The 57,196-nt window shown below is 41.1% G+C and carries 57 protein-coding genes, 1 pseudogene and 1 riboswitch (1 of these 59 cut by a window edge); of the genes and pseudogenes, 40 read left to right on the top strand and 18 right to left on the bottom strand.

The window, feature by feature from the left end; genetic code table 11:
- From ACFFGV_RS08360 to ACFFGV_RS08335, 6 genes are all read right to left on the bottom strand, one after another.
- Positions 1–883, bottom strand: partial view of a peptidase domain-containing ABC transporter gene (locus tag ACFFGV_RS08360; protein ID WP_377346629.1) — the start only. The gene continues 1,256 nt to the left of window position 1, outside the view; the window shows 883 of its 2,139 coding nt (coding positions 1–883); its start codon is at positions 881–883; its stop codon lies off the left edge, out of view.
- The gene (locus ACFFGV_RS08355; RefSeq protein ID WP_377346627.1) at positions 870–4,064 is read right to left on the bottom strand and encodes a type 2 lanthipeptide synthetase LanM family protein; all 3,195 of its coding nucleotides are present in this window, start codon (positions 4,062–4,064) and stop codon (positions 870–872) included. Before ACFFGV_RS08355 ends, ACFFGV_RS08360 begins: the two co-directional genes overlap by 14 nt.
- A 96-nt stretch (positions 4,065–4,160) precedes the next feature.
- Entirely contained in the window at positions 4,161–4,343 is a 183-nt protein-coding gene (locus ACFFGV_RS08350; RefSeq protein WP_377346625.1) for a plantaricin C family lantibiotic, read from the bottom strand.
- 238 nt (positions 4,344–4,581) lie between these two features.
- A complete protein-coding gene (locus ACFFGV_RS08345) occupies positions 4,582–5,253 on the bottom strand; it encodes a response regulator (RefSeq protein WP_377346623.1) in 672 nt (223 codons plus the stop codon).
- Positions 5,254–5,338: 85 nt separating this feature from the next.
- Positions 5,339–5,530 carry a hypothetical protein gene (locus tag ACFFGV_RS08340; protein ID WP_377346621.1) on the bottom strand — a complete coding sequence of 64 codons (192 nt, stop codon included), beginning with the start codon at positions 5,528–5,530 and terminating at the stop codon, positions 5,339–5,341.
- A gap of 121 nt (positions 5,531–5,651) precedes the next feature.
- A complete protein-coding gene (locus tag ACFFGV_RS08335) occupies positions 5,652–5,786 on the bottom strand; it encodes a hypothetical protein (protein ID WP_377346619.1) in 135 nt (44 codons plus the stop codon).
- Between the two features lie 206 nt (positions 5,787–5,992).
- Here ACFFGV_RS08335 and ACFFGV_RS08330 point away from each other — a divergent pair, with 206 nt between their 5' ends.
- From ACFFGV_RS08330 to ACFFGV_RS08300, 7 genes are all read left to right on the top strand, one after another.
- Entirely contained in the window at positions 5,993–6,907 is a 915-nt protein-coding gene (locus ACFFGV_RS08330) for a helix-turn-helix domain-containing protein (protein ID WP_377346617.1), read from the top strand.
- 174 nt (positions 6,908–7,081) lie between these two features.
- On the top strand, positions 7,082–7,765 hold the full coding sequence (locus ACFFGV_RS08325; protein ID WP_377346613.1) for a response regulator transcription factor: 684 nt from the start codon (positions 7,082–7,084) through the stop codon (positions 7,763–7,765).
- The gene (locus tag ACFFGV_RS08320; protein WP_377346611.1) at positions 7,762–9,120 is read left to right on the top strand and encodes a sensor histidine kinase; all 1,359 of its coding nucleotides are present in this window, start codon (positions 7,762–7,764) and stop codon (positions 9,118–9,120) included. The genes ACFFGV_RS08325 and ACFFGV_RS08320 overlap by 4 nt, the downstream gene beginning before the upstream one ends.
- 118 nt (positions 9,121–9,238) lie before the next feature.
- The gene (locus ACFFGV_RS08315; RefSeq protein ID WP_377346609.1) at positions 9,239–10,177 is read left to right on the top strand and encodes an ABC transporter ATP-binding protein; all 939 of its coding nucleotides are present in this window, start codon (positions 9,239–9,241) and stop codon (positions 10,175–10,177) included.
- Complete coding sequence (locus ACFFGV_RS08310) at positions 10,158–10,889, top strand: ABC transporter permease (RefSeq protein ID WP_377346606.1); 732 nt, start codon at positions 10,158–10,160, stop codon at positions 10,887–10,889. Before ACFFGV_RS08315 ends, ACFFGV_RS08310 begins: the two co-directional genes overlap by 20 nt.
- Positions 10,890–11,102: 213 nt before the next feature.
- Positions 11,103–12,155 carry a C45 family autoproteolytic acyltransferase/hydrolase gene (locus ACFFGV_RS08305; RefSeq protein ID WP_377346603.1) on the top strand — a complete coding sequence of 351 codons (1,053 nt, stop codon included), beginning with the start codon at positions 11,103–11,105 and terminating at the stop codon, positions 12,153–12,155.
- Positions 12,156–12,170: 15 nt separating this feature from the next.
- Positions 12,171–12,401, top strand: coding sequence for an excisionase family DNA-binding protein (locus ACFFGV_RS08300; RefSeq protein ID WP_377346601.1), 231 nt, complete (start codon positions 12,171–12,173; stop codon positions 12,399–12,401).
- Positions 12,402–12,497: 96 nt separating this feature from the next.
- Here ACFFGV_RS08300 and ACFFGV_RS08295 read toward each other — a convergent pair whose 3' ends face one another.
- Entirely contained in the window at positions 12,498–12,878 is a 381-nt protein-coding gene (locus tag ACFFGV_RS08295; RefSeq protein WP_377346599.1) for a RidA family protein, read from the bottom strand.
- A 349-nt stretch (positions 12,879–13,227) separates the two neighbouring features.
- A riboswitch (SAM riboswitch) is annotated at positions 13,228–13,347 on the top strand.
- Positions 13,348–13,467: 120 nt separating this feature from the next.
- Here ACFFGV_RS08295 and msrA point away from each other — a divergent pair.
- The 5 genes from msrA (at position 13,468) to ACFFGV_RS08270 (ending at position 16,202) form a co-directional block, all read left to right on the top strand.
- Positions 13,468–13,938 carry a peptide-methionine (S)-S-oxide reductase MsrA gene (gene msrA, locus ACFFGV_RS08290; protein ID WP_377346598.1) on the top strand — a complete coding sequence of 157 codons (471 nt, stop codon included), beginning with the start codon at positions 13,468–13,470 and terminating at the stop codon, positions 13,936–13,938.
- Between the two features lie 125 nt (positions 13,939–14,063).
- Entirely contained in the window at positions 14,064–14,390 is a 327-nt protein-coding gene (locus ACFFGV_RS08285) for a thioredoxin family protein (protein WP_377346595.1), read from the top strand.
- 200 nt (positions 14,391–14,590) lie between these two features.
- Positions 14,591–15,046: a DUF2188 domain-containing protein gene (locus ACFFGV_RS08280; protein WP_377346593.1), complete on the top strand. Its 456-nt coding sequence runs from the start codon at positions 14,591–14,593 to the stop codon at positions 15,044–15,046.
- A 102-nt stretch (positions 15,047–15,148) separates the two neighbouring features.
- On the top strand, positions 15,149–15,847 hold the full coding sequence (locus ACFFGV_RS08275) for an AIM24 family protein (protein WP_377346591.1): 699 nt from the start codon (positions 15,149–15,151) through the stop codon (positions 15,845–15,847).
- A gap of 76 nt (positions 15,848–15,923) precedes the next feature.
- The gene (locus tag ACFFGV_RS08270) at positions 15,924–16,202 is read left to right on the top strand and encodes a hypothetical protein (RefSeq protein WP_377346588.1); all 279 of its coding nucleotides are present in this window, start codon (positions 15,924–15,926) and stop codon (positions 16,200–16,202) included.
- Positions 16,203–16,246: 44 nt separating this feature from the next.
- Here the strand turns inward: ACFFGV_RS08270 and ACFFGV_RS08265 are convergent, their stop codons facing one another.
- Positions 16,247–16,435, bottom strand: a complete 189-nt coding sequence (locus ACFFGV_RS08265; RefSeq protein WP_377346586.1) for a CDGSH iron-sulfur domain-containing protein — start codon at positions 16,433–16,435, stop codon at positions 16,247–16,249.
- Positions 16,436–16,591: 156 nt separating this feature from the next.
- Here ACFFGV_RS08265 and ACFFGV_RS08260 point away from each other — a divergent pair, with 156 nt between their 5' ends.
- The 4 genes from ACFFGV_RS08260 to ACFFGV_RS08245 all read left to right on the top strand — a co-directional run bounded on the left by ACFFGV_RS08260 (position 16,592) and on the right by ACFFGV_RS08245 (position 22,142).
- Positions 16,592–18,301 (top strand): WG repeat-containing protein, encoded by a 1,710-nt coding sequence (locus tag ACFFGV_RS08260; RefSeq protein ID WP_377346583.1) that lies wholly within the window; start codon positions 16,592–16,594, stop codon positions 18,299–18,301.
- Between the two features lie 150 nt (positions 18,302–18,451).
- Entirely contained in the window at positions 18,452–19,024 is a 573-nt protein-coding gene (locus tag ACFFGV_RS08255) for a TetR/AcrR family transcriptional regulator (RefSeq protein WP_377346581.1), read from the top strand.
- Positions 19,025–19,070: 46 nt separating this feature from the next.
- Positions 19,071–19,994, top strand: coding sequence for an SDR family NAD(P)-dependent oxidoreductase (locus ACFFGV_RS08250; protein ID WP_377346578.1), 924 nt, complete (start codon positions 19,071–19,073; stop codon positions 19,992–19,994).
- A gap of 228 nt (positions 19,995–20,222) precedes the next feature.
- Complete coding sequence (locus tag ACFFGV_RS08245) at positions 20,223–22,142, top strand: ATP-binding protein (RefSeq protein WP_377346575.1); 1,920 nt, start codon at positions 20,223–20,225, stop codon at positions 22,140–22,142.
- Between the two features lie 56 nt (positions 22,143–22,198).
- Here the strand turns inward: ACFFGV_RS08245 and ACFFGV_RS08240 are convergent, their stop codons facing one another.
- Positions 22,199–24,247 (bottom strand): sigma-54 interaction domain-containing protein, encoded by a 2,049-nt coding sequence (locus ACFFGV_RS08240; RefSeq protein ID WP_377346572.1) that lies wholly within the window; start codon positions 24,245–24,247, stop codon positions 22,199–22,201.
- Between the two features lie 148 nt (positions 24,248–24,395).
- On the opposite strand from ACFFGV_RS08240, the gene yfcC reads away from it, so the two are divergent.
- The 5 genes from yfcC to ACFFGV_RS08215 all read left to right on the top strand — a co-directional run bounded on the left by yfcC (position 24,396) and on the right by ACFFGV_RS08215 (position 30,399).
- The gene (gene yfcC / locus ACFFGV_RS08235) at positions 24,396–25,913 is read left to right on the top strand and encodes a putative basic amino acid antiporter YfcC (protein ID WP_377346569.1); all 1,518 of its coding nucleotides are present in this window, start codon (positions 24,396–24,398) and stop codon (positions 25,911–25,913) included.
- Positions 25,914–25,957: 44 nt separating this feature from the next.
- Positions 25,958–27,127 carry a beta-aspartyl-peptidase gene (gene iadA / locus ACFFGV_RS08230; RefSeq protein WP_377346566.1) on the top strand — a complete coding sequence of 390 codons (1,170 nt, stop codon included), beginning with the start codon at positions 25,958–25,960 and terminating at the stop codon, positions 27,125–27,127.
- Positions 27,128–27,312: 185 nt separating this feature from the next.
- Positions 27,313–28,371 carry a PQQ-dependent sugar dehydrogenase gene (locus tag ACFFGV_RS08225; RefSeq protein WP_377346564.1) on the top strand — a complete coding sequence of 353 codons (1,059 nt, stop codon included), beginning with the start codon at positions 27,313–27,315 and terminating at the stop codon, positions 28,369–28,371.
- Between the two features lie 73 nt (positions 28,372–28,444).
- Positions 28,445–28,888: a hypothetical protein gene (locus ACFFGV_RS08220; protein WP_377346561.1), complete on the top strand. Its 444-nt coding sequence runs from the start codon at positions 28,445–28,447 to the stop codon at positions 28,886–28,888.
- Positions 28,889–29,058: 170 nt separating this feature from the next.
- A complete protein-coding gene (locus tag ACFFGV_RS08215; protein ID WP_512700585.1) occupies positions 29,059–30,399 on the top strand; it encodes an alanine/glycine:cation symporter family protein in 1,341 nt (446 codons plus the stop codon).
- Positions 30,400–30,777: 378 nt separating this feature from the next.
- Here the strand turns inward: ACFFGV_RS08215 and nhaC are convergent, their stop codons facing one another.
- The 3 genes from nhaC to ACFFGV_RS08200 form a co-directional block, all read right to left on the bottom strand.
- On the bottom strand, positions 30,778–32,193 hold the full coding sequence (nhaC, locus tag ACFFGV_RS08210) for a Na+/H+ antiporter NhaC (RefSeq protein WP_377346555.1): 1,416 nt from the start codon (positions 32,191–32,193) through the stop codon (positions 30,778–30,780).
- A gap of 229 nt (positions 32,194–32,422) precedes the next feature.
- A complete protein-coding gene (gene mreBH, locus ACFFGV_RS08205; RefSeq protein ID WP_377346552.1) occupies positions 32,423–33,430 on the bottom strand; it encodes a rod-share determining protein MreBH in 1,008 nt (335 codons plus the stop codon).
- Positions 33,431–33,638: 208 nt separating this feature from the next.
- The gene (locus ACFFGV_RS08200; protein WP_377346549.1) at positions 33,639–33,773 is read right to left on the bottom strand and encodes a YflJ family protein; all 135 of its coding nucleotides are present in this window, start codon (positions 33,771–33,773) and stop codon (positions 33,639–33,641) included.
- Between the two features lie 190 nt (positions 33,774–33,963).
- On the opposite strand from ACFFGV_RS08200, the gene ACFFGV_RS08195 reads away from it, so the two are divergent.
- The 3 genes from ACFFGV_RS08195 (at position 33,964) to ACFFGV_RS08185 (ending at position 36,430) form a co-directional block, all read left to right on the top strand.
- A complete protein-coding gene (locus ACFFGV_RS08195; RefSeq protein WP_377346546.1) occupies positions 33,964–34,719 on the top strand; it encodes a YkgJ family cysteine cluster protein in 756 nt (251 codons plus the stop codon).
- Between the two features lie 40 nt (positions 34,720–34,759).
- Positions 34,760–35,422, top strand: a complete 663-nt coding sequence (locus tag ACFFGV_RS08190; protein ID WP_377346544.1) for an MOSC domain-containing protein — start codon at positions 34,760–34,762, stop codon at positions 35,420–35,422.
- Between the two features lie 294 nt (positions 35,423–35,716).
- Positions 35,717–36,430 (top strand): CAP domain-containing protein, encoded by a 714-nt coding sequence (locus ACFFGV_RS08185; protein WP_377346541.1) that lies wholly within the window; start codon positions 35,717–35,719, stop codon positions 36,428–36,430.
- A gap of 460 nt (positions 36,431–36,890) precedes the next feature.
- Here ACFFGV_RS08185 and ACFFGV_RS08180 read toward each other — a convergent pair whose 3' ends face one another.
- The gene (locus ACFFGV_RS08180; RefSeq protein ID WP_377346538.1) at positions 36,891–37,667 is read right to left on the bottom strand and encodes a phosphatidate cytidylyltransferase; all 777 of its coding nucleotides are present in this window, start codon (positions 37,665–37,667) and stop codon (positions 36,891–36,893) included.
- A 185-nt stretch (positions 37,668–37,852) separates the two neighbouring features.
- Between ACFFGV_RS08180 and ACFFGV_RS08175 the strand changes: the two genes are divergently transcribed.
- From ACFFGV_RS08175 to ACFFGV_RS08135, 9 genes and pseudogenes are all read left to right on the top strand, one after another.
- A complete protein-coding gene (locus ACFFGV_RS08175) occupies positions 37,853–38,350 on the top strand; it encodes an O-acetyl-ADP-ribose deacetylase (RefSeq protein ID WP_377346836.1) in 498 nt (165 codons plus the stop codon).
- A 119-nt stretch (positions 38,351–38,469) separates the two neighbouring features.
- Entirely contained in the window at positions 38,470–38,928 is a 459-nt protein-coding gene (locus ACFFGV_RS08170; protein WP_377346535.1) for a nucleoside deaminase, read from the top strand.
- A 208-nt stretch (positions 38,929–39,136) separates the two neighbouring features.
- Entirely contained in the window at positions 39,137–39,637 is a 501-nt protein-coding gene (locus ACFFGV_RS08165) for a PTS sugar transporter subunit IIA (RefSeq protein ID WP_377346533.1), read from the top strand.
- Positions 39,638–39,731: 94 nt separating this feature from the next.
- Entirely contained in the window at positions 39,732–40,559 is an 828-nt protein-coding gene (locus ACFFGV_RS08160; RefSeq protein ID WP_377346530.1) for a PRD domain-containing protein, read from the top strand.
- 135 nt (positions 40,560–40,694) lie between these two features.
- Positions 40,695–41,642, top strand: a complete 948-nt coding sequence (locus ACFFGV_RS08155) for a carbohydrate kinase family protein (RefSeq protein WP_377346528.1) — start codon at positions 40,695–40,697, stop codon at positions 41,640–41,642.
- Positions 41,643–41,657: 15 nt separating this feature from the next.
- A complete protein-coding gene (locus tag ACFFGV_RS08150) occupies positions 41,658–43,109 on the top strand; it encodes a glycoside hydrolase family 32 protein (protein WP_377346524.1) in 1,452 nt (483 codons plus the stop codon).
- A gap of 308 nt (positions 43,110–43,417) precedes the next feature.
- A pseudogene (locus ACFFGV_RS08145) lies at positions 43,418–44,830 on the top strand (glycoside hydrolase family 3 N-terminal domain-containing protein); the annotation flags it as partial.
- Complete coding sequence (locus ACFFGV_RS08140; protein ID WP_377346834.1) at positions 44,822–46,648, top strand: exo-beta-N-acetylmuramidase NamZ domain-containing protein; 1,827 nt, start codon at positions 44,822–44,824, stop codon at positions 46,646–46,648. The pseudogene ACFFGV_RS08145 and the gene ACFFGV_RS08140, both read left to right, overlap by 9 nt.
- A 121-nt stretch (positions 46,649–46,769) precedes the next feature.
- Positions 46,770–47,144 (top strand): DnaJ family domain-containing protein, encoded by a 375-nt coding sequence (locus tag ACFFGV_RS08135; RefSeq protein WP_377346522.1) that lies wholly within the window; start codon positions 46,770–46,772, stop codon positions 47,142–47,144.
- A 41-nt stretch (positions 47,145–47,185) separates the two neighbouring features.
- Here the strand turns inward: ACFFGV_RS08135 and ACFFGV_RS08130 are convergent, their stop codons facing one another.
- Positions 47,186–47,524, bottom strand: coding sequence for a hypothetical protein (locus ACFFGV_RS08130; protein ID WP_377346520.1), 339 nt, complete (start codon positions 47,522–47,524; stop codon positions 47,186–47,188).
- A 429-nt stretch (positions 47,525–47,953) separates the two neighbouring features.
- On the opposite strand from ACFFGV_RS08130, the gene ACFFGV_RS08125 reads away from it, so the two are divergent.
- From ACFFGV_RS08125 to ACFFGV_RS08115, 3 genes are read left to right on the top strand one after another with little or no spacing between them, the layout of a single operon-like run.
- Entirely contained in the window at positions 47,954–48,676 is a 723-nt protein-coding gene (locus ACFFGV_RS08125) for an ABC transporter ATP-binding protein (protein WP_377346518.1), read from the top strand.
- Positions 48,673–49,701, top strand: coding sequence for an ABC transporter permease (locus tag ACFFGV_RS08120; RefSeq protein WP_377346516.1), 1,029 nt, complete (start codon positions 48,673–48,675; stop codon positions 49,699–49,701). The genes ACFFGV_RS08125 and ACFFGV_RS08120 overlap by 4 nt, the downstream gene beginning before the upstream one ends.
- Positions 49,702–49,732: 31 nt before the next feature.
- Positions 49,733–50,395, top strand: a complete 663-nt coding sequence (locus ACFFGV_RS08115) for a TetR/AcrR family transcriptional regulator (RefSeq protein ID WP_377346514.1) — start codon at positions 49,733–49,735, stop codon at positions 50,393–50,395.
- Between the two features lie 83 nt (positions 50,396–50,478).
- Here ACFFGV_RS08115 and ACFFGV_RS08110 read toward each other — a convergent pair whose 3' ends face one another.
- Complete coding sequence (locus ACFFGV_RS08110; RefSeq protein WP_377346512.1) at positions 50,479–51,321, bottom strand: HAD family hydrolase; 843 nt, start codon at positions 51,319–51,321, stop codon at positions 50,479–50,481.
- A 155-nt stretch (positions 51,322–51,476) separates the two neighbouring features.
- Between ACFFGV_RS08110 and ACFFGV_RS08105 the strand changes: the two genes are divergently transcribed.
- Positions 51,477–52,145, top strand: a complete 669-nt coding sequence (locus tag ACFFGV_RS08105) for an SOS response-associated peptidase (RefSeq protein WP_377346510.1) — start codon at positions 51,477–51,479, stop codon at positions 52,143–52,145.
- Positions 52,146–52,410: 265 nt separating this feature from the next.
- On the opposite strand, the gene ACFFGV_RS08100 is transcribed toward ACFFGV_RS08105, so the two are convergent.
- The 3 genes from ACFFGV_RS08100 to ACFFGV_RS08090 are packed head-to-tail and all read right to left on the bottom strand — an operon-like array spanning position 52,411 to position 54,682.
- Positions 52,411–53,145, bottom strand: a complete 735-nt coding sequence (locus tag ACFFGV_RS08100; protein WP_377346508.1) for an amino acid ABC transporter ATP-binding protein — start codon at positions 53,143–53,145, stop codon at positions 52,411–52,413.
- 30 nt (positions 53,146–53,175) lie between these two features.
- Positions 53,176–53,880, bottom strand: coding sequence for an amino acid ABC transporter permease (locus tag ACFFGV_RS08095; RefSeq protein WP_377346506.1), 705 nt, complete (start codon positions 53,878–53,880; stop codon positions 53,176–53,178).
- Positions 53,864–54,682 carry an amino acid ABC transporter substrate-binding protein gene (locus ACFFGV_RS08090; protein WP_377346504.1) on the bottom strand — a complete coding sequence of 273 codons (819 nt, stop codon included), beginning with the start codon at positions 54,680–54,682 and terminating at the stop codon, positions 53,864–53,866. Before ACFFGV_RS08090 ends, ACFFGV_RS08095 begins: the two co-directional genes overlap by 17 nt.
- Positions 54,683–55,026: 344 nt before the next feature.
- Between ACFFGV_RS08090 and ACFFGV_RS08085 the strand changes: the two genes are divergently transcribed.
- Genes ACFFGV_RS08085 through ACFFGV_RS08075 form a run of 3 tightly spaced genes read left to right on the top strand, consistent with a single transcriptional unit; the run spans position 55,027 to position 57,060 of the window.
- Complete coding sequence (locus ACFFGV_RS08085; RefSeq protein ID WP_377346832.1) at positions 55,027–55,545, top strand: RNA polymerase sigma factor; 519 nt, start codon at positions 55,027–55,029, stop codon at positions 55,543–55,545.
- Positions 55,542–55,970: a hypothetical protein gene (locus ACFFGV_RS08080; protein ID WP_377346501.1), complete on the top strand. Its 429-nt coding sequence runs from the start codon at positions 55,542–55,544 to the stop codon at positions 55,968–55,970. The genes ACFFGV_RS08085 and ACFFGV_RS08080 overlap by 4 nt, the downstream gene beginning before the upstream one ends.
- Positions 55,963–57,060 carry a hypothetical protein gene (locus ACFFGV_RS08075; RefSeq protein ID WP_377346499.1) on the top strand — a complete coding sequence of 366 codons (1,098 nt, stop codon included), beginning with the start codon at positions 55,963–55,965 and terminating at the stop codon, positions 57,058–57,060. Before ACFFGV_RS08080 ends, ACFFGV_RS08075 begins: the two co-directional genes overlap by 8 nt.
- Positions 57,061–57,196 lie beyond the last annotated feature (136 nt).

Here is a 57,196-nt window from a genome sequence, read left to right as displayed (position 1 = left end):
GACTAATGTCCAAAATGAGCGTTGATGCTAATCTAGATACAATTTCTCGAATAACAGCTATGTTATTGATTCTGGTAGCAATATCACCAGAGGAATTTATTTCAAAAAACTTCATTGGTAAGGAGAAGACTTTCCTAACAAATTGATGCGTCAGTCTTTTATTAATATGGACTTGAAGCTTGATGATCCAGAACATTCTCACAATAGATAATCCAAAAAAAACAATTGTGACGATGCCTGCTAAAAGAGCTAACGTTTTAAGATTCATGTTGCCTTGTTCACTCTGCATGAATGTATCGATTACGTATTGAGTAAAGAAGGGGGCTATTAGGTTCAATCCTTGAAATAGAAAAGACAAGAGTATGATATAAACCAGTAGCTTCTTCTCTTTGGATAAGTATTTTCCCAGCCTGCCTATAGCACTCTTAGATGTGAGGTGGGTGAGACTATATCCCTGCTTATTTTGTTTGCGTAGTGAGACGGCGACACCACTATAATGGGCATAAAACTCTTCGCTGGAGATTTTCCTTCTGCCTTTAGCGGGGTCTATGATAGTGATATGTGTGTCCTGCACCATTTCCACAACAATAAAGTGGTTGTAATCCCAATGCACCATAAGAGGGCTCTGAAGATACCCTTCTAGTACCTGCTCCGGCAGCTTAGGAACCTTATAGGCTTTGAAGGTGTATCCGACACTTTCAGACAGTCCTTTGAGATATTGAAGATCTGTTCCTTCTCGGCCTATATGTTCCTTGGACCCTTTCAGTTTTCTAGTCTCAATTTTTTGCCCCTCTTGTTTACTAATCAGCATCGCAATACATGCGATTCCACATTCGTAATTATTCCTTTGGAGTAAGACCGGCATTTTATTAAGAAAATTCATGGTAGGCATCCTTTTGGGCTACATCCACTCCATGAATGGATAAGCATAAGATATTTGGGATTTGTTCATTAGCCGCATAGAGTGCTCCATAAGCCATACCGGCCAGTCCGACCATAAAATTGGGTGTTTCAACACCTCGTCCAACGCCGCATCTAAAGCCGTTTTGTTTGGCACCTTGGAAACTTTCCAGCATGAGATTTTTTCCGAAATTCTCTACGTCAGGTTGATTGGTTTTTCGACCATAACTTATTAAAATCGCGGCGTTTCCAATGTCTCCATGACAAAGGCTATGTTCTCTTCCAAACCCATCTTGGTACATATTGTGTAAAGCGATTTCAGCATCCTCTTTTGCAGCATTCGCGATGGATTCTTCTCTGGAATCCATTAGACCCAAACGGCTTAACAGGATACCAGGAGAGCCATGGCACCAAGCTGAAGCAGCTGTCTCCTGCTCAAGGTTTCGTTGGTCCATCCATCGGGAGGCAATCATTTGGCGGTTCTCGTAGTGCCTGCCCTTTGTAATATATTCCGATAGCCTATTGCTTCCTTGGATATCATTTAGCATGGAAAGGGCGTAGATGATACCAGCGCTGCCGTGAGAAAAACCGGTTAATGGTTGATCGGCAATACCTGTCCACGCTACTTCCTCTTCGTTAATAGTTATGGCATGGTCCATAATGTGATTGGCACATTTTGTCGCTATGTCGAAGAAAATAGGATCACCGTATTGTTTATAGCAATTAATAAGGACCACGATGGCGCCTGCGGAACCACTCACTATGTCATACTCTTTATCCTGATTCAGGAAATGTGGAATTTTCTTTGTTATGTCAATAGCTAGTTGTCTGTATTTGGTCTCCTCTAAGACAGCATCCATGTTCATAAGGAGGTACACGATAGAGGAAAGACCAGAGAATGCACCGATGGACATCGTTTGTTTCGTCTCATCTTGTATATCTAAATCTTGGAATCTTGTTATTATATCTTCGGTAATGTCCGAGGCAATTCCTAAATAATAGATGTTTCCGGTGACCAGCCAAAGGGATAGATAGGTCATGGCCATACCTGAAAGGCCATCATATAAAGTGTCTCCCATAGGAGAGAGGCGCCATTGAATTTCCTCTACACCGACCGTACTCGTGTTTAACCATGAATAATTGGCTCTATTGTTGTTTTCCCCTACGAATGCTTTGGTGTAAAGGTATTCTGCTAGCTCTTCTGCCTGTTCTATAAGAAAAGCTTCCGATTGAAATGGAGATGTATATTCCGTCGGGTCCTTCGGTGTGAATTGGTTTAATTCTTGCTTTCTCTCATCGGCGGTGGCGAGCATGGATAAATCGATTATTTCTAATTGGAAGTTCATGTCTTCTTGAGAAAACCCTTGAATTCTTTCCTGGACCAAATCCAGTGGTGAGTGTGGGAAGTAATCCGTAATTACCTCTCCTCGAGCATTCAATAAATCATGTGAATCAATATATAGTTTGAAGTAGGGGACATCGTTATTTATCAAGTCCTCATATTCATGCTTAGCTAGAGGTATGAACCGGTCATTGGTCTTCGCATCCTCCCATATCCTGGCTAGATAGACCTCTCTATCGATTGAATTGTGAAGGAATCTAGGGTGAAAACTTAGTTCTAAGAAAGAGGAGTATTGGACGGTAGGCTTAGGAATAAACCTTACGACAATCCCATCCTTTTTAGAATGAATCAATTGCTGTACTTCTGCTTGGTTTTCCATAATAGTCTGGTACACTTTCCGAAAGCCTTTCTTCAGGTCATCCATATAATCTTGTGCTTGGATATAATCCCCGTGTAATTTCGGCTGGTTCGACGTAGCCTCCATATCAACAAAATCGCGCTCTACTTTCATTTGACTGCTTTTTGGGTTCTTAATTTGCGGTACTTTGATGATGGATTGGGACTTTCCTTTATGTCCAATGCCACTGACATCGGTGTTATGTTCTCCGAAGAAGAAGGGCAACAAGCCTATCGCTCTCACTGATTTGGTTAGTTGCTCAAACGCTTTGACATGAGCATTCTCTTGATCCACTCTTACTTGGGAATGAGGGACATGAAACAAGGACTCCAAATCTATCAAGATAGGGGATCTTCCATGTGCAATGATATTCTCGGAATGAAAATCGACTGCATTCAAAGCATAGAGTAGAGCTAATTGACCTCCCATGCGACGATAAAACCATTCCACGTCCTGTTCTGTATCGCACTCCTTGTAAGGAATATATTGGACCCAGCCGTATCCATCTCGATTAACGACTTCGGGTGTTTGTAAGTGATAGGATGACTCTCCCACCTTGTTATTAATATAGTCCGTTAACATCGTATAAAAGAGATCGACGTCCAGACTGCGCGGTTTATAAATCAAGGTGCTCGTTTCCAGTTGAAGCTTCGCTACTTTTCTACCATCTGCATGGGCATCCCCCAGCCCAATTTCTATACTCTCGATACGTTCAGGAGTAGGGAGGGTAAGAATAGTATTGGCAATCTCCTCTTTGTCTTGTTCGTACCTGGAAAGCATTTCGGTTATGTGATTATGATATTTTCGTATTTCATTGGCGATAATCCGCAGCAATGTTGGATAGAGATGGAAGAATTCTCTTATATAACTAGGGTCTTCTAATAACTCGTAATTGTAATAGGTGTATTGTTCTTCCTCTGTCTTCCCCTTGAGTAATGCTTCCTGTTGGTTCTTGTTTAAATCCAAAACCAAGGTCCGATAGGAAATACGTAAGACTTGTTGTTGAAACTGATTAGAGATGTCTTGCAAAAAGGCTTCTTCGTCTTTTAGGTTATGTTTCGTACTTTGATACATTGTATTTTGTTGGAGTGTATCAATCATGTACCCTGATACCTTTAAGGCATAGGAGTGGAACATAATCTGGTCTTGTCGAACCTCTGGATTCACCTCTTGATCTGCTATTAAGTCCACCATCTGAAGAAAGACATTCATTTTGGAAAAACTGTTATGTACTTCTGTTTGATAAAGATTGCGAAGGTGGTCCATTGATTGAATGGATAAAATATTACTGAGGCTCTCTTCTACCAATTCAATTTTGCCCTTGTACAGTATATGGATGTTGCGGTCTAACAGTGTTTCCTTGTCATTTGCGGTATGGGATGTCTGTTTTTCAAATGACCATAATATGTCGGTTAGCCCGTTCATTTTATCCCTCCTTTTTTTATGTAGGGAAGAGAGCCGATGGCCCTCTTCATCAGAATAAATAACATGTACTTCATGTTAAGTATGTTATTGCTTGCTTTAGCACCAGCAAGTATGTGTTGGACAGATGCTGCATTCCCAAGTGATGGTACAGTGTTTCCCGTCGTTATCTTGAGAAATGCCTTGTGGATCTGCTGCAGCTCCTCCAGAAACGGATTTCAAGGAGATTTCCTCTAATTCCATTTCAATATTTCCGGCTGATGCGTATAATTGTTCCTTCATAGTTTCACCCCCTTTCAATCATGTTCTGACAATTGCTTCTGTCTTATCTATTAATCTAACTCACTTGTAAAAAGATGTAAGCGAAAAGGTGCATACGTGATACCACCAATTTGTACAAAAAATACCGAAGCTGTCATTTCGGTAGAAGGGAGAAACACGGGACCTTTCTCTCATTTATAGGTCACAAAAAAACAGCTTCTTTTCCTATATGAAAAAAGCTGTTTCTAATTTGCTTTTGCTATACGGTTGTATATTCCGGGTACTGTTGCAAGGTGATGAGGGAATAATTGTTTGCTTTGGTCCATGCTTCAGCTCGAGATTTTACGTTCAACTTTTTAAAGATTTCGGTAATGGTATATTCCACGGCCCTTTGACTAACTAGGATGCGATCGGCAATTTGCTGATTGGTAAGTCCTTCGGAAATTGACAGCAGGACCATTTGTTCCCTTTCTGTCAAAGTAATATCTCGCATTCCTTCACACGTTTCCAAGAGCGCGGATGCCTCCGTCCTTCGCAGTTGCTTAAACAATTTAGTGGGTATGACCGTCTCTCCTCTCAGAGCACACTCTACTGCATTGACTACCGTCGCAGATGAATCTTCTTTACTGATAAACCCACACACTCCTGTTTCTACCAATACATTGAAATGGAGCGCTATATCCTTTTCCGTGAAAATTAAAATCTTCTTGGAAGGATCATCGTGTAGTATTTGTTTAGATAGTTCAAACCCATTCAAGTAATTCATAAACATGTCTATTAATACAATGTCATACTCCATTTCCTTAGTTCTGGTGAGAACGTATCGGCTGTCTGTAAGGATATCCACTACCATTGAGCTGTTATTTTCTAACACATATTTAATACCTTGAGCAACAACGACATGATTATCAACTAAAAGCATTCTAATCATATGAGTATTCTCCTTTACCCTTTTGCCCTAGTAAACTCACGACACTATTATTTGCTTCATTACTAAATTAAGCCCTATGCACGATTCAGTTGGCAACAAACAAAAAGATACTAAATGTAACGACATATAGTAGAAGAAAGCCACAAGCCCATCGCGTCGATTTGTTCTTGAGGTGTAACACTCCACCCTTTAGTCCATTGGTGAGTAGGTTCCCTATAAATAGAATGAGTGCCAACCCGAGCGAAATAATAGCAATGATAAACATGATTTGTTCCATCCTGAATCCCTCCTTTGTTAGGGTATTAGAAAAAGAGAATGGTCAGACGCTCTACGAATAGTGCTCTGGCCATTCCCTCTAGTTAGTCTTTGGTTGTGTTTCGCGTGGTAGTCAACGTTCATTAATGCTCAGAAGGAAGGTCTACCTCAGGGCCGCTTGTATTATCACCCGTGGCTACTTCCTTTTGAGGTGTAAGTTCTCCTCCTGTGAACAATAGCATTCCGCTGATAGTGATGAATGTAAGAATCTTTTTCATAAAAAAGTCCCCCTTGAATATTTCGTAATACATATTATTGTACGGAATTTTGTAGAAACTACCAATTTTATGAAGAAGAATGTCTCCCATATAAAGAGTAGTAATCGTCTGTTTCTTATAGCAAACATCGTTTATCAGCAATTTACATTATTTTAAGAATACGGTAGCATCTATAATGTGAGAATTATTTACTAGGGAGGAAACCAGTGGATATTTCATTTTCGAATCTGGGTGGGGTTATAAGGGAGATTAGAGAGATATTAGGAATTACGCAGGGAGAACTATGTAATGGTATTTGCACCCAATCTCATATGAGCAAGATCGAGAATGGGGATGTTATTCCCAATGCGGTTACCATGTACATGATTTCATTACGGCTAGGAATAGATACCTCATCTATTTTCAATCTAACAGCTAGCCATAGCATAGATTTTCAAATCAATTTCTTCTACAACATTCGAAAGCTCATCAGGAAAAAAGAGTACGAAAAGGTATTAAGAATGATTAAAAGAGAAGAACACAATCCAGCCTTTAACCATGACACACATCAGCAATTCTTGAAATGGAATAAAGCGATTTGTACCTATCATATAAGTGGGAAACCAAAAGAATCAATCAAGATGCTACAAGAAGCCCTACATTTAACTCTTCAACATAAGAAATTCCACAATAATCAAGAGATCTCTATCCTTAACAGCATTGGGGTAATTTACTTCGAAAACAAAGAATATCGCAATGCAGTAAAGGTCCACGAAGAAACATTAAACAATATAAAAAAGTCACCTTTCAAAAAAAATCTCGTAAAAGAGCAAATAAGAATTTATTATAACCTGGCTAAAGCCAAAACTCATATGAGGGAGTTTGAGGTTTCCGTCCAAACATGTGAGAAAGGTATCCATCTTTGTTTGGATCATGAAATACTTTATTTATTAGGGGAATTGTACTATCAAGTCGGTTACAATTATTATTTAACTACCCAAGTAGAGGAGTGTTGTGCCTATTTCCAAAAGGCCATTCACATTTTTAATATAACCGAACAGCAATCATACATCTCTTACATTGAGAAACTGGTAAAAGAAGTTAAAGAAGATAGTCAACCAACCCATTTTGATACAGAGTAGAAAATAATATATGTAATATATCCCTTAACCTATAGCCAACTAAAACTTTTTGGCTAGTATCAATCCATTTGAAACCTATGAAAAGGGAACTATTACAATCTGGACGTAACACTGATAAAATCTATGATAGATGTAAAAAATTTCATTCTAGTGTTTTGATGAGGGGGAGGTAGCTTGATTAAAAGGAAGAGCACTATATTATACATTGAAGATGATAAGGAAGTTAGTGAATTGGTTATTCAAAACCTGGAAGACAATGATTTCAATGTTATATGGCTCCAATCGGGAAGTCACTTTGATCTGTATTTAGATGACGTGGAATTAGTTGTACTGGATATTATGCTTCCAGGGTTAGATGGTTTTACAGTTGGTCAGCGGATTAAGGAACGGAATCCCCACCTTCCTATATTATTTTTGACAGCTCGAACAGCGATTGAAGATCGGTTGAAGGGGCTGCAGTTTGCAGATGATTATCTTACCAAGCCTTTTCACCCTGACGAGTTGCTGTTACGGATGGATAAGCTGCTGAAAAGGTCAGGGGTTCTTCAGGAGACAAAGCAATCCCTCGGTCACTTGGATATTGATGTAGAAGCCAATCAAATCTTTAACAGGGAGACGGGAGAAGAGGTCATCCTAACAGAGAAACAGTTTAAAATATTCCACTATCTACTGAATCACTCTAACCAGATTTTAACTAAGGAACAAATCTATGCCAGTGTTTGGGGGCAGCCATTCGTAGAGGGGGACAAAACCTTACATGTTCATATTCGTTATCTGAGACAAAAAGTGGAAAAAGATCCACAAAACCCAACGATTATTGAAACAATTCGTGGGCTTGGATATAGGGTGAGACAGTGAATTTGTCCAAAAAGTACGTGCTGATTATTGTATTTTCCATTTTATTATTTCCTATCTCTTATTTAGGGGTTAATTTTATTTATTACATAGTTCTCTCCCAAATTGGTAATTTGTCTTCTGAAGACTTTTACACAAAAGAAGAAGTGGAGAAAAGATGGGAAGGGTTGTCGGAATCTCAATCCGGTAAATCCGACGAAGCAATTCTCTCCCGTTTACAAACGGAAGTTAACCAATACCCAGGATCACGGGTGTTATGGGTTAGCGACGATGGGGAGCGTTTGTTGGTGGTTGGAGATTGGAATGACTTGGAGGGAGGCGATTGGGATGCTAGTCAGACTGTTCGATTTATGGACAGGCAACAAAACGATGCCTACTTCACGACCAATACTTATATTGATGGTTCCAACCATAGTGGTTATGTCTTCTTAGAGGTACCTAGTTCTTCCTTGGGGACCAGCTGGGAAGTGCTGAGAGACAGGTATGCATTTATTTGGTTCTTTGCCCTTGGCTTCATATGGATGTTATTCATCTTCATCTCATGGTTGTTCTTTAAGAAGATTAGTAACCGGTTAACGAATATGCAGAACAGCATGGAGATTAGCAGTAACCAAATGGTCCCCATGAAATTAACGGTCCATAAGGAAGATGAGATTGGACAGTTAGAACATTCCTTCAATGATATGGTGGAAAAATTGAATGAGAGTCGGCAGAAAGAAAAGGATGAAGAAGCCATCCGTAAACAATTAGTTTCCAGTTTATCACATGATTTGCGGACACCATTATCCATTATTAATGGCCATGCCCATAAAATGAGTCAAATTGAATTAAGCGACGAGGTTCGGGATTCTGTTACGGTTATTCAGGATAAGGTAGCTTTTCTAGCAGAACTCATTGATAACCTCTCTTCGTTTACAGTGCTACGAGAGGGGAAGCTTCCCATGCATCCTCAAATGGTAGATATCGTCCAGGCAACTAAATCGTCGTTAATCGCTTATTATCCTATTCTAGAAGAAAAAGGGTTCGATATTGATATTGATTTACAAGGGTCTATTCAGTGGTATATCGATGAAACGTGGTTCAGAAGGATCTTGGATAATCTATTCCAAAACGTGAAGAGACATGCGGGGGAGGGGAAGTATCTTGCCGTCAGCACTACCGAAATGCATGGTAGGGAGGCACTTCGGATAGAAGATCGAGGGCCTGGCATGAGAGCCGTGTCTGACCAAAAAGGAACTGGTATTGGTTTATCCATCGTAGAAATGATGTTAGACCAAATGAACTTGGAAAAGACGGTATATGATGGAGCATCAGGCACGACCATTCTTATCTACCCCAAACCACAAGACTTGTATTAACAGGTGTTGTGGTTTTTTTTGTGGATTAATCTAAATTTAAACTTGTTTCTCCCCTTATTTTAATCATCATTTCTTATACTTCTATTAAATCAAATTAATCTAAAGGAGTGCTGTCATTATGAGTGTCGTAGAGGTAGAGAATCTGAACATTGATATCAAACGAAAGAAGATATTACAAAACGTCAATGTGTCTTTTGAAAAGGGAAAGATTTATGGGCTGCTAGGACCTAACGGGGCTGGAAAAACTACCTTATTAAAGGCCATGCTGGGGGTATTCCGTCCCAATTCGGGTTCCATTTCCTTTAAGGGTCAGGATATTTATCAACACTCTAAGAGGGACTTAATTAGTTCCATTGGAAGCATTATTGAATTTCCAGGTTTCTATGATAACCTTACGCTTCAGGAAAATTTAACGTTACATCTGAAGTATCTGCAAAAAGACACCTCTTCTCAGCATATTAATCGTCTGTTGCAAACAGTGGGTCTATACCAATTTAAAGAAAAACGTTTTTCAGAAACCTCCCTTGGCATGAAACAACGTTTGGGAATTGCTAGAGCTATGTCACATAACCCTGATCTATTGCTATTAGACGAACCGACCAATGGATTAGACCCTCATGGCATCAAAGAAGTGAGGGAAATGTTGATTAGAGAGGTGATTAGTTCCAACAAGACCGTTATTATCTCCAGCCATTTGTTAAATGAGATTGATCTTATGGCTGACGAATTGGTGTTTATGAATAATGGTGAGATCATTTTTGAAACTACGAAGATGAAAGATCATACACATATTTATTTATATAGGCTGCGGATGCCTTCTAGTATGACAAAAACGTTTCCACGCGAAGACTTGTTGGAAGAGTGTCAAGGACATGAGGTGTACACAGGTAAAGATGAGTTGGAATTTGTTTCCCCTCTTTCGCAAAAAGAAATTGAGAATCTTTTGGAACAACATCAAGTTCCAACCATCATGCTGGAAGTATTTGAACTTACGTTAGAGGATTTATATTTAAAACTATTGGAAAAGGGTGAAGAAAATGAAGTTGCTTATTCGTAATGAATTGATGAAAATGAAACGGTTGAAAATGGTCTATGTCATATTAGTATTGAGCTTCCTGCCTTACTTTATCAACACAGGGGGAATGATGCTGATGGCAGGAGGGATGGATGCGGAGAAATATTATTTCTTTGTATTTAATCAGTATGCCATTTTATTCCCTACGTTAGTGTTTATCTTTGCAGGGTTCTTTTTCTATACTGAATTTCAAAATAAAACGACACTGAACTGGATTTCGTATCCTTACCATAATTTCAGTTTGTTGCTATCTAAGGTGCTAGCCTGTTCGATACTGTTAATGGCTACATCATTCTTGAATCATGCTCTTCACACTCTGACGATTGGATCTTTGTTCGACATTGGCTTTGGAGGTCTGATTACGAGGTTTCTAACCTCTATGCTATTTTCCGGCTTAACCATTCTCATTGTGCCGTTGGCAGCTCTGCTTGCGTTTAGTACAAGAAATATTTTGTCCGTGGTGATTGCGGGGGTAGCCTCCATCTTTGTGACCACTATTTTGCTGGGTGCTGATTTCGGCATTGTGTTTCCATTCTCCTTCATTTATCGTTTTAGTATTCAATACTTCGATGCTTCCATGGGATATGAAAACCAAGACCTAGTGTTAGGAGGATGCGCTATTTTGGCAGGCTACCTACTTGTATCATTGTTCGGACTATACAGGTATTCCAAAATGACTCGTATGAGTACTTAATAGCAGAATTATGAAGACAATAGGATTTTTACTTCTGGATAGGTATGATCCGCATGAAATGGTTATAAAAGTCACAGTTCATGAACTGTGACTTTTTGAATGGTAAAGAGACAAAATCCTAAACATCCTCCAGGACTTCAGGGCTTTGCGTGACAGAGAAGTAATCGGTTATTCTGGAAAGGAACAACAAACAAGAAGATTAAGGGGTAGAGCATGAAGGACATATATAGTGACATAATACAATTTCGCGGATCCCATTATGATTTTGGGGTAAGGCAAGGGGAAGAAATGCGGAATTCGTTAACAGTACAAAATCGAGAAAAGCAATGGAAGCTTCGTAAGCCTAGATTTTCAGTAGAGGAAGAGGAAGTAAAAGATGCTATCACCCGTTTCGCTCCTGGTGTTTGGGAGGAGCTAATCGGGATAAGAGATGCGCTAGGATGGAGCATGGAGCGAGTAATGATGGAATTTGGAGGCTATCGACTAGACTATGTGAAATCAGGGTGCTCTATTTTAACTGGGGACGATTACATGGTTCGTAATTACGATTATCAGCCGAAAACATACGAAGGGCGATACGTATTATTTCAGCCAACGGACCAAGGCTATGCTATAATTGGTCCTTCCCAACGGATTACAGGGCGAATGGATGGAATGAACGAGAAGGGGCTTGCGCTTGGATATAATTTTATGCATCGTAAAAAACCTGGAATCGGGTTTATTTGCTGTATGATTGGCCGTTTGATTCTAGAATCGTGTGCGGATGTAGAGGAAGCGATATCAATGCTGAAGGAGATACCTCACCGCCATTCCTTTAGTTATATCGTATTGGACCGTAGCGGAAAAACATATGTGATTGAAACGACACCAAGGGGCGTAAAGGTTAGGGAATCTAATACGTGCACTAACCATTTCGAGCATATGAAGGAAGAAAATCGAAATTATCTCGTCGATTCGTATCGCCGGCTGGAAACAATGGAGGCGGCAAGACAGCATAAACCTTCAGCTTATGAGGCATTTCGCCTGTTGAATGATTCTGACAGAGGTGTATTCTCAGATGAATATCAAAACTGGGCAGGAACCATTCATACAGCTGCTTATTTCCCGAAGGAGGGAAAGGTGTGGTTTGCTCTGGGCGGAGACAAAGAGCCGATAGTATTTGATTTCAAAGCCTGGCTGGAAGGCTTGAATGTTGAAGACAAGTTCATTACTGGCTCAGTGGATACCGATCTTCCATTTCCACATATGGACAAAAATGCAAAGTAGAGGGAGAATGTTTCCATGTATTTAACCATTCAAGAAACAGCAGAATATTTAGAGCTTCCCGAAGAATACGTAGAAAAAATGGTGTTTAAGGGACGTATTCGAGCCCTGCATGACGGAACGCAATATCTTATTTATAAAGACCAGTTTCAGCAGTATTTTGAACAAATCGAACGCTATCGGAAGCAAATACAAGAATACCTTAATGAACCCATTCCTGAGGATATGGACGTTAAGGATGAAGATTAAAAAAGCTTGTAGAACATAACCGGTTGTTCTACAAGCACTTAAAAAGATTTTCAGCTGGCAAAATGTCTTCATTGCAATAATAATTTACGCAACGCACTATTCTTTCACAGCAATAGCTTCTATCTCTACTTTTGCACCTTTTGGTAATGCGCTTACCTCGATAGCTGCTCTAGCAGGGTATGGTTCACTTAAGAAGCTAGCGTACACTTCATTTACTGCTTGGAAATCCTCCATATTTGCTAAATAAATATTGGCTTTTGCGATGTGCTTGTAGTCTAAACCAGCTTCACTTAATATCGCGCCAACATTTTTCATGACTTGCTCTGCTTGCTCTCTCACATCACTTGAAACAAATGCCTGCGTATTAGGATCTAAAGGAATTTGGCCAGAAATGAATAAAAGATTACCAAGATCAACGGCCTGAGAATAAGGTCCGATTGCTGCGGGTGCTTTGTCAGTGGAGATTGTGTTAAACATAAGGGCATTGCTCCTTTTTATCATTATTTGTATAAGATAGTGCTAGGATAACACATTCTAAAGGATTGAGAATGAGTAATATTCGAAAAATAACAAATTTCATGGGGCTGGGTAGATTTATTTTTCTTTTTACTCAGAATGTGATAGTTTATGTGTAATGCCATCCCAAATCGTTTTATACGACTGCGGGAACTTAACCACCTGTCGGGATGGCAGGCTTTATATATGTTTGTTTTAAGCATGCTAATGCAGCTGCATTCATATACTGGAAGAAGTAAGTTAAAATCCTTTACTTCGCTACCAAATGAGTGTATTATATTGATTAACAAAAATATTCATAACGCATAACTTCTTATCCAGAGAGGCGGAGGGACTGGCCCTTTGATGCCCGGCAACCATTCTTTAAGACTATGTGTCTTAACCGAAACGGTGCCAATTCCTGCAAGGTGAGAGCCTTGGGAGATGAGAGGATCGTACAGATAAACTTACGACCCCTTTCTTGGATAAAGAGAGGGGTTTTTTGCATTAAAAAACTCGTCGATCTCTTTGAAACAAGAAGTTTCCGTTATACAGAAAGGAAGAGATGAAGATGGCAACAGCATATTTTGGAGCAGGGTGTTTTTGGGGTGTAGAGGCTTTTTTTGAACGGTTAACCGGAGTTACGGCAACCCGAGTAGGATATTCCGGAGGTACAGTGGAAAACCCATCCTACGAGCTAGTGAAAAGTGGAGTTACCGGACATGCGGAAACTACAAAGGTAGAGTTTGATCCTTCTGTGATCAGCTATGCTTCCCTAGTAGACCAGTTCTTCGAGGTCCACGACCCTACCCAAATTAATCGTCAGGGAGAAGATGTTGGCACGCAATATCGTTCCGTTATTTTCTTCTTGGATGATGAGCAAAGGCAAGTAGCTGAAGAGAAAATTCAGGAATGGTCAGACAAAGGTATATATAAGCTGCCAATAGCAACACAAATTAAAAAAGCTGCGCCATTCTATGACGCAGAAGAATATCATCAGAAATATCTCCAGAAACACGGGTCTGTTTCCTGTGGGATATAATGTGAGGGTCCTCCTCACATTATATTTTAAGCTTTATAATACCAACGGGGGTAAGCGAAAAAGAAGCGTAGCACCATGTAAATTGGTATAATAGGAGCAAATCTAAAGTGCAAGGTGTGGATACGATGCAACATGCCAATTCAATAGAAGAAGTGCGTTCCTTTGTTCAATCTGAAGAGATATCTCTTCTTTATATATCAAGACCTAACTGTTCTGTCTGTCACTCCCTTCTACCGCAAGTAGAAGCATTACTTTTAGAGTATTCTTCCGTACAATCCTTACATGTAGACGCAGAACACATTCCTGACATTGCAGGAGAGTACGAGATTTTCACTGTTCCAGTACTAATCGTTTCCGTTAATGGAAAGGAAATGTTCCGAAAAGCACGCTTCGTTCCAATAGATGAATTAGACCATCAATTAGAGCGGCTTACAAGTGCATTAAACCTTTAACTCAACCCTGACTCTCTTACACGAAGAGTCAGGGTTTTTTTGAGCGTCTGTGAAAGGCACATTATAGAATATCAACGGATTCTAAAGCGATAGGCGCTTCCTTTGGTATTTGTTATAAGTCAAGGAGCAGCATCATAAGGTTTGGAGGAGTTAAAAAAAGGAAAAGAATATAGAAGAAAAAAAGTTCACGGAGGGTCGTTATGCCTTGGGATACAGAGAATTATCCTAGTTCCTTAAAGAATTTGGATTTGCCAGTTCGAAAAAAAACTATTGAAATTGCTAATGCTATGCTGGATGAGGGTTACGAGGAAGGGAGAGCTATTCCTATCGCAACGGAACAAGCGAAGGAATGGTTTGACAACGCTTCTCAAGATGAAATTGAGGAAATGAGACACAAGCCTGACACCTCTTTAAAGCAGAGGGATCCTGAAGATCAGCAGTATGAGAATCGACCAGAGCTGCTCGATAAAGGGGAGCACGTAGTAAGTCACGAAAATGGGTGGGCTGTGCAGGCTGCTGAAGCAAAAAAGCCTGCAGCTACATTTTCCAACAAAGCGGATGCGATAAACAGGGCGAAAGACATTGCGTCCAATAAAGGTACACAAGTCGTTATCCATAAAAAAGATGGAACTATTCAGGAGACTACATCGTATTAAACAACTAGATAGAAGCATTAATAGAAGGGTCCTGTTCACGTACAGGACTTTTTCATTAAGTGTAGAAGATTAGAAGGATAAGCATATAAAGGGGAGAGAAGCATGGGAAATTATTCTATACAGGAATTTATTAATCAGACGAAACAGGATGAATCAGCTAATGACTATTTTCAACTAGAAACACCTCGGATGCTTGAAATCAATTTATCCGATCAAGTTTGGGCTAAGACAGGGTCGATGATTTCATATACTGGAGATATTAAGTTTGAGAGAGAAGGTATAATGGAGCATGGCCTAGGCAGAATGTTCAAAAAGGCTGTATCAGGAGAAGGCAGCTCTTTGATGAAAGCGACGGGTAACGGGAAATTGTATGTAGCAGATCAGGGTAAGAAGATTACTATCCTTGATTTGGATAACGAGAAAATTACGGTAAACGGTAATGATTTGTTAGCCTTTGAGCCAGGTTTAGATTGGGACATCCACTTAATGAAAAAAGTGGCCGGTATGATGTCTGGAGGTTTGTTTAACGTGCAGCTAGAGGGTCGTGGTATGGTTGCAATAACGACACACTATGAACCTGTTACCCTACTGGTTACACCAGATCAGCCTGTTATTACCGACCCTAATGCTACGGTAGCATGGTCTGGACATCTTGAACCAGAATTTAAAACGGATGTTTCCTTTAAAACATTTATTGGACGTGGCAGCGGAGAATCCATTCAAATGAAATTTTCTGGAGAGGGCTTTGTAATCGTCCAGCCGTTTGAAGAGGTTGTTTATTCTCAAAGCAGTTCCTCTTAATCTGCTATTGTTCAATGGATAAGAGGGAAGGAAACTGTGCATACTGCTCCTAAAAGCTACATGGGAGTGGATGAAGTTGATACATCAGTTGAAGTCCATTGAGAAAAGCCAAAACAGAAGAGCGAGCCATACCTTGATTGGCATTAGTTCTACCATTGAGGAAGAATGGTTATGGACAGCCTTTATTAAAGGGGAAAAGGTGTTATGGGTGTTTGCATCTCATCGCTCTAAACACTTAAACGGGAGGGAATTGCAATGGAAGGGCTCCGTGACGATTCCCTCTGAAGCGGAAGTATATATTGAAGGGGTGGCTTCTAAGGTGGGATTATTATTCCGTAGTGTAGAAGTATCCTAGATAAAAACCTGGCGAAGCAGCGCCAGGTTTTTTTGTGCTCCATTTTAAGCTCGAGCTTCATCTTGGAATTGACCTTTATGGGATCCATCACAGAAGGGCTTCTTATCCGATAATCCACATCTGCATAAAGAGCATAATTTTTTAGTTGTAAATGAATGTCCTTCTGCGTCGACCACCTTAAAATCCCCAGAAATAAATAAGGGGCCGTTATCCTTTACTTGTATGGTAGCCATCTCTTTTCCCTCCTTTGTAATGTATATGAATGGATAGGCCGTCTTACTTCTGGTTTTAAGCGTTCCTTCTTGTCTGTTTCTGTTAAATGGAAGCACATTATGGATGTATCGCTCATATACTATAGGTAAAATGCCTAAGGAAAGAAGGAGACTGATATGCATCAAAAGCTATATCCAGCAGCGATGCAAACTGTCACAGGAGAGAAATGGGGATATATTAATGTTAAAGGGTTATTCGTAATTGATCCTCAATTTAATCAGGCACGTGATTTTCAGAAGAATGGGTTAGCTATCGTAGAGGTGGATGGACTTTATGGAGTATTGGATACAACCGGCTCTTTCATCGTAAAGCCACAATATGATTATATTTCATCCTTTAGCGAAGAACGTGCATCTGCTTCTAATTCCAAAGGAACATGGGTGATTAATGAAGAAGGTACCCTCCTTACTTCTACGCCCTATCCATACATTGGCCGGTATGAGAATGGAATGGCTGTGTTTAATAAAGACACAGAAAGTGGAGTTAGGTACGGATATTTAGATAGACAAGGACAGGAAGCCCTCCGTCCGATTTATTTGTCTGCAGATGATTTTCAAGAAAAAAAAGCATTGGTGAAGGTGAGGGAAAATGATTTTGCTTTGATAAACCGGAACGGCAGTGTACTTTATTCTTATCTATATCCCTACGTCGGAGCAAGAGGCGATGGACTTCTAGCTTTCCAGCGTGACTCTGGAGGAAAGTATGGGTACATTAACGAGAAGGGAAGAATAGTAGTAGAGCCTCAGTTTGATGGGGCACAACGCTTTTATGAGCAAAGGGCAATCATTAATAGAATAGACGACTATCTTTATTATTATGGTGTAATTGATCGAAAAGGGAATATGGTTATAGAGCCCGAATTTAACGATATCGTCCCGATGAAAGAGAATAGGTTTGCAGTAGGAAAAGCGAAAAAACCTTCCGAACCGTATCTTGGATCCACATATGCAATTGTTAAAGCAGACGGGGAATATTTAAGCGATTTTCGATATGAGAGTGTGCAGCCATATGAGAAAGGATTTGCCTCAGCTCACGACAGAGAGAATACTTTCTTCTTAAATAAAAAAGGGAAGATCGCTCAGCATATGCCAATATTGCCAGGCCAGGGAGCTATGGTTTTGGAGGGCAGCTTAATCAGAGCCACCATTGATTATCAACTATTCTATGTTAACCGGGAAGGAAAATTAATATGGCGCCCCAATAAAACGATAAGGCTCAATCATCAATATCGAGTGCTCCAATGGAAATATAAGCCTAACCCAGACTATCTGGTTTATTACCCTGTAGTAAGAGGGATGGAGGATACGAAAGCCCAGCAACGGGTAAATGAAACGCTAAGAGAAATATCCCAGGTGAAGCCTATTCCACCAGAGGAACAACTGGATTATAGTTTTTATGGGGATTTTGAAATTGAATTCTTCCAACAGGAGATACTCGTCCTCCAATTAAATGGATCAAAATACTATTTTGGCGCAGCGCACCCCATGCCTACAAGAACCTATACCAACATCCATTTAACAGATGGTACCTTTTTCGAGCTGAAGGATTTATTTAAAGAGAATAGTGACTATGTGAAGGTGTTAAGTGAGCTAGTTGGGAAGGACATTCAACATGACGAGCAGTACGATTATATTTTTCCCGGAAGTTATAAAGGTGTAGCTCCTAATCAACCTTTTTATGTAAATGAAAGGGAGCTGTTTCTATACTATCCTCCCTACGACATTGCACCCTATGCAGCAGGATTTGTTACGTTCTCGATTCCATTTACCGAAATCAACGATATAATTAATCACCAGGGTGCATTTTGGAAATCATTTCATGAATAAGGAAAAAATCTGCCGTTTTATATGAATCGGCAGATTTTTTTGAGCACGGTAGCAGAAAGAAAAGGGAAGCTCACTGAGAAGCAGCGTTGACTTTTACATTGGAATAGTATTACAATTTTATTGAACAGCGGTCAATAAAGGAGAGATAGTATGACACCTAGAAAGTCTGCTTCGGAAGAGTTGACGAACGAGAGAATTATGGAAGCGGCCAGAGAATTATTCGTAGAGGAAGGGTATCAGCTTTTTTCGATGAGAAAGCTAGCAAGAAAGTTAAACTGCAGTCATGGTGCTATTTATCATCATTTTGAAAATAAGGCGGCTTTATTCTATACGTTAGTGGAGGATGGCTTTTCCTCCCTTAAAGCAGTGTTAAATCAAATTGAAAGAAATGTGGAGAAAGGGGAGGAGACTATATATGAAGTGTTAATGGGCTTTATTCGATTTGGGTTGGAGAATAAACGCCATTATGAAATTATGTTTTTGTTTATGGATAAAGAGCTGCAAACGTATGAGGGAGATGCGCCTAACCTTTCTTATCAACATTTTGCAAGAGTTCTCCGCAATTCCAGCAGGAAGATAATTCAAGCAAAAGAGGTGTGGTCGGTCTTTTTAGCACTGCATGGATTTGTTGCCCATTATTGTCGAAGAGAGGAGAGCTTTCTTGACATAGAAGTGTTAGCTGATTCTTATGTGAAAATATTAATGAAGGGGATAAACAGTTAATGTATATCATTAATTGAACGGTGGTTAATAAAAAGGAGGAATCGGTATGAAAAAGGCGTTAGTAATAGGTGCAACTGGAGGGATGGGGTCTGCCTTGGTAAAAGAGTTAGTAGATAGGGGGATTACTGTAGTTGCATTTGCAAGGGATAATAAGAAGTTAAATACATTAGGTGCTTACCATGATTCTATTATTCTCCAGCAAGGAGATGCGTTTCGGTACGCTGATGTAAAAAAAGCAGCTAGCAATGTTGATGTTATCTTTCACGCTGTTAATTTGCCGTACGCTAGCTGGGAGCAAGATCAAGAACGATTAATGGACACAATTCTAAAGGTGGGAAAAGAGTCCTCTTGTAAATTGGCGATGGTTGATAACATTTATGCTTATCACCGCAATAGTATAAACCCTGTAACGGAAGGAGCAGACAAAGAGCCTCATACAAAGAAAGGGAAGATACGTTTGAGGTTAGAAGAGAAGATAAAGCAGTCCACTGTACCGTATCTGATTTGTCATTTTCCAGATTTTTTTGGACCTAATGCTAACAGTAGTCTGTTGCACTATACACTATCTACGATGAAAAAGAACACCACTGCTAGATTCGTTGGCAACCAGGATGTAAACAGAGAATTTATATACACAATAGACGGTGCCAGGGATATGGTGGCTCTTTCTTTGTTAGAGGATACGTACTATCAAAATTGGAATATCAGAGGAAATGGGGTTGTGAGGGGAGAAGAGCTGGTGGAAATCATGAAAGAAGTTACAGGATATACGAATAGGGTGGGAACAGTCCACAAATCGATGGTTCGATTAATTGGGGTTGTTGATAAACAAATGAGAGAATATGTCGAAATGTTTTATCTGAATGAACAACCACTCATATTGTCTGGCGCTAAAGTGGAAGAAAGGCTTGGAAAAAGGGAAAGAGTATCCTATCAGGAAGGAATAGAAGAAATGGCTCGTTGTATGTAAAATATTGTATAAAAATACTGGGCTGGCTTATATAGTATGGTGATGTTAACTTTGGTAAAATAAATGTTAACGATAGGTGTTTACTGGCAATGAACAGAAGGGAAATAACTATGTCGAATAACCGTGAATGTTGTATTATTTCCACGAAGATATACAAATTTTAACTTAATTAGTATAAGATGAATTTAAGGTCTCTGCATAGGCTACTAATAGAAGAGAGGTTATAGTGTGGTTCGTGTCAGTGGAAGGAATAATAACCTATCCATAGAAGAATGTTTTGCCCTATTTAATTCATTAGGGAAATGGGTGTGCATTTATGAAAAAGAGACAGAATTGTTAGAATGCCATCCAGAATTTCAACAGTTGATAGAAGAGCAGCAGGAAAACATGGAAGTGGAGAGATGGTTAACTTACTTCCATGTACAGGATAGGTCTGTACTTCGTTTGATATTAAAGGACCATAATATTAGGGAAACAAACGGGCTGCAAGTCAGAATACTATCTGGGGATATCGTTGTTTGGATTCATCTATCTATCATAGAACTATCATCCAATAAGACCGCCATTATAGGAAATACAATGGATAATTATAAAACGCAGAAACCCTCTCTTGATATAACTCAACCTTACCCATCCAACAATGTAGATCATTTTATGACTTGGCTTTCTCTAATTAATAAGGAAATGATTACAGGGGATGTTCCACTTCTTGAGGAGCATTCTTCTACCAACATACAAGAATCCAGTACAAATAATGCATATAGACGTTTAAAGGAAGTTGTGGAAAAAATACCGCATGGATTCGCTGTTATCAATCAAGAATGGGAAATACTGTATATAAATCCTACATTAGAGAAGATTTTTCACACTTCTCTTCAGGATGTATATAAAACGAGTCTATGGGATCTCTTTCCGATTGACGTGTATCATAATTATTTCGTTCAATACACAAAGGCTATGGAGAAGAAACAAGTGGTGCATTTCCAGGACTATTTGTATGAATTAGGAAAGATAGTGGAAGTAACAGCATATCCAGATGCTACTGAATTGACTTTGTTTGTTCAGGATATTACAGAGGCTAAATCGTATGTGGACGCACTTCAGGAAACGGAGGAGCGTTTTTCGCTGCTTGCGGAAAATGTAAACGAAGCATTTTGGATTGGTACCTCTACCTTTCACGAGTGGGAGTACATAAGTCCAAGCTTTGAGAAGATCTTCGGTTTACCGATTACAAAGCTCATGCAAAACAGTGCAATTTGGCTGAACTATGTTCATGCAGATGACCGAAAGAAAGTGATTGAGAGCTTTAAGCAAATGCGTAAGGAGAAAATAGCTGTCGAATTTCGTTTCCAACATCCATCAGGAGATTGGAAGTGGATTCGGTCGAAGGGCTATCCACTAAAAAAAGTAGACAGGACGACAGTGGTAGGGGTATTGGAAGATATTACGGATGCCAAGGAAATGGATGAGCTTCAGGCTCGTTCTGATCAATATGAGACGGTTGTTCGAGTCGCCGCGGGAATTGCTCACGAAATTCGTAATCCGCTCACCTCCATTAAGGGATTTCTCCAGCTTATGCTATCCAACCAATCTAGTGACAATCAGTATAGTGATATTATCTTCTCTGAGCTTGCTAGAATTGAAACTATTGTAAATGAATTCATGCTGCTGGCTAAGCCGAACTCCGAAGAAGCGTTGATGGAAACCGATGTGGTAGACATCATTCATTATGCAGCTTCTCTATTTGGTAACCAAATGAAACAGCAAAATGTTCAATTAGAGATGGTAATGGACTCTACTATCCCTCTTATAAAGTCAGACCCGAAACGCCTGAAGCAGGTATTCATTAATTTGGTAAAGAACTCACTCGAAGCAATGGATAATGCTGGGGAACTGCTTATTTCGGGAAGATATTTAAGAGGGCAGCGAGAATTGGAATTTAAAGTGGAGGATAGCGGTAAGGGAATCGAGAAGGAACAACTGAAGCGTCTTGGGGAGCCATTCTACACCACGAAAGAGAAAGGTACAGGATTAGGCATTATGGTCACCACTAAGTTTGTGGAGAGTCTTGGCGGCAGGATTCAATATGAAAGCGAAGTAGGTGTAGGTACTACTGTTACTGTAACATTACCAACTAATCCGAAGTGAAGCGAAATCCGATAAGGAGTGGGATTTCGCTTCAATCTTTATAAGGGTGTCTCTAGTTAAGATTGCTGTAAATAAGCAATGCCCTTTGAGGTGATGCTCGTCCCCTTTCTTCCTCTGCCAATGGACACAAATCCCATATCCTTTAAAGAGTTAAGTCTTAGTCGGATTTGCTGCTCTGATAGCTCTTCATCCTTCTCCTTCATGATTTCCATTATTTTATGTCGGCTTGCTCGTTCTCCCCTGTTATGTATTTCGTGAATATAATGCAGAACCGTTAACCATTCTTGCTCATCCATCCAATTTTCCGCCGATTTAGTAACGGGATGTTCTAATTGATTTTCTGCTAGATTGGCTTGGAATGTTGCTTCTGCGGGAAGATCCTCTATAGTAATATAATTCGATTCCCTTACTGCTAACATGTATGAAATGGTATTTTTCAGCTCGCGAATGTTCCCATACCAGCTAGCATGCTGCAGCATATCTACCACCTCAGGGGATAGGTGGATATCCTGCTTTGTTTGTTCCTTGATGAAATGATAAATCAGTAATGGAATATCTTCCTTTCGTTCACGAAGAGGAGGCAGTTGAAGGTATAACACTTTTATCCGATGGTACAAATCCTCCCGGAAGTATCCTTGCTTCATTAAAGAATGCAAATCTTTATTCGTTGCAGCAATGATGCGGACATCGATTGGAATATTTTTATTACCCCCTATTCTTCTAATCTCCATCTCCTGGATGACTCGTAATAATCGAGCTTGAAGCTTGAGGCTAATGTCACCAATTTCATCTAGAAACAGAGTTCCTCCATCTGCTTGTTCGAACACGCCCTTCTTTCCGCCTTTTTGTGCTCCTGTAAAGGCACCTTCTTCATATCCAAACAGTTCACTCTCTAATAACTCCTCTGGTAGAGCGCTGAAATTCATCGCCAGAAATGGTTGATAGTGGCGAGAGGAAACATTATGGATAGAATTTGCATATAATTCTTTGCCAGTCCCGCTCTCCCCATGAATCAATACAGGTAATTCGCTTTTCGCTAACTTTCTGGCAATATTCTCCGTTCGTAGAAGTTGTGGTGTATCTCCGATAATATGCTCAAACGTGTACTTGGCAACGTATCCTTTTTGAACGAGTTCTTTACGAGCTGCCTTCTCCATTGAAATGGTTTCATCTGTGTTCTTGAAAATGAGAATGGTAGTCTCCTCTTGCTGTAGGTGGAACTTATAAACCATCACCTGCTGTTGGTTTATCGTAAGTAACCTGCTTCTGGCTTCTTCATGAAAAATAAAGGAAAGTATCTCTTGATTCTTGACGATATGCTGCACTTGTTTATGGAAAGCGTGGATAGAAAGCACGCCAGTGTAATTCTCCATCATTTGATTGTACACGGATATTTTTCCTTGCTTGTCGATGGCGACAATTCCGTCATTGATACCATCCACTACTTGCTTTAAATGCTCATGGAGCTGAACGGTTTGTTGATTTATTTCCGATATGCGTTTACTAAGTTCAATAATCTTTCGTGTATAGCGATCTGAAATCTCAGCGCCAAGTCGATCCTTTAGGTAGAATTTCTCTAGTATCTCCATGAGGGTCGTAATATCAATGAGTCTAACGCCAATATTAATGACATTCTCTACGTGGTCAGGGACGAGGTGAACTTCGCCAGGTGTAATGGCAGTATCAATATGCTGTACGTTTTCTGAAATAGAAGGGTAATATGGTATGTACTGTAGGTGGTTAATTCCTATTCGCTGAAGAGTTTCAATGGCTTCTTGTGCTGTTTCTTGAAAGTCATTTACATATAGAACCTTTGTCGCCTCTGGTAAATGAAACAATTGGTCGATATATTGGTAGTTGGTTGTTCGTCTGGCAGTTATAATATCGCAGCTAGCATCGACGATATGCTCTACCTCTTGTTCTACTAAATCAGATGAATAGATTACTACTTTATGGCTAAGGAGGGAAGGAAGATAATCCTCCGCAGCATAGCTTTCCATGGCGATGTATTCTCCTAATATTTCTTTTAACTGCTGATGAAGAGCAGATGCGGTTTCTACCGTTCCAGCCAGTATTATTAATTCTCTGCTTGTCGTTTCTTCCATCACTATCATTCCTTTAAAACCATGATTAGGTTTAATTATAACACCCAATTAGAACCAATTCGATCGCAATAACTGGAAAATTCAGAATTTTTTATTGGCATGATTTTTGCATATAGTCAGGATAAGAATATAAAGGGGGATCACTATCATGAGTGAAAACGATGAAAAACGAAATAAGACCGTAAAGGTACCGCATACGTACGTTATTATCTTTTTTGTTGTTCTTCTAGCAGCAGTTCTTACGTATCTTGTTCCTGCTGGAAAATTTGAAACCAAAGAAGTTACCTATGAGAAGGGTGGAACTGAGGAAACGGAAACCGTTTTAGTACCAGAAAGCTTTCAAATAGTGGAGAATGAAAGTGGAGACGCTGTTCGGGAAGGTACATCTCTTTTCGAACCAGGCGGTGGAGCCGGGCTGCTTAACTATATGTTCGAGGGGCTTGTCTCTGGAAGTAAATGGGGCTCTGCAGTTGGAGTTATTGCTTTTATCCTAATTGTCGGCGGAGCGTTTGGAATTATCATACGAACTAGAGCTATTGAAGAGGGACTTCTTTCTGTCATTGATAAAACAAAGGGGAAAGAAGGACTAATAATCCCTACACTATTCTTTTTATTCTCCCTTGGGGGAGCAGTGTTTGGGATGGGGGAAGAAGCGATTGCCTTTGCGATGATATTAGTTCCAATTGTAATTGCTCTTGGTTATGATGCTATAACAGGGGTAATGATTACATATGTCGCAACACAAATTGGATTTGCTACTTCATGGATGAATCCTTTCGGCGTGGCAATAGCACAGGGTATTGCTGGAGTGCCGGTTTTTTCGGGAGCACCATTTAGAATTGTAATGTGGTTATTCTTCACTGTAGTTGGAATTATATTTACGTGGAGATATGCAGCGAAAATCAGGAAAAACCCAAGGGAATCCTTATCGTATGAGTCTGATGAATATTTTCGTAAGGACTTTGAATCCAAGGATTTACATGTGAAATTTACGACAGGCCATACACTCGTTCTGCTTACTGTTGGGGCAGGGATGGTATGGATTATCTGGGGTGTCATTCAACATGCTTATTATATACCGGAAATAGCTAGTCAGTTTTTCACTATGGGACTTGTTGCAGGTATTATTGGAGTAATATTCAAGCTGAATAACATGGGTGTTAATGATTTGGCTGATGCCTTTGCTCAGGGTGCGAAGGATCTTCTGCCGGCTGCTCTAGTAGTCGGAATGGCGCAAGGGATCGTCATTATCCTTGGAGGGGATAATCCCGCAGAGCCTTCTATCTTAAACACCATTCTTCACAGTGCAGGAGAGTTATTTAGTGGTGTAGCTCCGGCTGTTTCTGCCTGGTTTATGTTTGTTTTCCAGACCATCTTTAATTTCTTCGTTGTCTCTGGATCAGGGCAAGCGGCTTTGACGATGCCTCTAATGGCCCCTCTTGCCGATTTAGCAGGTGTGACAAGACAAGTAGCAGTACTTGCATTTCAGCTTGGCGATGGATTTACAAATGTTATTGTGCCTACTTCAGCAGCTTTAATGGGAACACTAGGAGCAGCAAGGTTAGATTGGGGAACATGGTTCCGGTTTGTACTCAAGTTCTTTATTGTACTATTTGTGTGCGGTTCCTTATTCGTCATCAGTGCCTCCCTATTAAGCTTTGTATAAGACATAAAACAACTTAGGAAAGTAGCAACGAAAGGTGTGTAAATATGCTGACCATTATACAAAACGGAGAGTTATATGCTCCAAATTATCTAGGGAAAAAAGATATATTACTAGTAGATCAGCGAATTGCTGCGATAAAAGACAAGTTAGAGGTGCCTGGCGGAGCTTTTGACATAAAGGTAGTGGATGTCCAAGGACAAATGGTTGCGCCGGGTTTTTTAGATTCCCACGTTCACATTACGGGAGGTGGGGGTGAAGGAGGATTTAACAGTCGAACACCGGAATTGCAGCTTACAGATGCTACTCTTAGTGGCGTCACGACGGTAGTCGGTGTACTTGGAACGGACGGTACGACAAGAACAATGGGCAATTTAATTGCGAAAGCGAAGGGCTTAAAAGCAGAGGGGTTAAGTTGTTATATTCATACAGGCTCTTATCAGGTGCCAGTTAAAACTCTAACGGGCAATATCGAAGAGGATATACTCTATGTGGAGGAGATTATTGGAGCTGGAGAGATTGCTATCGCGGATCATCGTTCCTCACAGCCAACTACACAGGAATTTGCGAGGCTTGCCTCTCAAGCGAGAATAGGTGGAATCCTCTCAGGAAAAGCAGGAATTGTCAATGTTCATGTCGGCGATAGTCCTGATAAAGTTTCCTTGCTTGAAGAGGTAGCTGCTTCCACAGATATACCGATTAAACAATTCTATCCTACTCATATGAATCGTACAGAGCAATTGTTTGAAGCTGCCATTCAGTTTGCGAAAAAAGGAGGATGGGTTGACTTTACGACTAGTACAATTCCGAAGTTCCTCGAGGAAGGTGAGCTAAAATGCGGGGTTGCATTAAAGAGAATGCTGAAACAGGGTATCCCGCTAGAACAAATTACCTTTACCTCTGATGGTCAGGCTAGTCTTCCTGATTTTGATGAACAAGGAGAGTACGTCGGAATGAAAATAGGTAAAGTAAGCAGTTTATTTCAGGCTGTCCGAGAGGCAATCCTTGAGGAGGGTTTAGATATGGCGACTGCTTTACAGGTCATTACTGCCAATCCGGCTTCCATCTTAAAGCTGCCTCGCAAAGGGCGGCTTAAGGAAGGGATGGACGCCGATATCGTTGTGTTGGATCAGGATTTAGCTATTCAGCATGTTTTTGCCATGGGGCAGCATATGGTGAATAACGGGGAAGCAATCGTGAAGGGTACCTTTGAATAGAAAAACAAGGCCAATCCGTTCGGTGCTATATCGAGCTGCATTGGTCTTTTTATATGGCGTTGCTCACACTAATAAGCTGTGCTCCCTATGAATACAATTCACTTCAGAATGAAGCTTCTGCGATATTCATTACCATTGCTTTCATGTAAAATGAAGGAAAGATTTGGACAAGGGAGGATTGTGACATGAAAAAGCTCACCGGGGCAATTGTTTTTATACTCTTGGTTGGATGCAGTGCCAATAACACGGACACAGAAGACCAAACAGGAGCTCCCCCATCTAACAGCCAGGTGCAACAGGTTATTGCGAAAGAGTTAGATGTGCCATGGGATATAAACAAGCACGAGAACACTTTTTTCATTAGTCAACGAGGTGGAAGTATCGTGGAGGTAGGAGAAGCTGGAGAGAAAGAAGAGCAGGAGCTTTCTTTATCAAAGGACGTAGTGGAAAAGGGGGAAGGGGGATTACTTGGTTTTCTGCTTCATCCTTCCTTTTCTGAGACGCAGGAGGCTTTTCTATATCATACGTATGAACAGGAAGGGAAGCTGTTAAACAGAGTCATCACGATTAAATTGGAGGAAGGTGTTTGGAAGGAACAAAGCGTATTGTTGGATCAAATACCTGGGGATTCTATTCATAATGGTGGAAGGCTGGAAATGGGACCGGATCAGAAATTATATGTTTCTGTAGGAGATGCTGCTAAACAAAGTAGTGCCCAGGACAAGAATACACTGTCTGGAAGTATCCTTCGAATGAATATGGATGGTACGGTACCTTCTGACAACCCATTTGACCAAAGCTATGTCTATTCGTACGGTCATCGTAATCCACAGGGGATGGCTTGGGATGAAGATGGGACGATGTATGCGGCAGAACATGGTTCCTCCGCTCATGATGAGATCAACATTATTAAGCCTGGTCATAATTATGGATGGCCTGTAATACAAGGCGATGAGGAGCAAGAGGGAATGGAAACGCCTTTGTTTCACTCAGGAGATGAGACATGGGCTCCTTCTGCTCTCGCTTATAATCAAGGAAGGCTGTTTGCGGCAGGTTTAAGAGGAGAGCAGCTTCGAATGTTTGATTTAGAGGAGAAAGCTAGTTCCGTTTATGTACAGGATGTAGGAAGGGTGCGAGATATTTTAATTGCGGAAGCCTCCATGTACATCGTAACGAATAACACAGATGGAAGAGGAACTCCTGGACCTGAAGATGATAAACTCATACAAATTACGACCGAATGAAGAGGTTTTGTAACAAAAGCCTACGTGATGAATACACTATCAACGACTTCTTAATTAAAGGGGAGAGATAAACGTGTATCATCAACAACCACATAACATGCAAATGCCGTACGGTAACATGATGCCTGACCAACACAGCCAGGGACAACAAATGGGTGGCCACCATCAAATGCCAATGCAGCAACACATGCAACAGCCCATGCAGCAGTCGCCTCAGGAAATGAAAGAGTACTGTGAAAAACATATGTATTATTTTGTTATTATTGAAATGCAGGATGGCAGTCGATATGATGGCATTATTGTAAATATCGATGCTGAAAATGTGTATGTCTTAATGCCCGCTGGCGATGAAGATGAAAGCGGCGAATCGTCTGATGAAAGACAGTTTGGTTACGGATATGGAGGATATGGCCCAGGGTATGGGGGATATGGGTACCCTTATCGATTCCGACGATTCCGTCGTTATCGTTTCCCATTTTTCGGTATTCGAAGCTTCTTTTTCCCGTTTTTTATATAATGTATGGGTAATCCCTCTGCTTTGGCAGAGGGATTTACTTGTGATTACATATCCTTTTTGTATGTCTAACATAATTTGTGTATTGCTGAACAGGTGAAAGATGTGCCATAATGATTAGCTGGAATCTATTACGTTACTATACTAAAGGATAGAGGGGAAGGATACGTGACATGAAGGAGATAACTAACTTCTTTCAACTGATAAATTCATTCCTATGGGGACCTGTCATGTTAATCTTACTCCTTGGAACAGGGGTTTGGTTAACATTTCAGTTGCGTTTTATACAAGTAACACATCTGATTGAGGGATTTAAGAGAACCTTTGCGCCATTGTTTAAAAAGCAAGAGAAAGAAGATGGAATCAATTCCTTCAAGGCGCTCGCTACATCTATCTCAGCTCAGGTAGGGACGGGAAATCTAGCTGGTGTTGCCACCGCCATCGCGGCTGGAGGACCAGGTGCGATTTTCTGGATGTGGATAAGCTCTTTCTTCGGTATGGCGACTATTTTCGCGGAGGCCGTGCTAGCTCAAGTGTATCGGGTGAAAAAGGGTGATCAATTTGTGGGCGGTCCTGCCTTCTATATAAGAGATGGGCTGGGCAGTCGCTGGTTAGCGGGATTCTTTGCCATAGCTATTATTATTGCTTTAGGCTTTGTTGGGAATATGGTTCAGTCCAATGCTATTACAGTCGCGTTTAATGAGGTGATAGGAGCGGACAGCCTTTCCTTCCGGCTGATACTTGGTATGGCTATTGCCATTCTCATCGGATTGATACTCTTTGGGGGCATTCAACGAATCTCCTCCTTTGCTGCTAATGTCGTTCCTGTTATGGCTCTATTATATATAGTAGGGAGCTTGGTTATTTTAGTAGTACATGCTGATCAAGTGTTAGACGCCTTCCAACTGATATTCGATTCTGCCTTTACACCGCAATCTGCAGCTGGAGGAGCATTGGGTGCAACGATTAAAGAAGCAATTCGGTATGGAATTGCGAGAGGATTATTTTCTAATGAAGCGGGAATGGGTTCGACGCCACACGCTCACGCAACTGCCCAAGTGAAGCATCCAACGAATCAGGGCTTAGTAGCGATGGTGGGGGTCTTTATTGATACAATGGTAATTTGCACACTGACTGCAATGGTCATATTAGTCACAGATGCCCATCATTCCGGACTAGAGGGGAGTGCCATAACTCAGGAAGGCTTCGCTAGAGGACTCGGATCATTTGGTACCCCATTTATTGCAGTCTGCCTTCTGTTCTTTGCCTTTACTACTATTTTAGGATGGGCTTATTTCGGTGAAGTAAATGTGCGCTTTTTATTTGGACAAAAAGGCATTGGATTATATAGAGGACTAGTCCTAATCTTTATCGTACTAGGTGCCCTGGTTAAGGTTAGCTTTGTATGGGAAATGGCAGACACCTTTAATGCACTGATGGTGCTTCCAAACATTCTGGCATTGCTCGCTATGAGCTTTGTGGTGAAGCGGAAATGGAATGAATATAAAGGATAATAAAGCTGGAATGACTGTAAGCGCCAATAAACAATATTGGCGCTTTTTTACATAATGAATAGGGTTGTCCTTTAGGCAGGATTAGGAGGATTAGGTTGGTTAGAAAATTCACGTGTTATCGTCTATGTGCTAAGGGTTCCTGGAGTTCTACTTCAAAGCTGTAAATTGGTAATAGTAGGTTCATATACGGGTAGAAGGAGGGAATAGATGGAACAACATACTCTTTCCTACGACTCCACATCGTTTAGAGCTGAAGACAAGCGAAATAATATCAGTCCGACCCATCCTTTTCAGCCTGATAATCAGTATGTAAGTTTACAAAAAACCTCCTCTCTCCCTAACTGTAATGATAAGGGAGAGAGGAGGTTTGTCATTTGCTTACCCATATTGGCGTATAGGCTCTTCTTCATTAGGAGTGGATGTGTGGTTTAATTTGGTGATGGTAAAGCCAGTAAAGCCATAAATTAAATTAATAGCTATAACAAGATATGCAAAGAAAATAAATGGAATAAAGCTGTATGGACTGATGCTCAGCATGTCACTTACAAATACAGCGGTAACTCCCCATGGAACTAAGTTAATACCAACTGTTCCTGCCGCTTCTACAGATCTGGAAAGATTTTTAGGATCAATTCCCTTTTCCTCATACGTAGACGCTAACGCGCGAGATGGTAAAATGATCGACATGAACTGCTCCCCGCTTGAGAATGCCACAAGGAGGGTGGAGGCTACAGTTGTGCTGATTAGGGAACCGGTACTATTAATCTTCGCAATTAATCCTTCTAAAAGTGAACGGAAAATGTTCGTTCCTTCCATAACCCCGCCTAATGCTGTAGCAATAATAATTAGTCCGATCGTATTCAGCATGGAAGCTATTCCACCACGAGTCAGAATGGAATTTAGCGCGTCTGAGTTTGAGTCTGCTACATATCCATCGGTCATCACTCTCATGACATCCCCAATGGAATTACCTTGAACTATCATGGCGACAGCTCCACCTAACGCACTCACAATCAGTAGAGTCGGGATTGCCGGGTACTTACGAATGATAAGGATGATAGTAATAACCGGTAACAACAACAATGCTGGATGAACGGTAAACGATTCTGTAAGGCCGGATAATATAGTATTAATATTTTCAGTCTGCACATTGCTCGTGGAAGCATTCCGCCCAAGTAACCAGAATAGAACGATGGAAATAACGAAGGCGGGGATGGTGTCCCATAGCATATGACGAACGTGTTCGAATAAATTGGCACCAACCATTGCTGGCGCTACATTGGTAGTATCAGAAAGAGGAGAGAGCTTGTCTCCGAAAAAGGCTCCTGATACAACTGCTCCAGCTATATGGGCTCCTGGAATACCCATTCCGGTGCCGATAGCCATAAAAGCTATCCCAACGGTAGCGATAGAAGTAAAGGAGCTGCCAAGAGAGATAGCTATCACTCCAGTGGTTAAGGCTACAGTTGGTAAAAATAACTCGGGTTTAATGACTTCTAGTCCGTAATAGATAATGGTTGGAATGGTGCCGCTAAGCATCCATGTGCCAACGATGGTCCCAATGATAATTAAAATGAATACTGCAGGCAATGCTCTAGAAACCCCATCCTTCATAAATGTTTGCAGGTCATCCCAGGAGTATCCGTGCATCACTCCAATGATTGAGGTTACAATAATTCCAATCATTAATGGTAGAAACATAGAGATGTTCCAAACCATGATAGATAGAGCGGCTGCTATGATTAATGCAATAAGAGGTAAGAGTGCTGTGAGAAAAGCAGGCTGCTTTTGCATGATGTACATCCTTTCTAATCTAGTGCTATATAGTTTAATGCTTTTACGCTTTTATGCTTTTACTTACTAAAATATTGTACGGCTGATTTAGGAACACGTCAACCGAAAAGTAGGAGGGTTTATTTGGAAGATATAATAATAAGCCCCTGACTTCGTGTCAGGGGCTTATTAGAATGCTATAGATACTCTTTTACAGTTTCTTCATGACAAAATGCTTGTACTTTAAGTGTTATTTAGCGGCTTTTTGTAGTTTCTGGATCATTTTTAGAGAACGGCCCGTACCAATTGCGACGGATTCTAGTGGATTTGGTGCCAGATGTACAGGTACGAAGATTTCTTTACTTAGCCATTCCTGCATTCCTTTTAGTAATGCACCGCCGCCGGTAAGGACAACACCATGATCGACAATGTCCCCGCTTAGCTCGGGTGGGCAGTCTTCTAATGTAGCGCGTACTGTTTCAAGAATATGATCAAGCGATTCACGTAACGCGCTTTGTACTTCCGTTGAGGATAAGGTAATGGTCTTTGGTAATCCGGACACCATGTCGCGGCCACGAACCTCCATTGATTCCTCTTCATGGTCTGGTTGAGCGTAGCCGATTTCCATTTTAATTTCTTCGGCTGTTTTCTCCCCAATGAGTACGTTGTAGTGCTTTCTGACATAGTGAGTAATTTCTTCATCAAGCTTATCCCCACCAGTTCGGATAGAGCGGCAGGAAACGACGCCACCAAATGAAATGATAGCAACTTCACTTGTACCGCCACCAATATCGAGGATGACGTTAGCAACAGGCTCACTTACAGGTAAGTCAGCACCTATCGCAGCGGCGACAGGCTCTTCAATAAGGTGGACATTTTTTGCGCCATAACTTTTGACAGCGTTATGAATTGCTCGGCGTTCCACTGATGTAGAGCCGGAAGGGGTACAGATGACTACGTTTGGCTTTCTGACGGAGAGTCCCATGCTTTTACTGACTTTCTTCAGCATCTCCTTTAGCATTTGCGCTGTAATATCGTAATCTGCAATTACTCCTTCTCGAAGCGGACGGACAGGCACCACATGTTGCGGCGTTTTACCTACCATGCGCTTAGCTTCGTGTCCAACAGCAAGAACATTTTTCGTATTGGTGTCAATAGCGACAACGGACGGTTCGTTGAAGACAACACCCTTGTTTTTTGAATATATCAGAACATTTGCGGTACCTAGGTCAATTCCAATCTCTGCAGTTGTAAACATATGTGTACTTCCTCCACTAATCGTAGTTCTATCTATAGTCTTTCTAGTTAAGTAGTCGTTTTTTGGGGGTTTATTAGGTGGTAATTCCCCCCTAAAAGTAATTTATAGTAAATTTTTTGTGTGGGAACGAGCGGTCTACCTTTATTAGAATCAGAAAAAAGGGTACAAAAAAAGCAGGAAGCGTTATGCCCCTGCTTTCATTTGTACCTTATTTTTCAGCGCGTGCGAAATATAGGTTTGCAAGAATGTGCTTCTTGTAGCTTTCAAGCTTACGTCCTTCATAACGGCTCATGCCAAGCTTTTTCAGCTCGTTTACATACCAACCTTTGCTTCCGATATGCATCCCTATCATCCTTTCATATATAATTGCTTACATATTAAAGAGCATTAATCGTCGTTAGACATTGTATCATCAAATCCAAGCAAGCGAAAGTCATTGAAGAAAAAATTTTATTTTACCAATAATTTCACGCTTAATTTGAACGGGTGAAGTTCTCTGTTACATGTTACCATATGGGGAGGGAGGGAATCATGTGGCGGATAGTTATTTAACCTATGAAGAGATACTAAAGAAAATTGAATTGATCAATGATCAGTATGAAATAAATGAAGAATACTTCGGTACGATTGTGGACCAGTTGCTATCGAGTAACTTATCTGGAGATGAGATAATTAAGGAAGGCTTCCAACAAATGCTGGAGCAGGTTAACAAGGAAATGGAGAAGATGGAAAGCTTCATGGACGTTAAAGCAACATGTTTCATGGGCTGTGCGTTCTGTTGTTATTTTCCGATTATTATTACTGGCATGGAAGCTAAATCTATTACAAGGATTATAGAAACTTGGCCTGAAGAGCGTAGAGAAAAAATCGTCCAGCATCTAAGAAATTATTTTCAGACGTATGAGAAGGAAGTGGAGCAGGTAACTTCTATAGATAGAGAAAACGATCCGAATTTCAAACAGAAGTATATTGCTGCTCAAGTTCCTTGTCCGTTCTTAAACCTAGAAACGAATACATGTATGGCATATGAGGTTCGTCCTATACCTTGTCGTACCTATGTGAATTATGCAGACCCTGAAGTTTGTGCCACGAATCATATGCCAAAGGAAACCATTAGCTATGAGTTCCTATATGATTTCTATATCGGTGCTTTAAATGAAATTCTCCAGGAGCTGTATGAGGGAGGGGAAGAAACATACGTGGATTACCCTTCAGACTTGTGGAGCTACGATTATTTAGCCAATTGGTTGAAGGATTGGGTGCAGGAAGAGAACACGACTGCATACTAATGATAGAGGATAGTGACACCAAAGGAGTGGAGTGTGGACAATGGGGGAGAAGTACACAATTGTGTCGATGCATGTTGGTGGTCCTAAACAGGTGGTACGTAACGGAGAAGAGCTGTACACGAGCTTTTTAAAAGCTCCCACTACAAAGAGGATTGCCTTAACAGAAACTGGGCTAGTAGGAGATGGGCAGGCTGTTACCGAACATCATGGCGGGGAGGAGAAGGCGGTTTGCGTCTATCCATACAGTCACTATCACTATTGGGAGAAAACGTTAGGTAAAACGATGGATTACCCTTCTTTCGGAGAGAATATAACCGTTAAGGGACTAACCGAGGAAAATGTGTATCTTGGAGATATTTTTCAATGGGGAGACGCCATTGTTCAAGTCAATCAGCCGAGAAAGCCTTGTAACCGTATATCCTTTGTTCATCAGGAGAAGACGTTGACAAAGCAAGTGATGCAAACTGGTTTTACGGGTTTTTATATGCGTGTGATAGAGCCAGGGGAAGTGTCAGCTGGGGATGTATTGGAACGGGTAGAGCAGCATCATGAGCAAGTCTCGATAGCTTTAGTGAACCAAACACTATATTTCGATCGTAAGAATGAAGCAGCACTGCGTTCTATTTTGAAAGTGGACGCCATTGCCTCCACCCTCCAAGAGCAAGTAGAAAAAAGGCTCAAGAGTGTAGTAGACACAATATAACAAAACCATTACAAAGAGGCCCTAATGTTACAACGAAGGGTCTCTTTTTCATGTCGTCAATAGCTATTTATATGAAATATCTATACATAATGGAAAACGGTTCCATTTAGAGAGGGATTGTGAGTATTTTGACAAATCCTGTACTAACAATGGGTGAATGTTCTGAGAACTGTGGGAAAGGGTGACAGGAAGCATTGTTGGAAATTCCTCCCGTAATTGTTACAGCAAAACAGGTGTTACGATGTAGTTGTCCCATTGGAGACACAAAAACAACAAATCGGGAGGAGATTCACCTTGTTAAAGAAAATTACAGTTACAACTGCTTTGGCAGCAACGGTATTAGCAGGAGGAGTAGCACAAACAGAAGCGAGTGCTCAATCCGATTCTCAACAAAAGAATATTAAGATAGTCGCAAACCAATCTCTACAATCTTTCAATAAAGAAGAAATCCAAAACTGGATTAATCAACATCTATCAGACTATCAACTGAAATGGGACAAGCAACAACAAGCTCCAAAACAACAGCAAAAAGAGGAGCAGCCTCAACAAGCTACAACAACACAGCAGCAGCCACAACAGGAGCAAGAAGCAACACAACAACAGCAGCAATCTGAGCAGCAATCTACTGAGCTTAGTCAATATGAACAGAAAGTAGTTGAGCTGACGAACGAAGAACGTAAGGCGCAAGGTCTTGAGCCTTTACAAATAGATAAAGAGTTAAGTAATGTTGCAGAGAAGAAGTCAGAAGATATGGCAGCGAATAACTACTTTTCTCACAACAGTCCTACGTATGGTTCTCCATTCGATATGATGGACCAATTTGGAGTGGACTACCGTACTGCTGGGGAGAACATCGCAAAAGGACAGCGCACTCCACAAGAAGTAGTGGACGGCTGGATGAATAGTGAAGGTCACCGTAAGAACATTATGAACGAAAGCTTTACACACATCGGTGTAGGGTACGTGGAAGATGGTAACATCTGGACACAACAATTTATTGGTAAATAACTTGTAAGTATGCCTTTTTGTCATAGTTTAGAAGGACTAACTCTATTCGTAAGAGTTGGTCCTTTTTTTTATTGACTTCAGCAGGTCAACGCGGCTGATGGAATAGCTCACTGAGCATTTATGGGCGAATTTTAAAATTTATGAGCGGATCTTCAGGAATATAAGCGAATTTTTAAATTTATGGGCGAATATCGAAAAATATAAGCGAATTTCAAAATGTATGAGCGCACCACCCTAATTCTTCTATATATGCTAGGCTCTGAAGACATACATCACAAGAGGTATCTTTACTTTTCAGCAAAATAGGAGCAGTTTTTTCAAACAAAGACACTCATCTACATTATTATTCCGAAATCGGGACTATCATTAGCTATATTTTTCAACCTAAAATCCACATTAGTCTTTAACAAAAGCCATACAAAAAGGCTGTCGAAAATCTCGACAGCCTGCATCAACGGGTTTATATGACACCTATAAGTTTCAATCCAATAAAAACGAAAATCCAGCTATCTAAACGGTCGAATACACCGCCATGACCTGGGAAAATTCTCCCGGAATCCTTGACTCCGTAATGACGCTTTAATCCCGATTCCACTAGATCCCCAACTTGTCCTGCTACGGAGACAACTAGCGTAATAATGAGCGTGTTCATATAACTTTGATACGCTCCAAGTGCTGCTTGAAGAGAAAAACCAATCACTAAGGCAGTGATAATACCGCCAAGTGCCCCTTCAATTGTTTTGTTCGGACTAATGGCCTGAGCGAGCTTGTTCTTGCCGAATTGCTTCCCGATAAAATAAGCTCCAGAATCTGTTGCCCAAATGGTGAGTAAGACAACAAAGGTCCATTCTGCACCTCGATCTAAACGTGCCTCCGCCATGGATTCAAAGCCAAAGCCGATATAAAGTACGCCGATTAACACGGTGCCAGCTTTTTCTATTGAAAATCCTCGATTAAACACGGTCGTGGTAATGAAAAACACGACTAGCGCGAGGAGTACTCTTATTTGTAATTGGGAATTCCAATCGAAAAGTAGCGGGGAAAACATTAAGATAATACCGAATATCCCAACAAAGAATTTCGTCCCAAACAATCGAATTTTAATAATTGTGGAGTATTCATAGAATACCATTAGAGCTAAAGCTAGTGTGAAAAACGTAAAAAAGTATCCTCCAACATAGAATGGAATGAGAAAGAGGACCGCCATTAAAATTCCAAATATTATTCGTTGTTTCATTTGTACACATCCTTGGTTTGCTAATACGAATGTAAATGTTTTGTAAATGTAGCTAGAATAAGATTAACATAACTGAGTTCCTGCGAGAAGTTCTATCTTTAAATGAGAGAGCGAACAGGATGTGTAGTCTTCCATGTAGAGGGGAATCTATTATGAAAAGACGGCTTCAGAAAGGGGAGGTTCGAATGAACATAGAAGTAGTGAAAGGTGATATTACCGCGATTGAGGTAGATGCAATAGTCAATGCTGCGAATCGTCAGCTAGCTGGCGGAGGTGGTGTGGATGGAGCTATTCATCGTGCAGGAGGTCCGGAAATTATGGCAGCATGTCGAGAGATTGGAGAATGCCCTACCGGGGAAGCGGTTATCACGACAGGAGGAAAGCTGCCATCACCCTATGTTATTCATACTGTAGGTCCAGTATGGAAGGATGGCAGCCAGAGGGAGGACGAGCTTTTGGCAAGCTGTTATCGTCAAGCTCTCTCTATCGCTGAGAAGAATTATTGCAAGAAGGTTGCGTTCCCAAATATCAGTACAGGGGTGTATGGATTTCCAAAGCAGCGAGCAGCCCAAATCGCTCTCGACACTGTACGAAATCAGTCCGGTTATGTAAGCGAGGTAGAAGAGGTGATTTTTGTTTGCTTTGATCAAGAAAATAAGGAAATCTATGATTCCCTTCTATGAATGGAGCCTTATATTCATAAAAACCTGATGAAATAGGTAAACTAATCACTCAATGGTTTTATTATAAAGCGAACGGGAAACGGATAACGAGAGAAGAAAGAAGAAATGAGGTAATTTAGATGAATTATGTACAGCATGCACTAGAATTAGCCGCAGAGAATGTGAAGGAGGGAGGAGAACCATTTGGTGCTATCATAGTAAAACAGGATGCTGTAATAGCAGAAGGCGTAAACCAGCTTCACCATCGGTATGACGTTTCGGCACATGCTGAAATGGAGGTGCTTCGGAAGGCTCAGGAAACCTTGCAGACAAATGACCTGAGCGATTGTATTATGTACACGAGTGCGATTCCATGCCCTATGTGCTATGCTGCAATGTACTTTGCAGGGATACAAAAGGTGTATTACGCTCAGAGCTTGCAGGATTCAGAGGAAGCAGGATTAACAACCGCAAAGGCTATTTATATGGACTTAGCTAAGCCGGTCGAACAAAGAGGCATAGATATGATTCATACTCCTTACGAGAAAACAGCAGAGGATCCCATGATGCTTTACAAAGAGCGCCACAATAAGGGTTAACACATTTTCCGTTAACCTGTATATACATCCCTTTGTACGTTACTTGACAAACGGCTGAAACCGATTTACGCTTGAAGTAAATCGATATAAGTAGGATTGTTACTGTAACAGCAGGCAAGACCTAAAACGGATAAGGGATACCACCTGGAGTTTTAGGTCTTTTTTTAATTCCAATATTTAACACATTAATGAATAAAGGATGATCAACATGTTCAAGAAACTATTTGGTAAAAAAGAAGAAGTCAACAAAGAAAACGTATTGGTATCTCCCCTAGATGGTAAAGTGGTTCCTTTAGAAGAAGTTCCAGATCCAGTGTTCTCTCAGAAAATGATGGGAGAAGGCATCGCAGTAGAACCTACTAACGGTGAAGTTGTAAGCCCTGTTGACGGCAAGATTGTACAAGTGTTCCCTACCAAGCACGCAGTTGGTATTGAAACGGACTCTGGCTTAGAAATACTTGTTCATATCGGATTAGAAACTGTAAGTATGAATGGAGAAGGCTTTGAAGGGCATGTAAGCCAAGGGGATAAAGTAAGTGCAGGAGATAAGCTTATTACCTTTGATGTAGATTTAGTCAAAGAAAAAGCGAAGAGTACTGTCACTCCCGTTATCATTACAAACAGTGATTCAGTTGAAAGCATGGATACTTTGAATTCTGGAGACGTAGTGAAGGGGCAGACCGAGCTATTAAAAGTAACAGCAAAATAATCGTCTTATATTGAAATATGTCTTACACTAATATAGGAGAGGATGGATAGATGGAATCCATGTTGCCATATTGTATATGAGGTGGAAGTAACGAATGAAGATAAATAAAATATTAAATAATAATGCAGTAGTCGTAAAAGAAGGCACCGAAGAAAAAATCGTAATGGGTGCGGGGATTGCTTTTCAGAAGCGGAAGAATGATGTCATTAATCAACATAAAATAGAAAAGATTTTTGTCATGTCGGAAGAAAATGAGAAGTTTCAAGAATTGTTAAGATCCTTGCCCGAGGAAGTTATCGATATAGCTGAAGAAATTATAAGTTATGCAGAAGGCTATTTGCAAGTTCCGCTAAGTAATCATATACACATTGGCTTAACGGACCATTTATCGTTTGCCATTAACCGTACAAAATCAGGCTATCCTATAAAAAATAAACTGTTAAATGAGATAAAGACCTTATACGCAAAAGAGTTTCATGTTGGTGAATGGGCTATTAGGTACGTAAAGGAACAAATAGGACTTACCATGCCGGAGGATGAAGCAGGCCATATTGCCCTGCATATCCACACAGCAAAGCTTGATTCCAGTAATATGCAAAGCGCTATTAAACATACCTCTATGATTACGGAATTGCTAGAGCTATTAGAGGAGCGAATCGGGTATCCATTGCAGCGGAATAGTATATCTCACCAACGGATGGTAACCCATTTACACTTTGCGTTAAACCGGTTTGAAATGAACGAGCCTTTTCATGATATAGATCCGGACATGCTTGATTTAATAAAATCGAAGCACGAAGAGGCATATCGGTATGCACAGGCTATGGGAGAATACGTGGAGCAAGAATATAACGTATCCTTCCCGCTCTCAGAAGTTGGCTATATTGCCCTACATATTCAACGCATTATTGATAGGACATAAGCTGGCTTCTGATGAAAGAGATACAAGATCAGGGGACGTCTCTCCTGATCTTTTCTTCTGTATTAGTCCTGCATTTTCTTCCCATAAGCCTTTTGGAATATCCTAAGATTAGAAACAATAAAGGAGGCGTTACACATGAAAAGCGGAATTATAAGTCTTGGTGAAGCGTTAATTGATTTTATCCCTATGAGTGCAGAGAACATTCAGTATCAAAAAAGCCCAGGTGGAGCACCGGCAAATGTTGCTGTGGGAGCTTCGAGACTAGGGTCTCGGGTAACCTTTTTAGGGAAAGTAGGAAATGATTCGTTAGGTGCTTTTTTAAAGGAAACTTTAGCAGGGTACGGGGTACATACAGACGGTATGATTTTATCTAGAGATTATCGAACGAATATTGTAATGGTTACTCTTGGCGAGGACGGAGAACGAAACTTTGAATTCTTTATCCAGCCAAGCGCGGACCAAATGCTAGAGATCAGCGAGATAAATGAATCCTTGTTTGAGAAGCATCACGTTCTTCACTTTGGTTCTATATCAATGATTCAAGAGCCGGTGAAACAAGCAACGGAGCATGCAGTTCGACTGGCTAAACAAAAGGGCATGAAAATATCCTTCGATCCTAACCTTCGTATGAGCCTATGGCCTTCTAAAGAGCAGGCAAAAGAGACGATCATCTCTATGCTCGATCAAGTAGATGTGTTAAAAATTTCAGAAGAAGAATTAGCTTTTATTACTGGAGAACAGGACATTGAAGCTGGTATCCAAGCAATGCGTACGTATGATATTCCGCTCTTGTTCGTTACGCTTGGAGGAGAAGGCAGCTACATCGTAATGGAGGATGAAGTGGGAAGAGTTCCTGCTATGAAAGTAAATGCTGTGGATACTACTGGTGCAGGAGACGCATTTGTATCAGGCGTGCTGCATTCCATTAATCAATATGAAGGGGATTTACGAAACCTTTCTATGGAAGAGGCAAAGGATATGGCGGAATTTGCAAGTGTTTCTGGTGCACTAGCTGCATCTACGAAGGGTGCCATGACAGCACTTCCGACTTCTGAGCAAGTTCAACAATATTTAAGCGAATAAAGGAGCTGTACCAGTATGTCAACTCGGGATGAACAACTGCGAAAGGATGCACAGGAAGCGGTGGAGAAGCACAAAGAGTTAGTGCAGAAAGATCCGTATCGTTTGAATTATCACATTATGCCACCTGTTGGCCTTTTAAATGACCCAAATGGATTTATTCAATGGAAGGGAATCTATCATATGTTTTATCAATGGATGCCGTTCCATACTGGGCACGGGGCTAAATTCTGGGGGCATTATACATCGAATGACCTTGTTCATTGGCAGGAGGAGAGAACGGCTCTCACCCCTTCAGAATGGTATGAGAAGAATGGCTGCTACTCTGGCAGTGCTATAGCTCATAATGATCAATTGTATTTGTTCTACACTGGCAATGTGAAGGATGAGAAGGGTGAGCGGGAATCGTATCAAGTGATGGCTACTTCAAAGGATGGCATTCATTTTGAAAAGCAAGGTGTTGTGGTGCAGCTTCCGGAAGGCTATACTGCTCATTTCCGTGACCCTAAAGTTTGGCAGCAAAATGGAAAATGGTACATGGTAGTCGGCACCCAGAATCATCAGCAGCAAGGAAGAGTTGCTATACTGCAATCGGACAACTTAACCGACTGGAAGCACTTGGGAGATGTTACAGGCGCCCATACAAAGCAATTAGATGCATTCGGCTACATGTGGGAGTGTCCCGATTTATTTCACTTGGACGGTAAAGAAGTACTCGTTGTATCACCCCAAGGTCTCCAAAAGGAAGGGGACAAGTATGAGAACGTCTACCAGTCCGGCTATTTTGTCGGTGATGTAGACTATTCGACTGGCGAAATGCAGCATGGTGCGTTTCACGAGCTTGATCAAGGCTTTGAATTTTACGCCCCACAAACCACAGAGGATGAACATGGACGACGAATCCTAGTAGGCTGGATGGGCGTTCCAGACCAGAATGAAGAGGCTCATCCTACGGTACAATATAAATGGATTCATACTCTAACGCTTCCTCGTGTGCTTACATTAAAGGAAGAAAAGCTATATCAAAACCCGGTAGAAGAGCTATCCTCCCTACGTGGAAAAGAAACAATCCATCAGCAGGTTCGAATACAAACGCAGGAAATAAGCCTTCAGGATGTGGAAGGAGATAGTATGGAGCTTTATGTTCAACTCCATTCTGTTGAGGCGGACGTAGTCGAAATCCAATTCCGTAATCATGCGCGCCTAATCTATCGGCCATCTACTGGTAAGCTGACATTAGAACGAAAGAGCTTTGTGGATTATCAAACGGAATCACGCTCTTGTACACTGCAAAATTTGAGCACGTTACGAATTTTTATGGATACCTCATCACTTGAGATTTTTGTGAATAACGGTGAGGAGGTTTTCACATCAAGGATGTATCCGTATGAGGAGAACAATTCTGTAATATTCGGCACAAATGGTACAGTCCTTATGGATGTGCATAAGTGGGATATGGGAAAAATGTAATACGCTGGTAAGCTGAGTGAGGGCGGAATCCATTGAGGGTTCGCCTTCTTTTTTTTTTGATAAATCTATAATATTACTGTTTGTTGGTCGATTTCCTAAGACTATGTATTTAGGAGATAAGAGGAAATTTCGTACTATATCGGCATGGACTTCCTTCTGCACACAACATAAGCTTAGTGTTGAAAGCCCTTTCAATGTCGCCGGTTTTAATAGGAAAGGAGGCTATGGTACAGGCTAAGGGGAGGGTATATCCTAAATAAGGGGAGTGCAGAAATTTGAATAGAGTTTTTAGAACGATCGTTGTTGGAATGATACTCTTCAGCATGCTTGGCAGCCAATCTATGTTCAGTGCCCCAGTACATAAAGTAGAAGCCTCACCGTCCAACCATTTAGAGGATGTCTTTATTTATCAAAATGTCGTCCCTGACAAAGCAGAACTAAATGATGGAACAATCGTTTTAAAGGGAATGAACATATATAAAAACGGCCATTTTACACTTACAGAAAATATGGAATGGAAATCGTATAACAAGAAGGTGGCTACGGTAAATGAAAATGGGGAAGTAACGGTCACCGGAAACCCAGGAAAGACGTTTATTAAAGGGAAGAGCGGAAAGCATTCTGATAAAATTGCCATCCAAACGAAGAAGAATGGGAAGGCTACTACCGAAATAATCCCTATTAAAAAGGATAGATATCATATTGTAGAAAAAGCATTGGAGAATATGTCTTTAGAAGAGAAGGTAGGGCAGATGCTAATGCCCGATTTCCGAAAGTGGGAAGGAAAAGACGTTACTAAGATGCTTCCGGAAATCGAAGAAATGGTTAAGAGATACCACCTTGGCGGTGTTATTCTGTTTCGGGAAAATGTAGTATCAACAGAACAAACCACACGCTTAGTGGATAGTTACCAGAAGGCCTCCGAGAAATATGGACTGCTTGTCACCATTGATCAGGAAGGAGGAATTGTTACTCGTCTTCAATCTGGAACAGACATGCCAGGCAATATGGCTCTAGGTGCTACCCGTTCTAAAGAATTGACGTATAATGTTGGCCAAGTGATTGGGAAGGAGCTTAAGTCTCTCGGTATCAACATGAACCTGGCACCGGTAATGGACGTAAACAATAATCCAGACAATCCAGTCATTGGCGTACGTTCCTTTGGAGAAGACCCAAAGCTTGTAAGTGAGCTTGGTGTATCTTATATAAAGGGTATTCAAAGCCAGGGAGTTGCTGCAACAGCAAAACACTTCCCGGGCCATGGGGATACTGCACTTGATTCTCATATAGGGCTCCCAGAAGTTCCGTATGATATAGAAAGGTTGGAGCAGGTGGAGCTATATCCATTTCAACAGGCTATGGATGAGGGTGTAGATGCTGTTATGACAGCGCATGTGACGTTCCCTAAAATAGACGACACGAAGGTTATTTCTAAAAAAACAGGAGAGAAAATTAATCTACCAGCAACATTATCCCCTAAAGTATTAACGGGCTTAATGCGAGAGCGCATGGGGTATGAGGGAGTAATCTATACAGACGCCTTAAACATGAATGCCATAGCAGACCATTTTGGTTCTGTAGATGCGGCCATTCGGGCAGTCAAGGCAGGTACAGATATCCTTCTCATGCCGGTTGGTGTGGAAAAGGTGGCTGAAGGGCTTCTAGATGCCGCAGAAAGTGGTGAAATCACCGAAGAAAGATTAAATCAATCGGTGAAAAGAATATTGAAGCTCAAGCTGGATAAAGGAATTATTAAAAAAGAGGAACCAACCCCGGTTCAAGAGAAGATACAAGCAGCAGAGGAAACTGTCGGTGCCAAAAGCCACAAACAGATCGAACAGCAAGCAGCAGATAGGTCAATCACTCTAATTAAGAATGAGGAGGTTCTTCCATTAGAGAAAGAGAAGGAGGAGATTGTGGTTATCGGAAGGTCTTTTCAAAAAGAGCTTTTCGAATCAGTCTCTCAACATCAAAGTAATGTCACCTCCATTTCCCTTGATAGTGACTATGACTTGTCAGAAGAAGAGTGGGACAAAGTGAAGAAGGCAGATGTGATTATAGTAGGAACCTATACTTATAATGTTTCTACTAGAGCAAAGGACAGTAACCAAATGCAAATGGTACGAGAGGTAATGAATAACACGGAAGGACACGTTATTGGGGTTGGCATCCGTAATCCATACGACATTATGGCCTATCCTGAAATAGACGCGTTTGTAGCACAATATGGCTTTAGAAAAGCTAGCTTTGACGCTACTGCCAAGGTTATATTTGGGGAAACATCTCCCTCTGGAGCTTTGCCTGTCACTATTCTGGACGATTCAGGGGAGGTATTGTATCCATATGGACACAGGGTGAATGCAGATAAGGAGGAAGAGGAATTCTTTCAGCTTGGTGTAGAGAAGTTTCTGGAGGAACATAAGGACTTGGTAAAAGGGAAAAAGGTTGGTCTTATTACTAATCCAACGGGGGTTGATCAACAGCTAAGAAGTGTAGTAGACACACTTCATGAGGATGAGGGTGTCCAGTTAACGGCCTTATATGGCCCTGAGCATGGAGTAAGAGGGAGTGCGCAGGCTGGAGATTATGTGGAATCTTATACCGATGAAAAAACAGGGCTGCCGGTTTATAGCCTGTATGGAGAAACTCGTAAGCCTACCAAAGAAATGCTGGAGAATATAGATACTTTACTGTTTGATATTCAAGATGTAGGGACACGCTTTTACACGTATATTTACACAATGGCTCTTGCGATGGAAGCTGCAGGGGAAAATGATATAGAATTTGTCGTATTAGACCGGCCCAACCCTCTAAGCGGTGATAAGGTAGAAGGACCGGTGCTAAACCCTGCATATTCCTCCTTTGTCGGCAAATACCCAATCCCCCTACGCCATGGCATGACAGTTGGAGAATTAGCCCAATTATTTAATGAGGAATATAAGCTTGGTGCAGACTTGAAGGTCATTCAGATGGATCAGTATGACCGTGGGATGTCCTATAAGGATACCGGTTTAGAGTTTGTTATGCCGTCTCCTAATATGCCGACCCTAGATACAGCAATGGTGTACCCTGGAGCAGCTTTAATAGAGGGAACCAATGTGTCAGAGGGGCGAGGCACCACAAGACCATTTGAACTCATTGGAGCGCCGTTTATAGAAAGTACGGCAATTGCTGCTACTTTGAATGAACAACAATTGCCAGGAGTCCGTTTTCGCGCCTCCTCTTTTACTCCATCTTTCTCTAAATATGAAGGGGAACTCGTACATGGAGTACAAATCCATGTTACAAACCCAAACACGTATCAACCAGTTAAAACAGGCTTGCACGTTGTTAAGATAATTCATGATCAATACCCAGAGCAATTTGCCTTTCGGGCAGAGGACAGCCAGGGAGTATCCTTTTTTGATAAATTAATAGGAAATGGCTGGGTAAGACAGGCTATAGAGGATGGGAAATCAGTAGATTATATGGTAGAGAAATGGAAGAAGGAGCTAGATGAATTTAAAGAGCTAAGAGAAGAGTATCTTCTGTATGAATAATAGCTGGGACCGGGAAGTGATTAATTCAAGGTTCTCATATGCTGATCTCTTCAAACGTCAGGGCGAGGATGCTATGGTATAATATAGGAAGTAGATAGATCGTGTAAGGGAGGCAGATGATATGGACTTTGCTTTTCGGATGGCTGAAGAACGAATCAAGGAAGCGGAAAAAAATGGTGCGTTTCAAGACTTGCCCGGCAAAGGGAAACCTCTCGATTTAACAGAAATTAATGCGGTACCAGAAGATTTACGGATGAGCTACACCATATTAAAAAATGCCAATATGATCCCAGAAGAAATGCAATTAAAGAAAGACATGTTGCAAATCGAGGAATTAATGGCACTATGTGAAGATGAAGCCCAAATAGATACCTATCGAAGGCAACTCAATGAGAAGTATATTCGCTTTCAAACATTAATGGAAAAAAGAAAAGTGAAAAGCTCCGCTGCTTATCCTCAATACCGTAACAAGATTGACCGGAAAATGGGGCTGTAATCAAACAAAAAACCTGGCTCAAAGTAGGAGTCAGGCTTTTGTTATGTTAGCGGAGAAATAAAAATAGCTAACAACGTAAATTCAGCGACAAGGAGGCTGACAAACAAGGAAATAGCAGATAATATCGGATAGCGTCTTAACTCAAAAATACTCAAAATAAAGCCCACTAACGGGATAATAGTATACAGAATCAACAGCCAAGCATTCGCGTTCATCTCCATGATTACCCCTACATACACCGTTAACCAAACCATTTCAGCACAGCTCACCGAAATGAGTACAGTTGGAACCTTATTGCTGGAAGGTGTTTTAAACTTATAGCCTGTTAAGAAAGCTCCAATAGGGACAACAAGCAACACAAATACGAATAAAGTAGTCATCGTCAAGAATCCCCTTCTTTCCACTTCTTAACAATTCCATTTTATCGTATTGGTTAAACCTGTAAAAAGTTAAATAAAATGAGTGATTACTCACTATTAAGGAGTGTTTTGTGGTAATATATAAGTGAGTAATCACTCATTAGTAAGTGGTTTATCTACATGGAGGGCTTTCTTAAGCCTGTCGGGGGTGAACAAGGCGCTTACGCATTTCTGTGATCCAGCTCCAGCGCCTACCCCCTCGGGGTCTTAAGAAAAGCCTGTCGGGGGTGAACAAGGCACTTACGCATTTCTATGGTCCAGCTTCAGCGCCTACCCCCTCGGGGTCTTAAGAAAAGCCTCTCTGTGGCAAAAACCTGCCACGCCGAGGCGTTTCTTAAGCCTGTCGGGGGTGAACAAGGCACTTACGCATTTCTGAAAGGGGAGGACAATATGGATGAGATGGTTCATGTGAAAGGGATTGCCCATGCATTTGGGGAGGAAAGAGTGCTGAAAAATATTGATATGGCAATAGCTGAGGGGGAAATATTTGGTCTGCTAGGTCCGTCGGGAGCTGGAAAAACCACATTGGTAAAGATAATGGTTGGGATTCTAGAAGCCGATGAGGGAGAAACGTGGGTGAAGGATGTACAAATGCCTTCGCTGCAACAAATGAAAGTGGTTGGGTACATGGCGCAATCGGATGCGTTATATGATGAGCTTACAGCAGAAGAAAATTTAGATTTTTTTGGTGCTATTTATGGTTTAAAGCGGAAAGAAAGAAAAGAGCGTATGAGGAATGTCATGGAAGTAGTAGGGCTTCAAGATCATTTGAGAAAGCCTGTGAGTCAATATTCTGGAGGAATGAAGAGAAGGCTAAGTCTTGCCATAGCTATGATACACGAACCAGATATACTCATCTTAGATGAACCGACTGTTGGCATTGATCCGATGCTTCGCCAGTCCATATGGCAGGAGCTACAGAGGTGGCAGGAGCGAGGGACAACTATAATTGTCACCACACATGTTATGGATGAGGCAGAAAAGTGTAATCGGCTTGCTATGCTTAGGAATGGTTATGTTATTGCTACGGGCAGTCCAGATGTGTTACGAGCTCACACCAATACGACCACGTTAGAAGAAGCATTTCTAGCTTATGGGGGTGCTACCTCTTGAGAAACGTGAACGCACTAATAATAAGGATTCTTAGACAATTTAAGCAGGATAAACGCTCACTTGGGTTAATGCTTCTCGCGCCTCTGCTTGTTATTACGCTTATGTGGCTTGTTTTTGATGGTGACCGCGTGGAGCCGCATATAGCGGTGGTAGATATGAATGAAACACTGATGCAAGGATTAGAAGATCAAGATGCTGTTATTAGCGATATGGGGAAAGAGGAAGCGGAGGATGCGATTCAAGGCCAAGAGGTGGATGCTATTCTTTCCATGGGCAATGGAAAGCTTGATTTGCTTCTAGAAGGAAGTGATCCTTCTACCAATCAGGCCGTTCAAATGACTTTGCAGCAAGCCATGAAAGCAATGAATCCATCCAATGCACAAATGGACCCGTCTGTTTCTTATTTGCATGGTTCAGAGGATTTAGGGTTATTTGATAATGTGGGACCTGTATTAATTGGATTCTTTGTCTTCTTCTTTGTGTTTATCATTGGTGGAGTATCCTTCTTGCGAGAAAGAACTCAGGGTACACTTGAAAGGCTGTTGTCCACCCCATTGAAAAGGAGTGAAATTGTCACAGGGTATGTACTAGGATTTGGTATTTTCACCTTATTGCAATCTATCATTATTGCAGCATTTGCTATCTATGTTCTGAATATGTGGATGGTAGGCTCTTTTGGCTATGTTTTACTAGTAACCTTTTTATTAGCTATGACAGCTCTAACTTTAGGAACGTTGCTATCTGCTTTTGCTAATAATGAGTTTCAAATGATTCAGTTTATCCCATTAGTCATTGTGCCCCAGGTTTTCTTCTCAGGCATGTTCAGTCTTGAAGCGATGGCTCCTTGGCTGCGATGGTTAGGTAACATTATGCCACTTAGTTATGGTGCGAATGCTCTTCGCGATATTATGATTCGAGGAGAAAGCTTTGCGGCGTTTCAGATGGATATTTATGTGTTACTGGGATTTTCTCTTCTATTTTTCATACTGAACATAGTAGCGCTGAAGAAGCATCGCAAGCTATAATGGGTGGTATGAATATGGAGGAGGCAAGGACATGAGTGACAAGAATTGGATTCAGGAAATACTCCAGGAGGACGGAGAGGGGCAGCTGACACCAAAGCAGGCACAGATATTACAGGCGGCAGTGGAGATGTTTGCTGAGAAAGGGTATGCTTCTACGTCAACTAGTGAAATAGCAAAGCGAGCCGGAGTTGCTGAGGGAACGATTTTTCGTCACTACAAGACGAAGAAAGAGCTGCTCTACTCCATTGTTTCCCCAATGATTGTACAGTTTGCAGCACCATTATTTGCAAGACATTTCATTGATGATGTGTTAGAGCGGGATCATGAAGGGTTTGAAGATTTTCTACGCCATGCGTTTAGAAATAGATATAACTTCGTAAAAGAAAACGCCCCATTCTTGAAAATAATTATTCAGGAAGTCGCATTTCAACCAGAAATGCAGCAGCGTTTTAAAGCACTCTTCGCAGAAAAACTGCTGCCTAGTGTACAGAAGGTCGTGATACATTTCCAGGAAAAAGGGGAACTAGCTGACATCCCTCCGGAAACGGTTATTCGAATATTGCTCACCAATATAGTAGGGATGTTGTTAACTAGATTTTTAATTATGCCGGATCAGGATTGGAATGACGACGAGGAAATAGAACGTACCATCGCTTTTCTTATGAAAGGGTTGCAACCCTCTTCCTCTGAATAGAAAGAAGCTTGAACCTGACACACATGGTGTCAGGTTTTTTTATGAATGAGACTGCACCTCGCCCTTAAAGGAACTTGTGCTAATTATGACTTCGAGGGTATTATTTCCGTAAGGGATGTAACAGCTAGTAGCTTGGAATGAGATAACGGTGCTTTATCTGGTGTTAACCAAATTGCTTTCATTTCATTTTGCAAGGCTGGTGCGATTTCATTCATGAAATTGTCTCCAATAGAGACGGTCTCATCTGGATTCATGTTATTCGTGGTGAGCAGCTGTGAGAAGTGTTCCTTTGTCCTTACCGGTTTCATTGCAGAGGTCACCATACTGTCGAATAGATTCTCTAAACCAAGATAGGCTAACAGTCTTTCTACGTCCGAGCGCTCGCTGTTTGTCATGAGAACAAGCGTCTTCGTTTGCTTTAGCTGGAGAAGCTGCGAAGCAAGCCCTGGGGTTTTCGTAAGCCAGCCTTCGCCACTTGCCATATCTACTTTTGTTTCATCGTAGGAGGCATGGCAATCTGTAATAGCTAATCCGTAATGAATCGCTAGTACATAGGGGGGCCACCAGCCGTCACCAATAGATATCCACCGCTTAAGATCAAAGTCTGCTGCAGAAAAGGACGTGGACTGGTAAGGGTTTTTTTCGGGTACACTCCCGTCCCATAAGAGGGGGTTAGTAAGTGTTTCGGTGAATGGATCCCACTCCCAAATAACATCCTCCTTTGCATCATATACCTTCCCAATAGAGAGAGGATGCTTTCCTGTCTGGACAAGCTGGTAATCCTTTTGAAAATGTGTTTTGGCTGGCTCAGACAGCTTGCTTTGGAGTTTCTTTGCGAATAAATCAAAATGCTTCGTATCCTCATAAAGAGTGCCATCTAGATCAAAAATAAGCATACGGCTGCTATCAATAAATGGATGATTCATGGGCGTACTCCTTTCTGTACTAACAACAACTAGCTCTATTATCTAGAAAAAAATCCATCCATTCAAGTGAAGGATTAGTAAGAGAGTAGGAAGGTAAAGCTAGGGAGAGAAACGAATACGTAGACAAAGGCTCAAAAACATAAGAGGTGATATATATGTGTGGTAGGTATACACTGCTAGCTGATGAACTAGAAATATTAAAGGCGTATGGAATTGAGCATACATTAGATGATTTCGCTCCGCGCTATAATGTTGCTCCTGGTCAGCAGGTGTTGTCGATTATTGATGATGGAAATCACAACCGTGCTGGCTATTTAACCTGGGGACTTGTGCCTTCCTGGTCGAAGGATCCGAAGGTGGGCTATAAAATGATAAATGCCCGATCGGAAACCGCCCATGAAAAGCCTAGCTTTAAAAGACTGCTACAGAGAAAACGCTGCCTAATACTAGCTGACAGCTTCTATGAATGGCAGAGAACCGAGGATGGAAAGCAGCCTATGCGTATATCACAGGAGGGAAAACCTTTCTTTGCATTCGCTGGTCTTTGGGACCGTTGGAGAACAGAAGATAGAGAGCTAGTGACCTGTACTATCTTAACGAAGGAAGCCAATGCGTTTATGGAACCAATACACCATCGTATGCCGATTATTTTGCCAAAGGAAGACGAGGCATGGTGGATGGAACAAGAGGAAAGAGATCCATCTTTAATGTATGACTATCTACAATCAGTAGATGTACCGGATCTTCAATCCTACCCAGTCAGTACACATGTGAACAATCCAAGGCATGAAGACGAACAGTGTATTCAAGCTATTACTACGTAATCTGATGCCGTAAATAGGAGAACGCTCTTACAATCCATAAGTAGCTTATAAAAGTTCGGAGATTGCTCTTACATTTTAATAATAGATTATAAAGCTCAAGTATCCTCTCCTTAAAGTGCCAAGCTGCCAAGAAAAAAGCACTCCTTATACGAAGTTGAATAGGAGTGCTCTTTTCTATAAGGATCTGTTATAGACTTAAGTTTATGTTAGCTAGCCCCTTACAGGGAAAGGCTTGATTTAGAATTAAGTCGCTTGTGTTTTTCTGTTAATTAATAAGATTAAGGAATTGGCGTGTCCGGTTGTTTTGTGGTTCAGTAAATAGTTGAGTCGGTGTGCCTCTTTCTACGATGCGGCCGCCATCCATGAAAATGACTTCGTCGGCTACTTCTTTAGCAAAGTTCATTTCGTGGGTAACGACTACCATGGTCATGCCCTCCTCAGCTAGCTCCTTCATGACCTTCAGCACTTCACCGACCAGCTCTGGGTCTAGTGCGGATGTTGGTTCATCAAATAAGAGTACCTCTGGGTCTATAGCTAGCGCTCTAGCTATTCCTACACGCTGCTGCTGACCCCCTGACAGCTGGTGAGGATAGTAATCAAGCTTATCTCCAAGACCTACTTTCTCCAGCAGCTGTTTTCCTTTTTGCTGAGCGTTTGTTTTGGCCACTTTCTGTACGGTAACTGGTCCTTCGATGACATTTTGTAATGCTGTCATATGAGGAAAGAGGTTATATGTTTGAAATACCATGCCAGTTTGCTTTCGAAGGGTTTGGATATCCTTTTTGGATACTTTTTGAGAGAAATCAAGCTCCATATTGTTCACGGATACCTTCCCTTTTGTCGGTGTTTCCAATACATTCAAGCAGCGTAATAGAGTGGTTTTTCCGGAGCCGGAAGGACCAATGACGACAATCACTTTTCCTTTGTTTACTTGAAGGTCAATGCCGTCTAATACGACCAGCTCATCAAATTGCTTGTGTAAATTTTGAACAGATAACATAGACGTGCTCCTTTTTGTTCTTCTGGCTACTTAGCTTACATACCGATTGAGACGATTTTCGATTTGGTCCTGTACCAAGGAAAGCAGGAAACAAATAACCCAATAGATAAAGGCTGCTTCCGTGTATAAGAGTAAGGGCTCGTACGTATTTGCCACAATTTCCTGTGATTTTCTAAACATCTCTGCAACGAGAATCGTGGAAGCTAGAGATGTATCCTTCACCAAGCTAATAAACGAATTAGAGAGTGGTGGAATAGATACTCTTGTTGCTTGAGGCAAAATGATACGCCTTAATGCTTGGCCAAAGGACATGCCGATGGATTGAGCAGCTTCCCATTGCCCTTTTTGAATGGAAACAATCGCTGCTCTTATGATTTCAGAGGCATAGGCTCCTGTGTTTAGGGAAAAACCGATGATAGCAGCAGGGAATGGATCCAGCTCTATTCCAACAGATGTAAGACCGTAGAATATAATAAATAATTGCACTAATAACGGTGTACCTCGAATAATGGAAATGTACACTCTTGCTATGCTACTTAACAATGTATTGCCTGAAATACGAAACAGCGCAGTAGTGATGGCCAGAATCATTCCAATGACAAATGCAATAAGGGTCATGGGAATGGAATAGAAGAGAGCTCCCTTCACTAAAGGAAGAAAGGAACTCTGTGCAATGTCGATATAGTATGAAACGTCAAACTGAGCGGTTAATAAACTATTACTTTGTAGAAACATCTTCGCCAAACCATTTCTCAGAAATTTGTTTTAAAGTGCCATCTTCTTTCATTTCTTTGAGTGCGCCATTTACTGCTTCTACGAGCTCCTCATTTCCTTTTCGGAACATTAACGCACTCTCAGAAGCTTCTTCTTCTCGGTCTACAATTTCAACCTGAGCATTATCGCCTTTTTTCTGAATAAAGTCCAATACGGATAAACGGTCATTCACAGTAGCATCTGCTCGACCGGAAGTGATGAGCTGCATAGCAGGGTTAAAGCCTTCTACTCCAGTGATTTCAGCACCATACTCTTTGGCGATGTCTTTGTAATTACTCGTTAACGATTGGGCAGCAGTTGCTCCTTGCAGGTCTTCAAAGCTGTTAATGCTGTCATTTCCTTCTTTCGCAACTAGCACTGCTGTAGAAACAGTGTAGGGAGTAGAGAAGTCATATTTTTTCTCGCGCTCGGGCTTAATACCAACCTGGTTAGCGATCATGTCAAAACGTTCAGAGTTTAAACCAGCAAACATGGAATCCCATTTTGTTTCCATAAATTCAACCTCAAGGTCTAGTCGTTTACCTACTTCACGTGCTACCTCTACGTCATACCCAGTTAGCTTATCCTCATCGTCATGGAAAGTGTAGGGAGCATAGGTGCCTTCTGTGCCGACTTTAATAACTCCCTCTTCCTTAATTTGGTCATAAAGACTTTGATCTGTATTTCCTTCTGCTGAAGTATTGTCTTCCTCCCCGCTTGTACCGCAGGCTGCAATTACTAGAGATAGTAATGCAAAGGAGATGATAGATAGAAATTTTTTCATTATATGTTCCTCCCAATTGTATAATACCAAGTATTCTTATAAGAATTTTAATAATCGATACATATCATACCTTGAAGCTCTTGCCGTGTCAATCTACTGGCTTACATTTCTGGTTAGACTTAGTCTGTGCAGTTGAATCGTTTTCTATTTAGCCTCTCTATCTTCTCAAAAACATGTTTGAACCGTTGATAAAAATTCCTATATAGAAATAACAACAGTACAGAACAGATCGAATTTAAAAAAATTTTTAAAAAAATGTAGTGTTTTTCCAATTTGATTCGTCTATAAAGTGAAAAGAGCGAAAGGGGGGGAGTGTTATTCAGGATGATGTGTTAGTGGAAAAAATGAAGCAAGGAAACGAGCAGGCGTTGCGTTTAATCATAGAACGGTATAAATCTCTTGTTTACCAAATTATCGTCAACGTTGTCCGAGATGAAAAAGAAGCTGAGGATCTTGCGCAGGAAACGTTTCTAAAAATGATGGATGCACTTCCTTCCTATCAATCTAAGGGATTCAAAACATGGCTAGGGAGAATTGCTATGCACAAAGCCATTGATGCGAGAAGAAAAAGGCAACGTCGGCAAGAGATGCTAGAGCAGGATGGCATTTCCTTCAATGATACTTTAGGTGCCAAGAGTGCGGAGGAAGAATGGTTGAACAGGGAAAAGTCAGCTGCAGTAGCCTCTTCGATTCAACAGCTACCCGCATCCTACCAGGAGGTAGTGCAGGCTTATTACATAGAAGGAAAAACCTACGCGGAGATTGCCACAGAACATGATTTGGAAGCGAAGACGGTTGAAGTAAGACTCTACAGAGCAAGGAAGTGGATGAAGCAACATTGGAAAAAGGAGGAGTTCTCATGACAGCTTGTAACAAAGAAAGACTAAAAGATTATGCCGAGCAAAATGTAGCGGAATGGGAGCAAATGGAAATAGAACATCACCTGTTAGATTGCACACATTGCTTGGAAGAATATTTAGCTATGTTGAATGACACAGCTCCTCCCGGTTTATCATCCTCTTTTACAACCCAAACAATAGAAAGGGTTGAAAAGCAGTATCCTGCACTTCAACGAAAGGGGAGGAGGAAGAATCGCTCCCTTCTCCATTACATGATGGCAGCAGGTTTAACACTTGTACTAATGATGTCCGGCGTGTTTGATCGCATCATGGATTCTATTGAGCCGGCATCGTCTCATAATCGCTCCTCCGTCTCAGAACAGATGGTGGAACGAACGAGTAGTTGGATTGATCACTTAATAACTAAGGGGGAAGGGAATCATGAATAATAAATCTTCTGTATTGGCCTTATTGTTATCGTTAATACCAGGGCTTGGACATATGTACCTCCACAAAAGGATAAAAGGCTTTGTTTATGGATTGCTTTTTTTTGGACCACTAACACTGGCATTTATGATCGCGATAGCCAACTATATGTATGAAGAGGTCATTTTAATCCTGTTGGCTATAAGCTTTGGAGTATTTATCATTACGATGGTAGACATGATTGTGACGCTATTAATTCTAGAAAGAGAACAACGAGCTGGATTCATAAACGAGGAGGGGCACAAAACGAAGGATAATGAGCGCTTTTTTACAATACTATTGTCCTTTGTACCCGGGGTTGGACATTTTCATCTAGGGTTAAATCAACGAGGGTTAACGCTCGTAACAGCGTTTATTGGGTTAGCTATTATGGTAGTGTTTATTACGTTCTTGACTAGTACATCAGGATTCATTATTTTTCTGCTCGCACTGCCAGTGATATGGATTTATAGCTTGTTTGATGTAATCCAATTGATGAATCAAAGAGCACGAGGAGAAATGTTAGAGGATCGCACGATTTTGGAGGATTTTGATCGCCATAGACAAGCTGATAAAAAAAGCAAAGTACTAGCGACCATACTAGGTTTCTTCCCTGGAGCAGGTCATATGTATCTAGGACTCCAGCGCAGAGGATTACAGCTTATGATAGGTTTCTTATTGTCCATTTACGTGCTGGATACACTACGCTTATCCTTCTTTTTATTCCTCATTCCCGTAATTTGGTTTTACAGCTTTTTTGACGCACTACAGCATGCAGCAAAGGCGGAGGATGAAGTGTTGGAGGATATTCCGTTAGTGAAGCAATTTTTAAATCATCAGCGCTGGTTTGGTATAGCCTTGATTACAATTGGCAGCTTCTTTATCTTGGATCGGATACTCGTTCCTATTCTGGATGATCAACTGTCGCAAATAATGAATATTAATGTTCGCTTTTATTATAGTGAATATTTTCAGCTCATTATCGTTTCCTTTTTATTTATATGGGGTGGTATTAAGCTGCTTGCTGGTACAAAGGAAGCATCATCAAAAAGAAAGGAGGAGGACCTGCTATAGGTCCTCCTCCTCTTAGTGTGCCTGGCATGGGTGCATGCTTTAGGGTTAAAGTCCCGAACGGTGAAGGTCGTTGTAGCCGTTAGCCAAAGGCAAGGGTGTCTGGGGTGACCTAGAATCTGAAGGAAGCCGGAGGCAA

Source organism: Pontibacillus salicampi (genome assembly GCF_042434395.1).
GTDB classification, from domain to species: domain Bacteria; phylum Bacillota; class Bacilli; order Bacillales; family BH030062; genus Pontibacillus; species Pontibacillus salicampi.
The sequence above is the reverse complement of the archived record's forward strand: the minus strand, read 5'-3'. Positions and strand labels throughout refer to the sequence as shown.

What these genes read in the sequence shown, in the direction of transcription:
- ACFFGV_RS08280 (WP_377346593.1), top strand. Translation starts at nt 14,591, where the DNA reads ATGCCTTGGGATACAGAGAATTATCCTAGTTCCTTAAAGAATTTGGAT.
- ACFFGV_RS08345 (WP_377346623.1), bottom strand. Translation starts at nt 5,253, where the DNA reads ATGATTAGAATGCTTTTAGTTGATAATCATGTCGTTGTTGCTCAAGGT.
- ACFFGV_RS08225 (WP_377346564.1), top strand. Translation starts at nt 27,313, where the DNA reads ATGAAAAAGCTCACCGGGGCAATTGTTTTTATACTCTTGGTTGGATGC.
- ACFFGV_RS08190 (WP_377346544.1), top strand. Translation starts at nt 34,760, where the DNA reads ATGGGGGAGAAGTACACAATTGTGTCGATGCATGTTGGTGGTCCTAAA.
- ACFFGV_RS08315 (WP_377346609.1), top strand. Translation starts at nt 9,239, where the DNA reads ATGAGTGTCGTAGAGGTAGAGAATCTGAACATTGATATCAAACGAAAG.
- ACFFGV_RS08265 (WP_377346586.1), bottom strand. Translation starts at nt 16,435, where the DNA reads ATGGCTACCATACAAGTAAAGGATAACGGCCCCTTATTTATTTCTGGG.
- ACFFGV_RS08355 (WP_377346627.1), bottom strand. Translation starts at nt 4,064, where the DNA reads ATGAACGGGCTAACCGACATATTATGGTCATTTGAAAAACAGACATCC.
- ACFFGV_RS08125 (WP_377346518.1), top strand. Translation starts at nt 47,954, where the DNA reads ATGGATGAGATGGTTCATGTGAAAGGGATTGCCCATGCATTTGGGGAG.
- ACFFGV_RS08095 (WP_377346506.1), bottom strand. Translation starts at nt 53,880, where the DNA reads ATGTTTCTACAAAGTAATAGTTTATTAACCGCTCAGTTTGACGTTTCA.
- ACFFGV_RS08100 (WP_377346508.1), bottom strand. Translation starts at nt 53,145, where the DNA reads ATGTTATCTGTTCAAAATTTACACAAGCAATTTGATGAGCTGGTCGTA.
- ACFFGV_RS08350 (WP_377346625.1), bottom strand. Translation starts at nt 4,343, where the DNA reads ATGAAGGAACAATTATACGCATCAGCCGGAAATATTGAAATGGAATTA.
- ACFFGV_RS08170 (WP_377346535.1), top strand. Translation starts at nt 38,470, where the DNA reads ATGAATTATGTACAGCATGCACTAGAATTAGCCGCAGAGAATGTGAAG.
- ACFFGV_RS08110 (WP_377346512.1), bottom strand. Translation starts at nt 51,321, where the DNA reads ATGAATCATCCATTTATTGATAGCAGCCGTATGCTTATTTTTGATCTA.
- ACFFGV_RS08340 (WP_377346621.1), bottom strand. Translation starts at nt 5,530, where the DNA reads ATGGAACAAATCATGTTTATCATTGCTATTATTTCGCTCGGGTTGGCA.
- ACFFGV_RS08295 (WP_377346599.1), bottom strand. Translation starts at nt 12,878, where the DNA reads ATGTTTAACACAATCTCCACTGACAAAGCACCCGCAGCAATCGGACCT.
- ACFFGV_RS08135 (WP_377346522.1), top strand. Translation starts at nt 46,770, where the DNA reads ATGGACTTTGCTTTTCGGATGGCTGAAGAACGAATCAAGGAAGCGGAA.
- ACFFGV_RS08240 (WP_377346572.1), bottom strand. Translation starts at nt 24,247, where the DNA reads ATGGAAGAAACGACAAGCAGAGAATTAATAATACTGGCTGGAACGGTA.
- ACFFGV_RS08115 (WP_377346514.1), top strand. Translation starts at nt 49,733, where the DNA reads ATGAGTGACAAGAATTGGATTCAGGAAATACTCCAGGAGGACGGAGAG.
- ACFFGV_RS08250 (WP_377346578.1), top strand. Translation starts at nt 19,071, where the DNA reads ATGAAAAAGGCGTTAGTAATAGGTGCAACTGGAGGGATGGGGTCTGCC.
- ACFFGV_RS08335 (WP_377346619.1), bottom strand. Translation starts at nt 5,786, where the DNA reads ATGAAAAAGATTCTTACATTCATCACTATCAGCGGAATGCTATTGTTC.
- yfcC (WP_377346569.1), top strand. Translation starts at nt 24,396, where the DNA reads ATGAGTGAAAACGATGAAAAACGAAATAAGACCGTAAAGGTACCGCAT.
- ACFFGV_RS08215 (WP_512700585.1), top strand. Translation starts at nt 29,059, where the DNA reads ATGAAGGAGATAACTAACTTCTTTCAACTGATAAATTCATTCCTATGG.
- ACFFGV_RS08075 (WP_377346499.1), top strand. Translation starts at nt 55,963, where the DNA reads ATGAATAATAAATCTTCTGTATTGGCCTTATTGTTATCGTTAATACCA.
- ACFFGV_RS08085 (WP_377346832.1), top strand. Translation starts at nt 55,027, where the DNA reads ATGAAGCAAGGAAACGAGCAGGCGTTGCGTTTAATCATAGAACGGTAT.
- ACFFGV_RS08105 (WP_377346510.1), top strand. Translation starts at nt 51,477, where the DNA reads ATGTGTGGTAGGTATACACTGCTAGCTGATGAACTAGAAATATTAAAG.
- ACFFGV_RS08160 (WP_377346530.1), top strand. Translation starts at nt 39,732, where the DNA reads ATGAAGATAAATAAAATATTAAATAATAATGCAGTAGTCGTAAAAGAA.
- ACFFGV_RS08165 (WP_377346533.1), top strand. Translation starts at nt 39,137, where the DNA reads ATGTTCAAGAAACTATTTGGTAAAAAAGAAGAAGTCAACAAAGAAAAC.
- ACFFGV_RS08255 (WP_377346581.1), top strand. Translation starts at nt 18,452, where the DNA reads ATGACACCTAGAAAGTCTGCTTCGGAAGAGTTGACGAACGAGAGAATT.
- ACFFGV_RS08260 (WP_377346583.1), top strand. Translation starts at nt 16,592, where the DNA reads ATGCATCAAAAGCTATATCCAGCAGCGATGCAAACTGTCACAGGAGAG.
- ACFFGV_RS08275 (WP_377346591.1), top strand. Translation starts at nt 15,149, where the DNA reads ATGGGAAATTATTCTATACAGGAATTTATTAATCAGACGAAACAGGAT.
- ACFFGV_RS08180 (WP_377346538.1), bottom strand. Translation starts at nt 37,667, where the DNA reads ATGAAACAACGAATAATATTTGGAATTTTAATGGCGGTCCTCTTTCTC.
- ACFFGV_RS08285 (WP_377346595.1), top strand. Translation starts at nt 14,064, where the DNA reads ATGCAACATGCCAATTCAATAGAAGAAGTGCGTTCCTTTGTTCAATCT.
- ACFFGV_RS08090 (WP_377346504.1), bottom strand. Translation starts at nt 54,682, where the DNA reads ATGAAAAAATTTCTATCTATCATCTCCTTTGCATTACTATCTCTAGTA.
- msrA (WP_377346598.1), top strand. Translation starts at nt 13,468, where the DNA reads ATGGCAACAGCATATTTTGGAGCAGGGTGTTTTTGGGGTGTAGAGGCT.
- ACFFGV_RS08310 (WP_377346606.1), top strand. Translation starts at nt 10,158, where the DNA reads ATGAAGTTGCTTATTCGTAATGAATTGATGAAAATGAAACGGTTGAAA.
- iadA (WP_377346566.1), top strand. Translation starts at nt 25,958, where the DNA reads ATGCTGACCATTATACAAAACGGAGAGTTATATGCTCCAAATTATCTA.
- ACFFGV_RS08130 (WP_377346520.1), bottom strand. Translation starts at nt 47,524, where the DNA reads ATGACTACTTTATTCGTATTTGTGTTGCTTGTTGTCCCTATTGGAGCT.
- ACFFGV_RS08080 (WP_377346501.1), top strand. Translation starts at nt 55,542, where the DNA reads ATGACAGCTTGTAACAAAGAAAGACTAAAAGATTATGCCGAGCAAAAT.
- mreBH (WP_377346552.1), bottom strand. Translation starts at nt 33,430, where the DNA reads ATGTTTACAACTGCAGAGATTGGAATTGACCTAGGTACCGCAAATGTT.
- nhaC (WP_377346555.1), bottom strand. Translation starts at nt 32,193, where the DNA reads ATGCAAAAGCAGCCTGCTTTTCTCACAGCACTCTTACCTCTTATTGCA.
- ACFFGV_RS08175 (WP_377346836.1), top strand. Translation starts at nt 37,853, where the DNA reads ATGAACATAGAAGTAGTGAAAGGTGATATTACCGCGATTGAGGTAGAT.
- ACFFGV_RS08155 (WP_377346528.1), top strand. Translation starts at nt 40,695, where the DNA reads ATGAAAAGCGGAATTATAAGTCTTGGTGAAGCGTTAATTGATTTTATC.
- ACFFGV_RS08150 (WP_377346524.1), top strand. Translation starts at nt 41,658, where the DNA reads ATGTCAACTCGGGATGAACAACTGCGAAAGGATGCACAGGAAGCGGTG.
- ACFFGV_RS08305 (WP_377346603.1), top strand. Translation starts at nt 11,103, where the DNA reads ATGAAGGACATATATAGTGACATAATACAATTTCGCGGATCCCATTAT.
- ACFFGV_RS08200 (WP_377346549.1), bottom strand. Translation starts at nt 33,773, where the DNA reads ATGCATATCGGAAGCAAAGGTTGGTATGTAAACGAGCTGAAAAAGCTT.
- ACFFGV_RS08300 (WP_377346601.1), top strand. Translation starts at nt 12,171, where the DNA reads ATGTATTTAACCATTCAAGAAACAGCAGAATATTTAGAGCTTCCCGAA.